Genomic DNA, 56,516 nt, shown 5'->3' with positions numbered 1-56,516 from the left:
TGGGGGCCGAGGCCGCCCTGCGGGCCCGTGCCGCCCTGTGCGCCCTGGGCACCGTCCACGCCGTCGGTGCCATCCACGCCCGGGCCGCCCTGGGGGCCCGGGCCGCCCTGTGCACCCTGCGCGCCGTCGACGCCGTCCACGCCCGGGTCACCCTGGGCGCCCTGGGCGCCATCCACGCCGTCGGTGCCGTCCACGCCCGGGACGCCCTGCGCGCCCAGGCCGCCCTGCGCGCCCGTGCCGCCCTGCGCGCCCGTGCCGCCCTGCGCGCCCGTGCCGCCCTGGGGGCCCGTGCCGCCCTGGAATCCCTGGAACCCCTGGTGGCCTTGGGGGCCCTGGGGGCCCATGGGGCCACCGACGCCACCACCGGCGGGGCCCTGAGTGCCCTGCGGGCCCTGGGTGCCCACGCCCGTGCCGCCCTGCGGGCCCTGCGCGCCGTCCACACCGTCCTCGCCCGGCACACCCTGGGGTCCCTGCGGGCCTACTTGGCCCCGCGGTCCCTGCGGGCCACGGTCGCCGTCGCGGCCGTCGTGGCCGTCGTGGTCGTTGTCACGGTCGGCACTGGTGACGCCGTTCGGGCCCGGCAGCCCCATGCTGTGCTCGGTGCTGGACCTGTGGATCGCGTCGGCGATCGCCACCGTGCTCGGGACGACATTGAGCACAAGAGCAAGGGTGCCCGCCGAAACCAGCGTTGCGGTTTTGATGCGGGAGCTTCGGATCGTTTTACGGCTCACCTAGGGAACCTTTCTCACGGAACTTGGAGTGACCACACCGCGTGCGGGCGCACTCGATAAGCGCGGTTTATTTGCATGCGTGTCACGTCGCGGACAGCGACGGACACGAGCATCCTTCACTCTCGGTGACCGAACTTGTGCGGAAGGTTCCGTGTCGTGAGTGAAGATCACCCGAAGGGCGGTGAAGTGCCGCAGACACCATCTTCCTGTCGTATCTATGGGCCCGATGAGGCGGAACTGTCGGCCTCCGCTGTCGGGCGTGCCGACCTCCAGTCCGACTTCGATGCAGGTCGCGAGGGTGTGCTGCGCCAGAGGGCGTACGCGACTCCCCGTGCACGGCGGACGCCCTGCTGCACGGTTTGCCGGGAAGGGATGCCCTTCACGTCGCCACCGGACGCGGCGGTCGAAGTCTGTCGTGGGCCCGCGCTCGAACGGCGGCGCGGAACGTGCGTGTGAGGTCCTGTGGCTTCCCGACCGCTTCCGGTGCAGTAGCGCTTGGCAAGAGTGAAGAGTGCAAAAGATCGACCCCGTCTGCGAGCGACGGCGGAAAGGTGGTTGTGGATCACGTTCCGTACCGCGATCGCAGGTTCGCTTGCCGCGCGGGCCGTCCCGTGCGGGGGTGCCGCAGCGTCTTGTCGCTGGCAGCATGTTTGGTCCGACCACATGTCGTGTGTGACATAGTGAGATGAAGAGGCTGAGGCAGGGGGTGAACGATGCCCGTCGAGTGGCAACCCGTACGGCAGTCCCGTACGCATGAGCTCGTGCTCCAGAGTATCGAGGAGCGGGTATTCGCCGGGGAACTCAAGGCCGGGGACCGGCTGCCGCCCGAGCGGGAGCTCGCGCCGGTCCTCGGGGTCAGTAGGTCCGCTCTGCGCGAGGCGCTGCGGGTGCTGGAGACGATCGGAGTGCTTGTCGCCCAGCCCGGCCGTGGCCCGGACGCCGGGGCGCGGATCGTGCGCAACCCCGACGGCGCCCTCGGCCGGCTGCTGCGCCTGCACTTCGCCCTCGGCAGCTACAGCCTGGAGGACGTCCTGGAGGCACGCGTCGTACTGGAGCGGTCCAGCTTCGAGGCGGCGGCAACACACGCTTCCGCGGAGGACCTCGACGAGGCGGAGCAGTTGCTCGTACGGATGGCGGAACCGGATGTCGGCGTGGCCGAGTTCAACGATCTGGACACCCGGTTCCACGTCCAGATGGCCCGCAGCTCCGGCAATGAACTGACCTCCACGCTCACCTCCGCCGTGCGCGAGTCCGTGCGCCCGCTGATCCTGCGCGCACTGGAGGAGGCCGCGGACTGGCCGTCCACGGCGGCCGGTCTCAATGCCGAGCACACCGAACTCCTGCGGTTGGTGCGCGCGGGCAAGGGAGCGAAGGCGGCCGGTCTGGCCGAGCGGCACATCCGCAGCCTGCACGGCACGCTGGTGGACGAGAAGTCGTAGCCGCAACACGACAGCAAGCAAGGGGACGGTGCGAACGCGTGCCGTCCCCGCTGCATGTCCTGACCCTCTTCACGTTCCGGACCGAGGCTAGTATGGTCCGACCATATAAAGGCCAGAGAAACGATCGGAGAGGCCCCATGCGTATCGGACTCTTCGCCACCTGTCTGGGAGACACTCTCTTTCCCGAGGCGGTGAAATCCACCGCGGTCCTGCTCGCCCGCCTGGGGCACGAGGTGGTGTTCCCGCCGGAGCAGACCTGCTGTGGCCAGATGCACGTCAACACCGGCTACCAGCGCGAGCCCGTCCCGCTCGTGCGGAACTTCGCCGAGCAGTTCGGCGACGCGTCGATCGACGCCGTCGTCATGCCCTCGGGATCCTGCGCCGGATCCGTCCGCCACCAGCACGAGATCATCGCCGAGCGGTACGGGGACGCGGCGCTGCGCGCGGGCGTCGCCACGGTCAAGGCCAAGACCTACGAGCTGTCGGAGTTCCTCGTCGACGTCCTGGGCGTCACCGGTGTCGGCGCGTACTTCCCGCACCGCGTCACGTACCACCCCACCTGTCACTCCTTGCGCATGTTGCGCGTGGGCGACAAGCCCCTGAAGCTGCTGCGGGCCGTCGACTCCATCGACCTCGTCGAGCTTCCCGAAGCCGACTCCTGTTGCGGGTTCGGCGGCACCTTCGCCGTGAAGAACGCCGAGACGTCGACCGCGATGCTCCAGGACAAGATGCGCAACATCACCACCACCGGGGCGGCCGTGTGCACCGCGGGCGACTCGTCCTGTCTGATGCACATCGGCGGCGGACTCTCCCGTATCGCATCCGGCACCCGGACCCTGCACCTCGCGCAGATCCTCTCCTCCACCCGCACCTCGCCGTACGTCCTGACGGAGGCCGTCCGATGAGCAGCACCTTCCTCGGTATGCCCGCCACCCCGCCCCACTCCCCGTACGGGACGGGCAATCTGCGCGGCGACCGGAAGTTCCCCGCGGCCGCCCACGACGAGCTGCGCAACGAACAGCTGCGCCGCAACCTCGGCAAGGCCACCCGTACGATCCGCGCCAAACGCCTCAACGTCACCGGTGAACTGCCCGATTGGGAGCAACTGCGCGACGCCGGCTCGGCCATCAAGACCGACACCATGAACCGGCTCCCCGAACTCCTGGAGCAGCTGGAGCGGAAGGTCACCGAGCGCGGTGGCACCGTCCACTGGGCGCGCGACGGCGTCGAGGCCAACGAGATCGTCGCCCGGCTCGTCCGTGCGACCGGATCGAAGGAGGTCATCAAGGTCAAGTCGATGGCCACCCAGGAGATCGGCCTCAACGAGCACCTCGAATCGATCGGCGTCACTCCGTACGAGACGGACCTCGCCGAGCTCATCGTGCAGCTGGCCCACGACAAGCCGTCGCACATCCTGGTGCCCGCGATCCACCGCAACCGCGACGAGATCCGGCAGATCTTCCTCAAGGAGATCCCCGGTGTGGACCCGCGGCTCGACAACGTACCCGCCCATCTCGCCGCCGCGGCCCGCGCCTATCTGCGCGAGAAGTTCATGACGACGAAGGTGGCGGTCTCGGGCGCCAACTTCGGGATCGCCGAGACCGGCACCCTGTCCGTCGTCGAGTCCGAGGGCAACGGCCGGATGTGCCTGACCCTGCCCGACACCCTGATCACCGTCATGGGCATCGAGAAGGTGCTGCCGCGCTATCAGGACCTCGAAGTCTTCCTGCAGTTGCTGCCGCGCTCGTCGACCGGGGAGCGGATGAACCCGTACACCTCGATGTGGACAGGTGTGACGCCCGGCGACGGTCCGCAGGACTTCCATCTGGTCCTCCTCGACAACGGACGCACCGCCGCGCTCGCCGACCGGATCGGGCGCGAGGCGCTCAACTGCATCCGCTGCTCGGCCTGTCTGAACGTCTGCCCGGTGTACGAACGGGCCGGCGGACATGCGTACGGATCGACCTACCCCGGCCCGATCGGGGCGGTCCTCACCCCGCAACTCGCCGGGATGCACGCCGCCAAGGACGACCCCAACAGCTCGCTGCCGTACGCCTCCAGTCTCTGCGGCGCCTGCTTCGACGCCTGCCCGGTCAAGATCGACATCCCGTCGCTGCTGGTCGAGCTGCGCCACCAGCACACCGAACAGTCCGGTACGACGACGGAGAAGCTGGCCATGAAGGCGGCGGCCGGCGTGATGAGCAGACCGAAGCTGTTCACGACCGCGCAGAAGGCCGCGGGGCTGGGCCGGTTCCTCGCCGGGCGGGACGGGCAGATCTCGCACCTGCCGCCTCCGTTCAACGGGTGGAGCGACAGCCGTGACACCGCGGCGCCACCGAAGCAGTCCTTCCGCGCCTGGCTGGCGTCGGACGAGGGCGCCGCGACCATGCGGGCCGCCGCCGAGGACGGCAGGAACCAGCAGCAGGAGGAGAAGTGACGACCGCTCGCGAAACGGTGCTCGGCCGGATCCGGGACGCCCTGGCTCTCGCACCCACCCCCGACACGGCCGTCCCGCGCGACTACCGGACCGGCCGCACACTCCCCGACGACGAGCGCCTCGCGCTCTTCACCGACCGGCTCGTCGACTACAAGGCGCAGGTGCACGCCTGCACCGGCGACCGCACCGCCGAAGTGATCGCGCAGGTGCTGCGGGAGCGTGGTGCCCGGAAGGTCGGGGTGCCGGCAGGGCTCGACGAACGGTGGCTCGACGCGTACGACGGGGAGGTCCAGCAGGACCGCGCCGACATTCCGGCGCCCCGGCTCGATGCGCTGGACGGTGTCGTCACCGGGGCGGCCGTCGGCTGCGCCGAGACCGGCACGATCTTCCTCGACGGCTCGCCCGACCAGGGGCGACGGGCGCTGTCGCTCGTCCCCGACCTGCACGTGTGCGTGGTGGATCTGTCGGCGGTCGAGGTGGGGGTGCCGGAGGCGGTGGGCCGGCTGGTGCCGGAGCGGCCGACGACCCTGATCAGCGGGCCGTCGGCCACCTCGGACATCGAGCTGGAGCGGGTCGAGGGCGTACACGGCCCGCGGTCACTGGTGGTGGTGATCCGCATCGACGCGTAGGGCGGGGTCGTCCGCCGGGCGGCCATGAGGCCGTCCGGCGGACAGTTGGTCAGCGGTGCTCGACCTTCAGCGGTTCGAAGTCGATCCGGGTCGTCGCCCCGTCTTCCGCCCAGCCGACCTCGACCGTGTCGCCGTCCACGTTCACCGCGCTCACCGCCGCGGCGAGCGCCGTGGCGTCCGGCTCCGCCGTCAGGGATGCGAGGGACACCAGCAGGACCGTCCCCTCCGCGTCCGCGCCCAGCCGGGGCACCACCGCCCAGCGGGTGTACGCCGTGCCCTGCGGGGCCCGTACCTCGTCCGAAGTCTCCCAGCCGTGCAGTCCGTGCAGCGCGGACCGCACGGCGTCGTCCGGGCCGGTCGCCCAGCCCGTCTGCTCCACCCGTGCCCCGGCCGGCGCGCCCAGCACCCGGTGCACCCGCAGCTCGTACCTCCCGCGGACCACCGTGACGCTCTCGACCCGCAGCCCTGGCACCATCGGCGCACCCGACGTGAAGACGGGGCGGTGCCAGGACGCGGCCCAGCCCCAGCCGTCACCCTGTCCGGCGCCCAGCGGGCGCATGCTGCGGCGGCCACTGCGCACCCCCTCGACGACGACGGCCAGATGGTTGTCCGCCGCGTTCACCTTCGACGTGGGGCCGGTCACCGTGGAGTACGACTGGCGGCTGTACAGCGGATCGTCCTGCACGCCCGACTCGCCCTCGTGCGGCCGGACATGGTCACTGCCATGATTGTGCAGCCGTACGATGCCGTCCGCCTGGGTGGACTGGATCAGCAGGCCGGGCGCGGGCAGCGCGAGCACCCGGTCGGAGCCCTCGCTGGGCGCGGGTTCCTCGGTCGCCGTCCACAGCGGATGGCCCTCCGGGGCCAGCAGCGAGACGAACGCCTTGGATGCCCAGTACGGGGACGCGGGGCCCGAGTAGTGCTGCAGCGTCGCCTCGTGCGGGCCGTGCCAGCCCAGGCTCAGCAGCCCGTCCGTGCCCGTCGCGCCGCGGTCCAGGAAGTAGCGCAGCGATCCGCTGATCACCCGCCGCGAGGCACCGGGGGAGAGCGGGGTGTGCCCGGTGACGGCGCCCAGTGCGACCGCCGAACCGGCCGCGAAGCGGTAGGTCAGCGAGCGGCCGAAGTGGATCGGCGCGCCGTCGCCGCCGAACAGCAGCGAGAAGCTGTCCAGGTGTTCGCGCAGCCGGGAGCCGTAGTGCGCCGACAGCTCGGGGTCGCCCGACAGATGCGCGTCCAGTACCGGGTACAGGTGCAGCGCCCAGCCGTTGTAGTGGTCGAAGGCGGCGCCGTCGCCGTCCGCGTACCAGCCCTGTCCTCGGTACCAGCCCTCCAGCAGGTCGAGTGCCCGCTCCTTCGCCCGGGTCGTCTCCGCGTCGCCGCGGCCGACCGACTCCAGGAACGCGGCCACGGAGTAGGGGAACAGGTACCAGTTGTTGGGTGCGGGGGTGTGCCGCAGCGCACCGCGCAGCCACTCCTCGGCCCGGTCCTGGACGCCGGGGTCGAGCCGGTCCCACAGCCAGGGGCGGGTCAGCCGCAGTCCGATGGCGACCGAGGCGGATTCGACCATGGGCTGGCCCTGCACATGGTGGTCGAGGATCAGCGGCCAGGACTCCAGATCGTCCCGGCCGGGCGTCCGGGTACCGGCGGCGAGTCCGTCCGCGTACCGGTCGAGCCAGCCGTGCGGATCCTTCCCGTCCGCGCCCGCGACCCGGAACGCCGCCGCGAGGAACGTACGGGCATAGCCCTCCAGACCGTCCGAGCGCACCCCGGAGCCGGACGGCCGGCCCGGCAGGTCCAGCAGCGCGCGGCCGGGTGTCGACCACTGCCACGCGGCCCGCAGCAGGCCGTCCGCCGCCGCCTCCCAGTGGTCCCGGGTGTAGCCGGTGTGCGGGCTCAGGTCGCGGTCGTCGGATGGAAGTTCAAGGGGGGAGGTCATGCGAGGAATGCCAGCCTTTCGCGTCGTACGGGGTGGGCGAAACCGTCGCCCGCGGCCCAGCGGCCGATCTCGCGGACCGCCAGGTCGACCAGTCGCTGCCACTCGTTGCCCTGCGAGCCCGCGAGATGCGGAGTGATCAGGGCGTTGTCGCACTCCCACAGGGGGTGTGCGGACGGCAGCGTGTCGGGGTCGGTGACGTCGAGGATTGCGCGGATCCGGTCCTGCCGGAGCACGTCGGTGAGCGCGTCCTGGTCGACGACGGCGCCCCGCGAGGTGTTGATGAGCACACCGTCCGGGCGCATCGAGTTGAGGAGTTCACGACTGACGAGCCCGCGGGTGGCGGGCAGCAGTGGGGTGTGGACGCTCACCACGTCGCTCTGCGCGAACAGCTCAGCGAGTTCGACCGGCCGGACACCCAGCTCGGCGGCGTCCGCCGCGGAGACGTAGGGATCGTGCAGCAGCACCCGCAGGTCGTACGGGCGCAGCAGCTCGATGACGCGCCGGCCGATCAGCGAGGCGGACAGGATGCCCACGGTGCGGCCGTAGTTGCCGACCTCGGGCGAGGTGCGCAGCCAGTCGTCACGACGGCGCTCGGCCCGGTAGTCGCGGGCCCGCTCCAGGGCCCGCTTGCCGGAGAGCAGGATCATCGCGACGGTGTACTCCGCGACCGGCAGCGCGTTGGCGGCGGCGGCCGAGGACACTTCGATGCCCCGGTCCCAGCAGGCCTCGGTGATGTGCCCGCGGACGGAGCCCGCCGTGTGCACGACGGCGCGCAGCCGGGGAGCCGCCGCCAGCACGGTCTCGTCGAGCGGCGGGCAGCCCCAGCCGGTGACCAGGAGTTCGGCGTCCGCGAGCACGGCGCGGGCACGGTCGGTGGTGAAGTCGTCGAGGACGGGCAGGGGTGCGAGGGCGCACACCTCGGCGAGTGCGGCCAGGGATCGGGGGGCGAGGACGGCGGCCGCGGCATCCGGCTTCATGGCGAGGGCGGCGCGCGGCCGACGGCCTGCTGTGCGGGTGGTGCTGGACATCTTGCTCCTGGTACGGAAGTGGTCCGGGTGGCCCGGCTACTTGACGGCGCCCGCGGTGAGTCCCGACTTCCAGAACCGCTGGAGCAGTGCGAAGGCGAGGATCAACGGGAGGACGGCGAGCAGCGAACCCATGATCACGACGGGGTAGTACTCGGGGGAAACGGTGGCGGAACTGTTCCAGGTGTAGAGCCCCAGACTGACCGGATACAGGTCCTGGTCGGAGAGCATCACCATCGGCAGGAAGAAGTTGTTCCAGATGGCGGTGAGCTGGAAGAGGAAGACGGTGACCAGGCCGGGCCCCAGCATCCGCAGCGCGACCCGGAAGTAGGTGGTCAGCTCGCCGGCGCCGTCCACACGCGCTGCTTCGAGCACCTCGTTCGGCACGTACCCCTGACTGAATATCCGGCCGAGATACACACCGAACGGATTGAAGAGCACCGGGATGAAGACCGACCAGAAGGTGTTGACCAGCCCGGTGCCGGACGCCATCAGATACAGCGGCAGGGCCAGCACCGTCTGCGGCACCATGACGGCGGCGAGGACCAGGCCGAACAGCTTCTCCTTGTGCGGGAAGCGGTACTTGTCGAAGGCGTAGCCGCAGCCGATGCTCACCAGGGAGCCGAGCGCGGCGCCGAGGACCGCGTACAGCAGGCTGTTCCCGTACCACCGCCCGTACAGTCCGCCGTCCATCGCGAACAGATCCTTGAGGTTCTGCACGAAGGAGAAGTGGTCCAGAGACAGCACGTCGCTGCCGAACAGGGCGTCCCGGTCCTTCGACGCGGCCAGCACCAGCCACAGCACCGGCAGCAGCGTGTACAGCACCGATATGCCCACCACGACCTGGACGACGGAACGGCCGAGAAGCCGGGGCCGTCGCGTGGCGGCGGTACGGATGGTGGTGCTCGTCGCGCTCATCGGGCGTCCTCCTCGGGGGTGTTGGCGCGGTTGGTCCAGCGGGTGACGCCGTAGGAGAGAGCGATCGTGCAGATCAGCAGGACGACCGAGGCGGCGGCGGCCAGGCCGTAGTTGTTACGGGTGAAGGCCGCGTCGTAGATGTACATGCTGGGCGAGAACCGCGAGTTGATCATCGGGGTGGACTGGCTGAGCAGCATCGGCTCGGTGAACAGCTGGAGCGCGAAGATCAGGGTGAACATCGCCACCATGACGATGGACGAACGCACCAGCGGCGCCTTGACCTGGAGCGCGGTACGGACGGGTCCGGCGCCGTCGACGACCGAGGCCTCGACGACCTCGTGGGGCACGGCCTGCAGGGCGGCGTAGAAGACCACCATGTTGTAGCCGAGATTGCTCCACAGGGCGATGTTCACCATGGACGGCAGCACGGTGTGCACGCCGAGGAGGTCGATGGTGATGTCCGCCGTGCCCAGCAGGTCGATCACCGGGCTGAGCCCGGGCGTGTAGAGATACAGCCAGATCACGGCGGCGATGATGCCGGGCACGGCGTGCGGCAGGAACAGCCCGAGCTGTGCCCATGAACGCAGCCGTACCACCCCGGAGTCCAGCAGCAGCGCCAGTGCGAGCGAGGCGATCACCAGCACCGGAATGTAGATCACGCAGTACAGGAAGACGGTGCCCAGGCTGCTGAGGAACGTCGGGTCGGTGAGCACGGCCGTATAACTGCGCAGTCCGACGAAGACCGTTCGCTCCGGGCCGAAGCCGAGCCCCGGCTGGTCGTCGCTGAAGAAGCTGAGCCAGACGGCCGTTCCGACGGGGATCAGGAAGACCGTCACAAGGAGTACGAAGAACGGTGTCATGAGGGCACCGCAGGCACCGAGTTCACGGCGCCGGGACGACCTGCGGGCGGAGCGCACGGGCACGGCGGCCGACCGGGCGTTCGCCGGGCGCACAGGGGTGACCGTGGGGGTGGAAGCGGGGGTGGTCATGCGTCTCACCTGCCTCTCTGCTGCTGGGAACGGGGGGAAGGGGTGGCGAACGGGGTCAGCTGCTGCGCTCGGTGGTGGCGAGGCCGAGTGCCTTGAGGTCCGGCATGGTGCCCTGCTGGGCGGCGCGCACCGCGTCGATCAGCGAGCCCTGGCCGCCGCTCGCCCGGGCGAAGCCGTCCTGCATCACCTTTGCGGTGGCGGTCATCCGGGGTCCCCAGATCCAGCCGTCGCGGATCTTGTGTGCCTCCTCCTCGAAGACCGTGTAGATGTCCTGGCCCGCGTAGTAGCTGCGGTCGAAGGCCTTGCGGCCGACGGCGACGAGACCGGGAGCGGCCGGGTACTGGCTGCTGCTGCCGCTGGAGAGACGGGCGCGCAGTGCGTCGGGGTGCGACACCTGCCACTCGATGAACTCCAGGGCGGCCTCCGGGTGCCGGCTGTCCTTGGTGACCGCGAACGTGGAGCCGCCGTGGGTGCCGACGGCCGGTTTCGCCGGATCCCACTGGGGGAGCGGGGCCACGGCCCACTGGCCCTTCTGGGTGGGCCGGGCGTTCATCTGCGCCCCGGCGTCCCAGGCGCCGCTGAGCCGGACGAGGATCTGGCCGTTGCTGATCTGGGCGTCGCTCTGCCGGCTGTCCACGGCGTTCATGAAGACCAGGTCCTGGTCGATCAGCCGTTGCCAGTACGACGCGACGCGGCGGGTCGGCTCGTCGGCGAGCGACACGTTCCAGGCGCCGTCCGAGGTGTCGAACCACTGGGCGCCGGCCTGCCAGGCGAGCGCCGCGAACTGCATGGCACCGTCGGTGGCGAAGGTCGCCAGGCGCCGGTCCGGGGCTTTGCGGCGGACGGTTCGGGCCACATCCTCGAACTCGTCCCAGGTGCGTGGCACTTCGAGACCGAACTGCTGGAACAGGTCGGTGCGGCAGTGCATCAGCATCGGCTCGACGTCCAGCGGCACACTGAAGACGCGCTTCTCGAAAGTGGTCAGTCCCAGCGCCTGTGGCAGCAGCTTGGCCCGCAGTCCGTCGCCGATCAGATCGGTGAGCTCGCGTGCCACCCCGTCGATGGCGAAGCCGGGGACCTGGGGGTACTCGATGGTCGCGACATCCGGGGCGTTGCCCGCCCGGGACGCGTTGCTGAGCTTGGCGTAACCGCCCTGGCCTCCCGTGGGGATCTGCTGGAAGTCGACCTGGACGCGGTCGTGGGTGCGGTTGAACGCGTCCACGACCTCCTGGCTGCCGCGCAGGGCCGACCAGAAGGTGATGTGCGTGGCGCGCTTCGCGCCCTTGCTGCTGATGGTGCTGGTCTTGCTCGTGCTGCCCGACTTTGATGTGCCGTCACTGCTGCTGCAGGCGCTGAGCGCGCCCGTCAGCGGCAGGGCGGCGATCGAGGCGAGCACGGATCGACGGCTCTGTCGACCAGGCATGGGTGCCTCCCGCGGCTCCTGATTCGAGACACGGGAATCCTGATCGGCTGATCGGTACGGGTCAATAGATCGCTCAGAAGAAAATTAAAGCGGTCAAACGATCAGTCGTCGGAGGTGGGAAGCTGCTGCGCCGAACCGCGGATCTTCAGCGTGGGCAGCAACTCCGTCCTGCGCACCGGACCGGTGGCGCCGACGGTCCCGGCCAGCCGGTACAGCAGCAACTCGGCCGCCGCCCGCCCGATCTCCGCCTTCGGTGGCGCCACCGCGGTCAGCGGCGTACTGCCCAGGGCGGCGACCACGTCGTCGTACGCTACCACCGAGCAGTCCCGCGGCACCTGGACGCCGCCCTCCGCCAGCCGCTGCACCAGCATCAGCGCGTCCACATCGCCGTGCAGCACGGCCGCCGTGGCGCCCCGTTCGCGCAGCAGCCCGGCAAGGTCGACCGCCGTGGCGTCGCCGTCGGGATCGGGAGCCGGCGCGGCTTCGGCCGGCGCGCCGGGCGTCTGCGGACCGGGGCCGGGCACCGCCGCAGGCGAACTGAGCACTGTCGACCAGTCCTCCACCTCCGGACGGGCCGCCGCGATCTCGGCGAACGCTGTCCGGATGGTGCGCGCCGTCGGACTGTCGTCGCGGGCGGCCAGGACGATACGGCGGTGGCCCAGCGACACCAGATGGTCCACGGCCAGATGCGTCCCGTACCAGTGGTCGGAACAGACGGAGTCCAGGGCGTGCAGCGCACTGCCCGGCCGGGGCCGCCGCTCCATCAGCACGGTCGGCACCCCCACCTCCGCCAGCCAGCCGTAGTCCAGCTCCTCCGAGCCCGCGTTGCGCCACCGGGGGGCGATCAGCAGCCCGCGGGCTCCGTCCGCCAGCGCCCGTTCCACCAGCGGCCGTTCGGCACCCGCCGACTGCGGCGCGATGTGCAGGGCGATCCGCATCCCGGATTCCTCCAGCACGGTCCGGGCGCCGTGCAGCGTCTCGTACAGGTACGAATGCCGCTCCGGTACGACGAGGGCCACCGCAGCGCCGTCCCCGGCCGGCTCCTCGGTCCGCGCCGCCGGAACCGTGGTCGGTTCCGGCGCGTCGACCACCGGACGGGCCACCCCGTGCCCGCGCCGCAGCCTCCCCACCCGGGTCAGCTCCTCCACGTCGCGCCGGATCGTGACCACCGAGACATCCAGCTCGGCGGCGAGCACGCTGACCTTGACGGCACCCCGCGACTGCACCACCGACAGGATTCGCTGACGCCTGAGTTCAACCGGCTCCCGCATGCTGTTGCCCCCTCGCCGTACCGCTGGCGCACTGTTCGTTTGAACGCTTCACGTGCGCGCTTTGGTCGCAGCATAACCATCACCCCCGCGCCGTCCATGGCGTCCGAGGGCTTCATGGCCTCCATGGCCGAAGATCGTCGCCCCATACGTCCCCAGACACCGCGGCACCTTTGCGAGTCGCCCTCCCCGTGACGTCGGAGGCTCAGTGGTTCCCGACCCGGCGGACGGCCGGCACACCTCAGGGGCCGCCGGGGAAGGCCGGTGATGGAGTGAGTCGTGTGACCACACATCGGATGAGCCGGTGCAAAGCCGGGCGTTGAGTAAGGGACTCGATCGCGGCCCGAAAATGGGTGCGACTACCATCTGTTCCTGGCATGGACACCCTCACACTCTGGCAACTGGCGGCGCTGGCCGCGGCATCCGCACTCGTAGGCTTCTCCAAAACGGCCGTCAGCGGTGCCAATACGATCAGTCTCGCGGTCTTCGCGGCCGTACTCCCGGCCCGCGAGTCCACCGGGGTACTGCTCCCGATCCTCATCGCAGGCGATGTGCTCGCCGTCCTCACCTACCGCAGGCACGCGCACTGGCCGACGCTGCTGCGGCTGTTCCCCGCCGTCGCCGTGGGCGTGGTGGCCGGCACGCTCTTCATGATGTGGGCCGACGACGACGCGGTGAGGACGTCGATCGGCGCGATTCTGCTCTTCATGGCAGGCGTCACCGTCTGGCGGCGCCGTCCCGGTGCCGAGGGCAAGGAGCCTCCGGAGGAGTCCGGCCGCCCGTCCCGGACCGGCCGGCTCAAGACCCGTTCGTACGGAGTGCTCGGCGGCTTCACCACCATGGTCGCCAACGCGGGTGGCCCCGTGATGTCGCTCTATCTGCTCTCGGCCGGTTTCCGGAAGCTCGGCTTCCTTGGCACGTCGGCGTGGTTCTTCCTGATCGTCAACACCTCCAAGGTGCCGTTCAGCGTGGGCCTCGGCCTCATCGATGCCCAGTCGCTGCTGCTGGACGCCGCGATGCTGCTGTTCGTCATCCCCGGCGCCTATATCGGCCGCAAGTGCGTGGACCGGATCAACCAGAAGCTTTTCGAACGACTGGTGATCGGCGCGACCGTGCTCGGCGGCCTCCAGTTGCTCGTGGGCTGAGCGGACCCGGCGGCACAAGCAAGGCCCTCCCGGCCCGAGGGTCCAGGAGGGCCTGAATGGCCCCCGAAGAGGCCGCGACAGCCGTCGCGTCAGACGATGTCCGCCGCGATTTCCGCCTGCTCACGGGCGTTCCCGTACGCGGACGGCGTGCCGTACGAACGGCGCGCGACGAACCACCAGATGGTGGCCAGCACCAGTACCGCCACCAGTGCGATCGAGGCGTAGTTCATCGAGTCGATGGTCACCGGCGACGACTGCGGAAGCAGGAAGAGTACGGTCACGATCGCCACCCACACCACGGCGATCCAGCCGATCGGCTTCGACCAACGGCCCAGGTGCCAGGGGCCGCGCTGGAAGCGGTCGCCCGCGCGCAGCTTCAGGAAGACCGGGATCGCATAGGCGGGCGTGATGCCGATGACATTGATCGCGGTCACCGCACCGTACGCGGTCGCGGAGTACAGGGACGGAAGCGCGAGCAGGCCGGCGACGACGACCGACAGCCACACCGCGTTCACGGGTGTCTGGGTGCGGGCGCTCACCTTGCGCCACAGCGCCGAACCCGGCAGCGCGTTGTCCCGGCTGAACGCGAACACCATCCGGCTGGCCGCGGCGACCTCGGCGTTGCCGCAGAACAGCTGGGCCGCGATCACGATCAGCAGCATGGCGGTGGCGCCCGAGGTGCCGAGCGCGTCGATCAGGATCTGGGCGGGCGGGACGCCGGTGGCGGTGTCCTGGGTGCCCGCGTAGTCCTGGATCGCGAACGTCAGACCGGCGAGCAGCACGAACCCGGCGATCCAGGAGACCCAGATCGAGCGGACGATGCCGCGGGCCGCCGTCACCGAGGCGTTCGACGTCTCCTCCGACAGATGGGCGGAGGCGTCGTAACCGCAGAAGGTGTACTGCGCGAGGAGCAGACCGATCGCTGCCACATAGAGCGGGTTCTGCCAACCCGTGTCATTGACGAACTCGGTGAAGACGAACGACGGCGACTGGTGGTGCGAGGGGACGATCGCCAGCACGGCGACGATCACGGCGACACCGGCCAGATGCCACCACACGCTGATCGAGTTGAGAACGCTGACGAGGCGGACCCCGAAGAGGTTCAGCACGGCATGCAGCAGCAGGATGCAGAGAAAAATGATCATGGTGTGGCCGGGTGTCGGGTCGAAGCCCCACTGCAGGTTCATCAGCGCACCGGTGAACAGCGCGGCGCCGTAGTCGATGCCCGCGATCGCACCGAGCAGACCGAGCAGATTCAGCCAGCCGGTGTACCAGCCCCACTTGCGGCCACCGAGCCGGTCCGCCATGTAGTACAGCGCGCCGGACGTCGGGTATGCGCTGGTGACCTCGGCGAGCGCCATACCGACGCAGAGCACGAACAGACCGACGCCGGCCCAGCCCCACAGCATCACCGACGGTCCGCCGGTCGACATTCCGAAGCCGTACAGGGTCATGCAGCCGGACAGGATCGAGATGACGGAGAAGCTGATGGCGAAGTTGCCGAAGCCGCCCATGCGGCGGGCCAGCACCGGCTGGTAGCCGAGTTCGCGCAGCCGCTGCTCCTCGTCCTTCTGGGGGTTGGCCTCCGCGCCCGGCTGGGCCGAGGTGGATATGGACATGACAGGAACCTCCGTGAGTGGGATGGGATGGGTCGGTCTGCTGCGGGGCGACGGCTCGGTGCGCTCAGCCGTGCGGTCCGCGTCCCGGTTCGCGTGATGCGGCGAGACATCGGCTCCGGGCACGCAGGAACACGTCCTCGGCGGCCGAGGGGTCACGGGGAGTGCGGGTGCGGTACGACCAGGGCAGCGTGGTGAAGTACGGCCCGAGCGCCCGGAACACGGGGACCGCGTCGGTGAACCGCAGGGAGCCCCACAGTGCGTGGGCCAGATGATTGACGTCGAGCAGGGACTGTCCGGCCGGATCCGTGCGGTGGAACCACAGGCGCAGGGCCCGCTCGGCATCCCGTTCGGCGTCCTCGGTGACCCAGTGAAGATCCAGCGCCTTCTCCTGCCCGTGCCCGCGGCGGTAGCGCTCGACCCGCACGTACAGCGGCAGGACATGGAGCGCGGAGCCGTCGGGCGCCGAAGAGGCCGCCCACTGCGCGTAATTGACCGCTTCCGAGAGGGTGCTGCCGGCTTTGCGTGCGTATACGAACTGGAGCATCCGGTGGTGGGCCTCGCGGTTGCCCGGATCGCGCCGGTCGGCCTCCGCCAGCAGGCCCCACGGACCGGGAAAGAGCATCGGCCCCGGCGGATGCAGCCGGTGCTCCGCGAGCCGCTGCTCCTCGTCCAGCTGGGACAGGGCCAGCAGGCACACCCATGGCACCGGGTCGGTCGGGGTGGCGCGGGCGGCGGCTCCACAGGCCTCCCGGGCTTCCTGCCACAGTTCCTGTGCCCGGTGATGGCCTTCGCGATGGGCACGTACCGTCCGCTCGACGACGACCCGTGCGTGCATCACGACAGCTGCGACACTCCCGGGCTCCTCGGTCCGCCAGGCCTGTACCGCGTCGGATCCCGCGGCGACCGCTCCGAGCACCTGGGTGCGCTGGGTCCACAGCGTCCAGTCCGGGGTGCTCTCCAGCAGATTGCGCATGGAGACCCAGCGGCCGGTGCGCAGGTCCTGTAACGCGGCACGTAACTCGTTGTCATGTCCGGCAGGGTGATAGACCGGCCGGAAATCACTGTTGGCCATGGGCTCGCCCCGCTCCCGTGCGAGAGGTCCGGACGGGGCGGATCGGAGGTGTTCTCAGCACGTCTCGCCGCCCGGAGGCGGTACAACCATGCGGAAGCGGAAGACCCGGTGACCGTGATGTCGGTGCACCGGAAAGCGTGTCGGTCCCATCAATCCTCAAGCACGTGGGGGGTGTAGCAGCTGTTGGAGAACGAACTGCTCCGGAGTGTCCGGTTGTTGCTCGGCGGTGAGTGTAGAACGCCTGGTGTCGAGCACCCGACAGATTCGCGGATCTTACTCAAGTCCTTCGAATCAACGCCGAGTTGACCAACATCCGGTCGTTCCGTCGGGGTGTGGACGGCGCTTGACGTGCGCGGTGGTCTGCACCACTCTGTGCGTCAGCGACCCGTGATCACGAATCCGTTCAAGCCGCAGAGCTTCCGCACAGGTGGAGTGTCGATGACAGGCCCGGTACTCGCCGTGGACCAGGGCACCTCCGGCACCAAGGCGCTGGTGATCTGTCCGGAGCGCGGAGTGATCGGCTCCGGTGCGGCCCCGGTGCGGCCGCGGTACGGCGCCGGGGGAGTGGTCGAGGCCGACCCCGCCGAGCTGCTCGCCTCGGTCGTCGACGCCGGACAGCAGGCGTTGCACGAAGCCGGTGAGCCGGTGGCCGCCGTCGGACTCGCGAACCAGGGCGAGACCGTGCTCGCCTGGGATCCCGCGACCGGGCGGCCGCTCACCGACGCCATCGTCTGGCAGGACCGGCGGTCCGCATCGCTGTGCGCCGAACTCGCCGGGCACGAAGAGGAGTTGAAACAACTCACCGGGCTGCCGCTCGATCCGTACTTCGCCGCCCCGAAGATGGCCTGGATCCGCCGCGAGCTGACCCGCGACGGCGTGGTCACCACCAGCGACGCCTGGCTCGTCCACCGGCTGACCGGGGCGTTCGTCACGGACGCGGCGACCGCGGGACGAACCCAGCTGCTCGACCTCGACCGGGTCGGCTGGTCACCCGCCGCCCTGGACATCTTCGGCCTCTCCGGTGAACGGCTCCCGTCGGTCGTCGACGCCGCCGGGCCCGTCGGTGCGACGCGCGTCTTCGGCGGTGAAATCCCGCTGACCGGACTGCTCGTCGACCAGCAGGCCGCCCTCCTCGCCCAGGGCGCCTTTGAGCCGGGCACCGCCAAATGCACCTACGGCACCGGCGCCTTCCTGCTCGCCCAGACCGGGCCCACGCCACGCCGCGGCTCCACCGGGCTGGTCAGCTGTGTCGCCTGGCAGCTCGGCGGACGTACCAGCTACTGCCTCGACGGGCAGGTGTACACCGCGGCGTCCGCTGTCCGGTGGCTGACCGACCTCGGAGTGATCTCCGGCGCCGCCGACCTCGACCCGGTCGGCTCCACCGTCCCCGATGCCGGCACGGTCACGTTCGTGCCGGCGCTCGCGGGACTTGCCGCACCCTGGTGGCGCGGCGATCTGCGCGGCTCGGTCACCGGCCTCGGTCTGGACACCACCGCGGGGCACCTGGTGCGGGCTCTGTGCGACGGCATCGCCGCGCAGGTCGTCGAACTGGCCGATGCCGTTGCCACCGACCTCGGCGGACCGCTGACCTCGCTCCGCGTCGACGGTGGCCTGACCCGCTCCGCGCTCCTCATGCAGACCCAGGCCGACCTGCTGCAGCGGCCGGTCGAGGTGTCCGCGCTGCCGGACGTCACCGCACTCGGCGTCGGGGCCGTCGCCCGCCTCGGCCTCGACCCGCAGTTGCCGCTCCGCCAGGCGGTACCCGCATGGGAACCGGTCGCCGTGTACGAGCCGCGGATCGGCGCGGACGAGGCGGCCGAACGCCTCGCCCGGTTCCGCGCGGCGGTGGAGACCCTGCTGGACCGGGCATGACGGGCATCCCCGACCGGCGCGGCCCGGGAGAGACGACATGACACCGACGATCACCGCGACCGGATCCCTGGCCCACAGCCTTCGTGACGGCGACGGGGATGCGACGACGTACGACGTCACCGTCATCGGCGCAGGAGTCGTCGGCAGCGCCGTCGCCCGCGAACTGGCCCGCTACCGGCTCCGTACCGCCCTCATCGACGGGTCCGACGACATCGGCAACGGCACGTCGAAGGCCAACACCGCGATCCTGCACACCGGTTTCGACGCCGTGCCCGGATCGCTGGAGGCCCGCCTCGTGCGCGAAGGCCGACGCAGACTCGCCGCGTACGCCGCCGTGACCGGTATCCCGGTCGAGCGCGTCGGCGCCCTCCTCGTCGCCTGGGACGAGGAACAGCTCGCCGCACTCCCCACCCTGTCGGCCAAGGCGGAACGCAACAACTACCACGCGGCACGCATCATCGACGCCGACGAACTGCGTGCCCGAGAACCCCATCTGGGCCCGGGTGCGCTCGGCGCGCTGGAGATCCCCGACGAGAGCATCATCTGCCCCTGGACGACGCCCCTCGCGTACGCCACCCAGGCCGTGTGCGCAGGAGTCCATCTCCATCTCAACTGCCGGGTCCGGCACATCGACAGCGGCCAGGACGTCCACACCCTCACCACCACGCGCGGCCCGCTGCGGACCCGCTACCTGATCAACGTCGCCGGTCTGTACGCCGATGAACTCGACCGGCAACTCGGCCACGACGCCTTCACCGTCACTCCGCGCCGCGGCCAGCTCATCGTCTTCGACAAGCTGGCCCGCGATCTCGTCGACCACATCCTGCTCCCGGTACCCACCGAGGCCGGCAAGGGCGTCCTGGTGGCACCGACCGTCTTCGGTAACGTCCTGCTCGGCCCGACCGCCGAAGAGCTCGACGACAAGACCGCCACCGGATCCAGCGCCGACGGTCTCGCGCTCCTGCGCGAGAAGGGCCGCCGGATCCTGCCCGCGCTGCTCGACGAGGAAGTCACGGCCGTCTACGCCGGACTGCGCGCCGCCACCGGCCACGAGGACTACCGCATCCGGGCCTACCCCGACCAGCGGTACGTCGCCGTCGGCGGTATCCGTTCCACCGGTCTCACCGCTTCCATGGCCATCGCCGCGTACGTCGTCGAGCTGCTGGCCGGCACCGGCCTCGACCTCGGTACGCCGGCCGAACTGCCGCCGCTGACCATGCCCCAGCTAGGTGAGGCCTTCCCCCGCCCGTACCGGCGCGCGGAGCTGATCGCCGCCGACCCGGCATACGGCACCCTCGTCTGCCACTGCGAACGGGTCTCCGCGGGCGAGATCCGGGACGCGCTGACCAGTACGATCCCGGCGCGGTCGAAGGACGGGCTGCGGCGCCGGACCCGGGCCGGCGGCGGGCGCTGCCAGGGGTTCTACTGCGGGGCCGCGGTCCGTTCCCTGATCGAGGAGGCCCGGCCATGACCCGGCGCGAGCGGACCGTCGATGTCCTGGTCGTCGGGGCGGGACCGGCCGGCCTCGGAGCCGGGGCCGAACTCGCCGCGTCCGGCGCGGGCCGCGTCGAGATCCTGGATCGCGAACAGGCCGCGGGCGGCATCCCGCGCCACTGCTACCACGGCGGATTCGGTGCCGGCCGCTTCGGGGCAGGGGCCATCGGGCCCGTGTACGCACGGCAGGGCGTGGCCGCGGCCGTCCGCGCCGGAGCCACCCTCCGTACCTCCATCACCGCCACCGGCTGGGCCGGACCCCGCACCCTCGACACCACCGGACCCACCGGACTCGAACGCATCACCGCGCGCGCCGTCGTCCTCGCCACCGGTGCGCGCGAACGCCCGCGCAGCGCCCGGCTCGTCCCCGGCACCCGTCCGCCCGGCGTCTACACCACCGGCGAACTCCAGCAGGCGGTCCACCTCTTCCGGCAGCGGATCGGTACGCGAGCGGTCGTCATCGGCAACGAACCCGTCAGCCACGCCGCGGCGGACACGCTGAGGGTGGCCGGCCTCGACGTGGTCGCCCTGGTCACCGACCAGCCGCCGTCCCCGCTGCCCGACGCCCCGGTGCGCGCACGGCACCGTACACCGCTCCTCACCCATGCCACCGTCACCGGACTGACCGGCCGGGAGCGGCTCACCGGGGTCTCACTGCGCCACCGCGACGGCCGGACCACGACGCTGCCCTGCGACACCGTCGTCTTCACCGGGGACTGGATCCCCGACCACGAGCTGGCCCGGCGCGGTGGGGCGACCCTGGACCCCGGCACCCGTGGACCGGCGTACGACGCCTCGTACCGCACCCGGGCGACCGGTGTCTTCGCCGTCGGCAATCTGCTGCACGCGGTGGAGAGCGCGGGGACCGCGGCCGCCGAGGGCCGGGCCGTGGCCGCTCCCGTACTGCGTCACCTGGCAGCGGATCCGTGGCCGACCGGCCGTCCGGCGCTTGCCGTCGACGCCCCGCTGGAATGGATCGCACCGAACCTCGTCGCCCTGGACGGCAGCCGCCCGCTCCACGACCGCTTCACCCTGCGCACCGGCCGGCGGCTGCTCCGCCCGTTCCTCGTCGTCGGCCAGGACGGACACGTACTCCACCGGGAGCGGCTGCTGCTGCCCGCCGTACCGAACCGGTCGCTCCGGCTGCGGGGTGACTGGCTCGACCGGGTGGACCCGCACGGCGGAACCGTGCGGATCACGGTGCACTGAGCCCTCGCCGCGGCGTCAGGGGATCAGCAGCCAGTCCGAACCGATTGCCGCCAGCAGGCCGACAGCCAGCAGCCAACTACCCAGCCGTGTCCGGCCGTTGCGGCTGAGCTCGATCACGATCCCGCAGAGGATCAGCGCGAGCCCGTACACCCCGACCACCAGAACGGACGACCGGCTCGCGATCCGCAGCCCGAGCACCACCGCCATCGCCACCATGCCGACCGACGAGAGGGCGATCCGCAACCGTCTCGCCTGACGTGGTGTCAGTCTGCGGCCCTCGGCCTCAACCTCTGCCTCGGCCTCAACCTCTGCCTCGGCCGCTGTACCGGCGTCGGGGGCGGGTATCGGGGTGTCCACGGACTGGTCCTGGTCAGAAGTGCTCATGACGCGGGATGGTAATAGCTTCGCGGCGCCGTGGTCGCCCGTCCGGGCGAGGGGGGGCCCGAAAGTGATCGTAGTCGACCGCCTCGCCGCCTCACCGGTCTACCGGCGCTCCGGCCGCAGACACGGTGCCTCGTCGGCCGCATCCACCGGCTGCCCGTCCGCCGCGTCCACCCGCCCGGCCAGCTCCTGCGCCCAGTCGATCAGTCCACGGACCCCGATCCCGTAGGGCACCGTGTCCCCGAACTCCCCGGGTTCCGCGAACCCGTCGGCCCGCGCGCACTCCGTGAGCGCCGCCGCACCCCGTCGCAACAGCCGCGCCCCGCCCGTCGTATTGCCGCGGGCCGTATGCGTCAGCCCCACCGCCAGTTGTGCCAGCCCGCGCCACAACTCCCGTTCCTCCTCGGGACCCGACTTCCACGCATCCTCGAACACCTCGTGCGCATGGAACGGCATCCCCGCGTCCAACAGACGCTGCGCCTCCCGCAGCGTCGCGTCGGGGGAGCGGATCACCCCCTCCGGCTGCCGCTCCACTCCCGGCGTCCCGTACGGCAGCGGGCGCCCCAGCCCGTCCCGGGGGCGCGCGTTGCGCGCCCGGCCCTCGGCGTCGCGGTCCCTGTGAGTCTCGTCCACCCTTCGATTGTGCCCCGCACCTGCGGCGAACTGTCCGAACCACTGTCGGTGGGCCCCCGCGCACGACTAGTGTCGGCAGTCATCCGTACCACTTTGGGGAGGGTAGGCATGAAGCCGTCCCGGCCGCTGTACGAGCGCGATCCGGAACTCGCTGCCGCCGCACAAGCCGTGGATGCCCTGTGCGGCGCCCAGGCCGTCGGCGGGTTGTTGATCTTCAGCGGCGAGGCAGGCATCGGCAAGACCGCGTTGCTCGCCGAGATCGAGACCCTGGCGGCGGACCGTTGCACGGTGTGGTCCGCGCGCGGCGGCGAGACAGTCACGTCCGTACCGTTCCACGTCGTACGTCAACTGCTGCAGCCCGCCCTCGACCAGTTCCCGCCGGACGAGGTGAGGAGTCTGTTCGGGGCCTGGTACGAAATCGCCGCGCCCGCCCTCGGGCTCGCCGAACCCACCGGTCCGCAGCCCGATCCGCAGGGTGTGCGGGACGGGATCGACTGGGTCGTCGCGCGGCTCGCCTCACGCCTGAGCCACCGTCCGCTGCTGCTGATCGTCGACGACGCGCACTGGGCGGACGGCGAATCCCTCGCCTGGCTGGCCTCGTTCACCGCGCGCCTCGGCGAACTGCCCGTCCTGGTCGTCCAGGCGCACCGCCCGGACGAGCTGGCGGCGCGGAAGACGGAGGGCGGCAGCGGCAGCGGACACCCGGCGCAGGTCCGGGTCGCACTGCGCGCTCTCACCCCCGACGCCACCGCCGAACTGGTCAGGGCGGCGCTGGGCGACCACGCCGATGATCCGTTCTGCCGCGAGGTGTGGGCCGTCACCGGCGGCAACCCGTACGAGGCGGTCGAACTCGTCGCCAAGGTGCAGGACCGCGAACTGCCGCCACTGGAGGAGTCGGCCGGACTGCTGCGCGAACTCGGCGCCTCCGCCCGCGGCAGCGGACTCGTCGCCCGGCTCGAACGGCTCGGCACCAACGCCAACCGGTTCGCCTGGGCCGCCGCCGTACTCGGCACCGACATCTCCCAGGACCTCGCCGCCACCCTCGCCGGGATGAGCCCCGCCGAGGCCGCCGACTGCACCGCACGGCTGCGCGACGCCCGTATCGTCAGCGGCTTCGACCCGCTCGAATTCGTCCACCCGCTGATCGCCACCGCCGTCTACCGCTCCATCCCGCCGGCCACCCGCACCGCCATGCACGGCCGGGCCGCCTGGGCGATCGCCAGGGCCGGACTGGGCGCCGCCGCGGCCTCCCGCCACCTCCTCGAAGTCCACCCGGACGACGACCAGGAACTGGTCGAGCAACTCCGTGAAGCAGCCGGCCAGCACCTCGCCGTCGGCGCACCCGAGGCCGCGCGCCGCTGCCTGGAGCGAGCCCTGCGGGAACCGCCGCGCCACCAGGTGCGCGCCGCGCTCCTGTACGAACTGGGCTGCGCCACGCTGCTCAGTTCCCCGCCCACCACCGTCCAGCATCTGCGCGCCGCCCTCGATCTGCCCGGACTCGACGACGACGTACGGGTCGACGCCACCTTCCGGCTGGCCGCGGCCCTCTCCCACAACAACCAGCTGAAGGAAGCCGCGCTCGCCCTCGCGGCCGAGGCCGGACGCACCGCCCCCGGACCGGGTCAGATGCGCCTCCAGGCCGCGCACTTCATGTGGGAGGGCATGCAGGCCGCAGAGGACGACGGTCCCGGCCGCTCCCGTCGGCTCGCCCGCAACGCCGACCACCTCACCGGCAAGGACAACGCCGAACGCGCCCTGCTCACCATCCGCGCGTTCGACGCCATGCTGCGCGGCGAGAACTCCCAACTCGTCGTCGGCCTCTGCGAACGCGCCCTGGTCGACGGCCGCCCCGCCCGCGGTCTCGGCTGGACCGACACCGAATGGGGCTTCGAGTTCCCCACCCTGGTCGGCATCACCTATGCCTTCACCGACCAGCTCGACCGGGCCGAGGACCTTTTCAGCGAGGCAGTGCGCGCCTTCGAGATCTCCGGCTGGAGCGGCGCCCACCTCGCATTCGCGCACACCCTCCTCGGCCTGGTCCACCGCCGTCGCGGCCGACTGGCCGAGGCCGAGGGCTTTCTGCGCGAAGGGCTGCGGCTCGCCGACCGTGTCGGCAGCGGTCTGCCCGTCCACTGGGACGCCGCCTGCCTGCTCATCGACACACTGCTGGCCCGCGGCCGCGTCTCCGAGGCCCGCACGATAGCTGACAGGTACCACTTCGGGCTGCCTTACCCCAGCGCCATGGTGCTGCCCGACGCGCCGTGCGTCCGGGGCCGTCTCCTGCTGGCCGAAGGCCGTACGAAGGAGGCCGTCACCGAACTCGAAGCGGCGGGCCAGGCACTCGAACCGCGTGGCAGGTTCAACGGCATCTGGGCCCCCTGGGCCGGCGATCTCGCCCGCGCCCTGGCCGACGACGACCCGGCCCGCGCCGCCCAACTCGCAACCTCGGCCCGGGTGCACGCGGAGAGGTTCGGCACGGAGACCGCGATCGGTGAGGCGCTGCGCTGCGTCTCGCTGTTCGCCCGCCCCGAGGACGCCCAGCACCTGCTGGCCGACGCGGTCCGGCACCTGGAGGCCTCCCCGTCCGCGTACGAACATGCCCTGGCCCGCTTCGACTACGGCATCGCGATCCGCTCCCCGAAGGAGCTCGCCCGGGCACAGAAACTGGCCACCGCGTGCGGCGCCGAATCGCTCGCCACCCGCGCCCACCAGGCACGGGCGTCGATCCGGGCAACGGAGTGAGGTAATGTTTGTCCTGCGCGGCCGCCTGGGAACGCCAGGGGGAATCGCAGCGGGACGTGGCGCAGCTTGGTAGCGCACTTGACTGGGGGTCAAGGGGTCGCAGGTTCAAATCCTGTCGTCCCGACAGAGATGTCGGAATTTTCCGCAGGTGAGGGGCGCTCTTCGGAGCGCCCCTCACGCGTGAGCGGGGGCCATGCGGGGACCCTCTTCCGATGCCGAAGCACCGGCGTGGGTGACGAGCGCCGTCCGCGAATCCGTGTCACGCGCGGTCAGAGCCCGGGCAACGTCTCCTGCGGCCACTCGAAGACGACCTCGCAGTGCTGCTGCGGGGCCATCGGGGAGTAGTGCAGCTGTGCGCCGGTCGCAGCGGTGAGCTTCACGTAGTCCTTGGGGGACGTCAGTCTGTCGAACATCTGGCGCGGCTGCCCCGGATAGAACTGCTCGTAGTCGTAGTCCAGGATCAGCGTGGGCATCTTGATGCGCCCTACGACTGCACGACACCGGCCGTTCCCTCGAACAGCCTGCTTGCCACCGAGGGCTGGAGTCCGGAGTGCGGAGCCGGACGGCACGATGCGTCCGGCTGCCGGCGTGTCGCGGCTTCCATTGCCGACGTACAGGTCCATGGCAAGGCCCGTTCGGCCGGCGACCCGGCTGGGACGGGCTGGTTGACGCGTTCTAAGCGACCGCTTAGTATCCTGGGAGCCTGCGTCCGCCCGATCACCGCCTTTGGAGTCCGCCGTGACCTCACTGTTCTCCGTCTCCGGCAAAACCGCCCTGGTCACCGGGGGGTCCCGCGGTATCGGCCTGATGATCGCCCGCGGCCTGGTCGAAGCCGGCGCCCGGGTCTACGTCAGTTCCCGCAACGCCGCGGCCTGCGACGAGGCCGCGCGTGAGCTCTCCGCGCTCGGCGAGGCGATCGCACTGCCCGCGGACCTGTCGCGGGAGGAGGAGTGCCACCGGCTCGCCACGGAGATCGCCGAACGCGAGGAGCGGCTGCACATCCTGGTCAACAACGCGGGCGCGACCTGGGGTGCGCCACTGGACGAGTTCCTGGTCAGCGGCTGGGACAAGGTGATGGACCTCAACCTGCGCAGCCCCTTCCTGCTGACCCAGGCACTGCTGCCGCTGCTGCGCAAGGCCGGCTCCCATGACGACCCTGCACGCGTGATCAACGTCGGTTCCATCGACGGGCTGCACGTCAACCCGCTGCCCACTTACTCCTACGCGGCGAGCAAGGCCGGACTGCACCACCTGACCCGGGTACTGGCGAAGGAACTCGGGCCGCAGAGCATCACCGTCAACGCGATCGCCCCCGGCCCGTTCGAGTCCAGGATGATGGCCGCCACGCTGAAGGCCCAGGGCGACGCCGTGGTCGGGTCCGCACCACTGCGCCGGATCGGACGCCCTGATGACATGGCCGGCGTGGCGATCTACCTCTCCAGTCGGGCCGGGGCGTACGTCACCGGCGCAGTGATCCCCGTCGACGGCGGCATCGGCACCACCGTCTGAACCGCCGCTCGGACGCGCACGCGTACCCGCTTCCGCCGCCCTCCCCGATCGGACCCATGCCCATGGACTCCCTGCTGCTCTCCCGCCGCGACCTGGACTTCCTGCTCCACGACTGGCTGGACGTCACGGCCCTGACCCGCCACCCCCGCTACGCCGACCACGACCGGGACACCTTCGACGCGGTGATGGATCTCTGCGAGGCCATCGCGACCCGGCACTTCGCCCCGCACAACAAGAAGAACGACGCCGAGGAGCCACGCTTCGACGGCGAGCGGGTGCATGTCATCCCGGAGGTCGAGCAGGCGCTGCGGGTCTTCGCCGAGGCCGGTCTGACCGGCGCCGCGATGGACTACGAGGTCGGCGGGCAGCAGCTGCCCACCGTGGTCGCCAATGCGTGCATGTCCTGGTTCCAGGCCGCCAACGTGGGAACCGCCGCGTATCCGTTCCTCACCATCGGCAATGCCGACCTGCTCCTGGCGCACGGCAGCAAGGAGCAGGTCGACACCTACGTGCGGCCCATGGTCGAGGGCCGGTTCTTCGGCACCATGTGCCTCTCGGAGCCGCAGGCCGGCTCCTCGCTGGCGGACATCACCACCCGGGCGGTGCCGCAGGGCGACGGTACGTACCGGATCACCGGTACCAAGATGTGGATCTCCGGCGGCGACCACGAGCTCAGCGAGAACATCGTCCACCTGGTGCTGGCCAGGATCCCCGGTGGGCCGGCGGGCGTGAAGGGCATCTCGCTGTTCATCGTGCCCAAGCTCCTGGTCGAGCCGGACGGCAGCCCGGGCGAACGCAACGACGTGGTGCCGGCCGGCCTCAACCACAAGATGGGCTACCGCGGCACCACCAACACCCTGCTCAACTTCGGCGAGGGCCGGCACACCCCGGGCGGCGCCCCGGGCGCGGTGGGCTTCCTCGTCGGCGAGGCCCACCACGGGCTCGCGTACATGTTCCACATGATGAACGAGGCCCGCATCGGCGTCGGGCTCGGAGCCACGGCGCTCGGCTACACCGGCTATCTGCACGCCCTCGACTACGCCCGCACCCGCCCGCAGGGCCGCCCGCTGACGGGCAAGGACGCGAACGCGCCGCAGGTCCCCATCATCGAACACGCCGACGTACGCTGGATGCTGCTGGCACAGAAGAGCTACGTGGAGGGCGCCCTCGCGCTCAGCCTCTACTGCAGCCGCCTGCTCGACGAGGAACGCACCGCCGAGCAGGAGCCCGGGCGCGCTCGCGCCCGGCTGCTGCTGGACGTCCTGACGCCCATCGCCAAGAGCTGGCCGTCGCAGTGGTGCCTGGCCGCCAACGACCTCGCCATCCAGGTGCACGGCGGCTACGGCTACACCCGCGAGTACAACGTCGAGCAGTTCTACCGGGACAACCGTCTCAACGCCATCCACGAGGGCACCCACGGCATCCAGGGACTGGACCTGCTCGGCCGCAAGGTCGTCACGAACGGCGGAGCGGGGCTGAGCCTGCTGCTGGAGACCATCGCGGCAACCGTCGCCCGCGCCACGGCGGCCGGCGGCGAGGCGGCCGAGCTGGCCGCCCGGTTGGAGCAGGCCACGGCCCGAGCCGAGCGCACCACGGCCAGGCTCTGGTCGACCGGAGACCCCGCGACCGCCCTGGCCAACGCCTCCGTCTACCTGGAAGCCGTCGGCCACGTGGTGCTGGCCTGGATCTGGCTGGAGCAGTTCCTCGCGGTCAAGGACGTCACGGACGACTTCCACGAGGGCAAGCGACAGGCGGCCCGGTACTTCTTCCGAGTGGAACTACCGCGTACAGGACCTCAGTTCGACCTGCTCGACAGCCTGGACCGCACAGCGGCGGACAGTCGTCCCGAGTGGTTCTGATCCACGGATTTCGCAGTACCGGCCATCAGCCGATGTGCTGCTGACAGGCCGCACGCGACTCTTGGAGACCTGCACCTGCCCGGCCGGGGGCGCACGTGTGTGCGGTGTGCCGCCGGCTGAAAAAACGCTTGGACTCCGTGGGCGCCGTCGCGGGAGACTGTGACCGCCGGCCCGCCCGTACTCGCACGGCGGCGTCGCCGCGATCTGCGCGGGGGGCTCCGTCGTTGTGCCCCGCCCGTCGAAGGGCGACCCGAGCGCGGGCACTCACTCGAACCGAAGCTCCGCACAGCCATGGAGACAGCGGCACTCCTCGGAGAGGCGCACGGCGGGCTGCCGCACGACAACACGGGGTTGAGATGGGATTACCTGAATCGCGCGAGGCTCCTCGGAGCAAGGGCTCGGTGCTCCTCGCACTTCGTTACTACGGACGGGAGTTGGCCCGGCTCCCGCGGCTGACGGTGCCCGCGATGCTGCTGCCGGCGCTGGGCAACATCGGCATCAGCTACATCGCGCCGCTGGTCGTCGCGAAGCTCGTCGGCCGAATCGCCGGCGACACCGGTATCTCCATCGGTTCGACGCTGCCCTACGTTCTCGGCTTCGCCGGCGTCCTGCTGTTCGCGGAGACGCTGTGGCGCATCGGCTTCCACTGCCTGAACCGCGTTGCCGCCCGCTCCATCGAGCACCTGTACGTAATCGGCATGGACGAGCTGTTCGCCAAGGACGCCGCGTTCTTCCACGACAACTTCGCCGGGTCGCTGACCAAACGGGTCCTGAGCTTCGCCTCCCGCTTCGAGGAGTTCATCGACACGCTGACGTTCTCGGTCGTGGGAAGCTTCGTGCCGCTGCTGTTCGGGTCGGTGGTGCTGTGGCGCTACGAACCGCTGCTCGTCGTCGGGCTCCTGGCGATGATCGCACTGACGGCGCTGTGCGTGGTGCCCCTCATCCGTCGCCGCCAGGCACTCGTCAAGCAGCGCGAGGAGGCGATCGCCCGGGTGTCGGGCCACGTCGCCGACAGCCTGACGAACATGGACACGGTCCAGGCGTTCGCCGCCGAGGAACGTGAGGCCGCCGAGCACCGGTCCCGCGTCGCGCAGTCGCGGCGGCTCACGCTGAGATCGTGGGACTACGGCAACCTGCGCATCGACACGCTGGTCGCGCCGATGTCCGTGCTGACCAACGCGCTGGGCCTGCTGCTCGCGGTCACGCTCGGCGGTGGCAGCGTCGGCGTCGAGGCGGTCGTGGTCGCCTTCACCTACTACAGCAACGCGACGCGGATCATGTTCGAGTTCAACCAGATCTACCGCCGCCTGGAGAGCTCGATGACGGAGGCCGCGCAGTTCACCGAACTGCTGCTGACGCCGCCGACCGTGCTCGACCCGGCGTCGCCGGAACCGCTGCGGTCCCAGGCGGCCGACGTCCGCTTCGAGCAGGTGACCTTCGCCCACGGGGGCGGGAAGCCGCTCTTCGAGGGCCTCGACCTGGCCGTGTCCAGCGGGGCGAAGATCGGTCTCGTCGGCCGGTCCGGCGGGGGCAAGACCACGCTCACCCGGCTGCTGCTCCGGCTGACGGACATCGACGCCGGCCGGATCCTGATCGGGGGTCAGGACATCAGCAGGCTGCGTCAGACCGACCTGCGCAGCCTGATCGCCTACGTACCGCAGGACCCGGCGATGTTCCACCGCACGCTGCGGGACAACCTCGCGTTCGCCCGGCCGGACGCCACCGATGCCGAGATCCGCCGCGCGGCCGAGGCGGCGCACGTCACGGAGTTCGCCGACGCGCTGCCGGACGGCTTCGACACCATGGTGGGCGAGCGCGGTGTCAAGCTGTCCGGCGGACAGCGCCAGCGGGTCGCCCTCGCCAGGGCGATCCTGCGCGACGCGCCGATCCTGCTGCTCGACGAGGCGACCAGCGCCCTGGACTCCGAGAGCGAGATCCTCGTCCAGGAGGCGCTGTGGCGGCTCATGGACGGGCGGACGGCGCTCGTCGTGGCGCACCGGCTGAGCACGGTCGCCACCATGGACCGGCTCGTCGTCCTGGACCGCGGACAGATCGTCGAGCAGGGCACCCACCAGGAGTTGCTCGCGTCGGACGGCGCCTACGCGAAGCTGTGGCAGCACCAGTCGGGCGGCTTCCTCGACGGCAGCCCCGCGCGGGCCGACCTGCACTGAACGCGTCCATCCCAACGACGTGGGAGCCGAGGCGATGGCCGACGCCGTCTCTCTCCATCTCCTGCACTGATCCGACCCTGCAAGCGGTGCCCGTACCGGCGTCCCCACCGCCGGTACGGGCACCGCTGCGTCCGGCTCGGCGTCAGCTGCCCGCCCCACCTGCCTCCTGGTCCGACGTCATCGTGATCCGCGACGCGGGTGCGTCCGCGCCCGCCGGGCCAGTACCACCCTGGCCGTGGGAACCACAGGGTGCGCCCGCCACCGTTCGATCCGGCTCCGGGACGCGTCGGGAGGGGCCCCGCACTACACGGTCCGCCGCGAACTGCAGCCGAGGAGGAAGCGGTAGGGAAGGGGCGAAGTAGGTCAAAGTTGAACGCGCAGAACGATCGAAATGCTCAATTCTGTTTCTACTGTTGAGCGGTTGAGCGCTTGCGTGCTAGAAACCGCCTACTCCACAGCGGCATCCCGCACCCCTCCCGGCCTCCGGAGCACCCATGACGCCCCCTTCCTCGCCCCCTTGGTCCCGCCGCACCTTCCTGGCGGCCACCGGCGGCACCGCGCTCGCAGCCGGACTCACCGAGCCCGGTACCGCCGCGGCCACCACCCGCACCCAGGAATCGGCTGCCGCCCAGGCTGACGACGAATTCGCCGCGCTGCGCGCCAAGTGGCGCACGCTGATACTCGGCGAGGGCTTCAGCCCGACCGCGGAGCCCTTCAAGTCCAAGCTCGCCACGCTCGGCACCCAGGCAGCCGACTTCCAGGCCACCATGGCGCCGGCGGCCGGCTCGCTGTGGCCCGGCATCAGCTATGCCGACCCGTCGCCGGACACCGACCAGGAGTCGTACGGCTACTCGGCCAGGATGAACGACAGCTTCACGCGGCTGAACACCATGGCCCAGGCGTACGCCCAGCCCGGAACAGGGCTCACCGGAGACGCCGCACTCAAGGACGCCGTCATCGTCGGCCTGGACCACCTCTACTCGGACGTCTACAACGAGAACAAGGCCCGGTTCGGCAACTGGTGGAACTTCCAGATCGGCGCGCCACAGGCGCTGATGGACACCGCCGTGCTGCTCTACGACCACCTGTCGGCCGAGCAGACAGCCGCCTACTGCCGGGCCGTGGACAAGTTCCTGCCGGACTCGGCCGTGGCGCAGTACACCGGCACCAGCACCGGTGCCAACCGTGTCGACCTCTGCCGCGGGATCATTCTGCGAGGCGTCGTCGGCGGGAGCGCGGCCAGGATTCAGCTCGGCCGTGACGCGCTGTCGCCCGTCTTCCCGTACGTCACCACCGGTGACGGTTTCTACGACGACGGCTCGTTCATCCAGCACACCGACGTCCCGTACATCGGCGGCTACGGTGCGGTGCTCCACGACGGCCTCGGCCGGCTGTTCGCGCTGCTGCGCGACTCGACGTGGCAGGTGAACGACCCGGGCAGCCAGCTCTTCCTCGACACCGTCGAGAAGGCCATCGCCCCCTTCATCTACAACGGCCTGATGATGGACAACGTCTCCAGCCGCGGCATCAGCCGAGGCCTGACGGTGTCCGACCCCTTCCAGCTTCCCCAGGACGACCACACCCGCGCGCACAGCGTGATGGCCTCCGTCCTGTTGGTCGGCCAGGGCGCGAGCCCCCAGGAGCAGGCCCGCTGGAAGGCCATGGTCAAGGGCTGGCTGCAGCGCGACTACTACGGTCCCGCGCTGAAGAACCCGAAGCTGAGCCTGGTCAACACGGCCCGGCTGCAGACGCTGTTCGACGACGACACGGTCAAGGCGTCGCCCGAGCCGACCGAGCACCGGGTCTTCTCCAACATGGACCGCGCCACCCATCGCCGTCGCGACTGGGGCGCCTCGGTCAGCATGGCCTCCAAGCGCATCGCGCACTACGAGTTCGGCAACGGTGAGCACGCCCGCGGCTATCACACCGGCTCGGGCTGGCTGTCCTGGTGGGGCGACGACCACGGTCTCGAGCAGTACTCGGACACTTTCTGGCCGACGGTCGACCCATACCGGCTGCCCGGCATCACCGTCTCGAAGAAGCCACTGCCGGACGGCTTCGGCGGCAACTGGGGCAACCCGAAGCCGGACACGGCCTGGGTGGGCGGCACCACCGACGGCGAGTTCGGCGTCACCGGTCAGCATCTGCGGGGCGTCGACAGCACGATGACCGCCAAGAAGTCGTGGTTCTGGCTCGACGACTCGATCGTCTGTCTCGGCGCCGGCATCACCTCGGCCGACGGCACCGCGGTCGAGACGGTGATCGACAACCGTAACCTGGGGGCCTCGGGCACCGCCCGGCTCAGCCTGAACGGCATTCCGCAGCCCGGTACCCAGGGCCGGCAGGCCACCCGGGCGCACACCAAGTGGGCGCACATCGCAGGGCACGCGGGCTACGTCTTCCCCGGGTCGGGCGGCAGCCGGGTCAGCGCACTGCGCGAGGAGCGCACAGGCGCGTGGAGGGACATCAACACCGGAAGCTCCCCCACCTCGTTCACCCGGCACTATCTGACGCTGTGGCAGGACCACGGCACCGACCCGCAGGACGCCTCGTACGCGTACATCCTCATGCCCGGCGCGAGCGAGCTCCGCACCGCTGCTCGTGCCATCGACCCGCTGTGGCTGCAGATCCTCGCCAACACGGCGCAACAGCACGGCATCCGCGTCCCCTCCCTCGGCTTCACCGGGATCAACTTCTGGGCGGCGGGCACGGTCGGAAAGGTCACGGCGAGCGCACCGGTGAGCGTGCAGATCCGTGAGAAACGCGACGGCACGGCGACGATCTCGGTGGCCGACCCGTCCCGCACCGTCACGAGCCTGACCCTCACCTGGAAGCGACCCGTCGAGGCAGTGCTCTCGAAGGCGACTTCGGTCACCGATGTGCGGACGGGCTCTTCCCTCACCATCGCGTTCGGCGACCTCAGCGGCAGCTACGGCACGACCCACCAGGTGAAGGTGCGGCCGGCCTGACGGACGGCACCACCTCAGCGGGCCGGCCGGCCACCCGACATCAACCGACAACGAACCGACGACCACTTGTCGGCCGCCTCACCGGCCGACGGAGGGAGATTCACCGTGCGATCACGATCGATCCGACGGCTGACACGCGCCGCAGGCACCCTCTCCGGCGCGCTTGCCGCGCTCCTCTGCACGACAGGCCCCGCGGCCGCCGCGGTCACACCGGGCGGCCTGGTGTCCAACTCGTACTCCATATCGGGCGCGCCCGCGGAGGGCCTCGAGAAGCTCGCCTTCCCGCTCAAGGTGATCAGCCGGCCGAACGACGCGGGCTACTACTGGGCGCAGCAGTACTACTTCAAGTCCGGCCAGGTCGGCTACATCGGACTGCAGCCGCGCGTCGACAGCGGCCTCGCGGTCTTCAGCGTCTTCGGCTCCGGAACCTCCACCACGCACCCCAACTGCCGTACCGGCGCGGACGGCGGCTCGGGGACGAGCTGCAGCGTCACCTATCGGTACGTCAAGGGCCGCTGGTACCAGCTGGAGATCATCAAGACCGGTACGGACAACTGGACCGGGTACGTCGTCGACGCCGGCACCAACACCTGGACGACGATCGGGAGCTGGAACGTCTCCTCGTCGGCCGGACTGCTCAAGCCGAGCGGTGTCGGCTTCGTCGAGTACGACAAGTCGGTCGCCGACTGCGCCTCGATCCCCTACGGGCAGGCGGTCTGGGGCAAGCCGTTCGTCAGCCCCGAGCCCGGGACCGGCACCAACACGAGTGCGTACACCTACGGCCCCTGCAAAGTGAACGCGAGCTACAGCCTCAGCAGCGGCGAAGTCACCATGACCACCGGAGGCTGAACCATGCGCAGTCCTTCCCCGTAATCGCAGCCGCGGTCCTCGCCGCCGCCTGGCCGATGCCGCAGCGTGCGGTGGTGCGTGTCAGGCGCGCCACGCCGCCCGCTGGCCGTGGCCGCGCGCAACTACCCGGCCTGAAGTCCCGCGGTCCACAGGGTCTGTGGCTCCATCGCCCGCAGATCGCGTAGAACGGTCCTTCGCGACGCAGCTGGGATCTCCGTGAAGGAGGCCACCGCGAGCACCCTGCACCCCGCGGCCTCGGCCGAGGCGACGCCCGTCGGGCTGTCCTCCACGGCGAGGCACGCCGCCGGGTCCACGCCGAGCGTCCGCGCCGCCGCGAGATAGGGATCGGACGCGGGCTTGGTACGAGACGTCTCGCCTTCGGCGACCGTCGTACGGAACCGCTCCGCGCCGAGGAGCTTGAGCACCGCGTCCACCACGGGGCGCGGGGACGCCGAGACCAGCGCCAGGGGAATGTCCAGATCCCTGAGCAGATCAAGGAGCTCCAACGCGCCGGGCAACACCGTGGCTTCGGACTCGACGGCGGTCAGGAAGGCTGCGTAGAGTTCCCCGGCCACGGACTGCGCACTGCTGCCGGTGCCGGAGACCTGATGGAGATGCGCGGCCGTGTCGGCGACCGCGCGGCCCAGGACGAAGGGCAGGTCGGTCTCGCCCAGCTCGTGGCCGAGACCCGTGGCGGTCTCCCGCGCGGTTCGCAGCCACAGCGTCTCGGTGTCCACGAGTGTGCCGTCCATGTCGAAGAGGACGGCGTGCGGGGCGGCGGCGAAGGGCCGCCCGTCGAGCGTCCAGTGCCGGTCGACGTGCCGGCCGAGCGAGGCGAACACCTGGGCGGCGACGTCGACATGGCGGACGACAGGGGGTACAGAACCTGCCGCGATGCCGGGACCCGCGGCGATCAGCCAGGCGGTGCGCTCCTCCTCGGTGCGGCCGCCGTGGCCGCCCGCGTCCGCATGGCCGTGGTCGGTGACCACGAGATACGTCCAGTCCTCGTTCTCGTACGAGGGACGGGACCGCACCGCGTCGAGGAGTCGTCCGAGGCGCTCGTCGGCCGCCAGCACGGCACTCTCGTACGCGCTGCCGCAGCCCAGGAAGTGCGCCGTCTCGTCGGGTGCGCCGAGGTAGACGAACGAGGCCTCCGGATCGTCTCCGGCCAGCACCCGTACGGCCTCCTCGGTGATCTGCTCGTCGCAGGCGTCCCAGCCTTCGGGGGTGTGTGCGGCGGGCGAGACGTACGCGGTCCTCGCCGGGGCCTGGAAGAGAGGGCCCCCGCCGCGGGCGAGCATCAGGGGCTCCCAGCCGACCGCGACGAAGGTGCGCCGTCCGTCCTGTTCCGTGAGCCGGGTCGCGAAGTCGGGGAAGACGGCGAGGCGGTGGCCGGTGAAGTCGTTGCTCCACACGCCGTGCTTGGTGACGTTGACACCGGTCACGACCGTGGCCCAGCACGGCCCCGACATCGTCGGTGTGTCGTCGTCGATCCCGACCGGTGCGAGGAAGCCCTGCCGTGCGAGGGCGTCCAGGTGCTGCGTCGGCAGTCGGCGCAGGGTGTCGAGCCGCACGCCGTCGATTCCGACGACGAGGACGCGGCGGGCACGACCAGACATGGCGAAGTCCTTCCCAGGTTCGATCGGAGTGGCCGGCTCGGGGTCCGGCCACGCCCGTTGTCGACGGGCGCTCAAGTCGGTCCGGTGCTGCTGCCCCGGGTCGAGCCGGCCGTTGCCCGGTGAACGGTCCTCGACATGGGCGGTGTCCGGTGCGGGGGTGCAGGTCAAGCGGGATGCTCCTCAGGCCGAGCGGTTCAGCTCGTCGGGGCCGACTCCGTACGCGAAGGGCGCACCCTGTGCGTACCGCTCCACTTCATCGATCGCCCAGTGCGCCATGCGGCCGAGCTCGTTACCGAGGGAGCCGGCGATGTGCGGGGTCAGCAGTACGTTGGGCAGGTTGTACAGCGGGGAATCGGAAGGCAGGTGGTCGGGGTCCGTCACATCGATGACGGCGTGGATCCGGCCGGACACGAGTTCCTCGGTGAGGGCCCGGGTGTCGACGAGCGAGCCGCGCGCGGTGTTGATGAGCGTGGACCCGTCCGCCATGAGCGCGAGCAGTCGCGCGTCGAACATGCGCCGGGTTTCCGGGAGTTGGGGAGCGTGGATGGACACCACATGACTGCGCCGTACGAGCTCGCCGAGACCGACGCGCCCCACGCCGAGGGCGGCGGCGTCCTCCTTGTCCACATACGGATCGTGCAGCAGTACCTCCAGGTCGAACGGCCGCAGCAGTTCGATCACCCGGCGGCCGATCCGTGAGGCGCCCACGATTCCGATGGTGCGCAGATAGTTGCCCTGCCCGGTGAAGTGCGGGAGGAGGTCGAAGGCGCCCCGTGTCTCGCGGTAGCGCCGCGCGGCGTCGAGGACCCGCTTGTTGGCGAACAGGATGGCGGCCAGGGTGAATTCGGCGACGGGCAGCGCGTTGGCGGCGGCCGCGGACGAGACGGCGATGCCCCGCTCCCACACCGCCTCGGTGACGTGGTGCTTGACGGAGCCTGCCGCATGGACGACCGCCCGCAGGCGCGGCATGAGCCGCAGAGCCTCGTCGGTGAGCTGCGGGGAGCCCCAGTGGGTGAAGAGGACTTCGGTGTCGGCGAGCAGGGCGGGATCGGCGGCGGCGTAGTCGGTGACCAGGAGCGACGTGTCCACCGCCGCGATGTGCCCGAGCCGGTCGAGGGTGCCGTCGGCCAGCAGGGTGCGGTGGATCTCGCCGCCCATGGAGAGCACGGTGACCGGTCGCCGGTCGGCCGGGGTGCGGTCCGAGCTGTTCAGGACGGTGCCTTCCGGTACGAGCATGATCACTTCACCGCACCCGCGGTCAGGCCGGAGCGCCAGAAGCGCTGCAGGCCGATGAACGCGATGATCAGCGGGATGACGGCGATGAGCGAGCCGGTGATCACCAGTGAGTAGAACTCGGGCTGCTGGGACGTGTTGGTGTTCCACATGAACAGGCCGAGGTTGACCGGGTAGAGGGAGTCGTCGTTGAGCATGACCAGGGCGCCGAAGAAGTTGTTCCAGCTTCCGGTGAAGGAGAACAGGAAGATGGTCATGAAGCCGGGGGCGAGCATCGGCAGCGAGATCCGGCTGAACGTACGGAGCTCGCCGGCGCCGTCGACCCGCGCCGCCTCGAGGACCTCGTTGGGTACGTACCCCTCGGAGAAGACCCGGGCGAGATATACGCCGAACGGGTTGACCAGGGCCGGCAGCAGGATCGCCCAGTAGGTGTTGACGATGCCGACCTTGGAGGCCAGCAGATACATCGGCAGCTGGATCACCGTGGCGGGCACCAGGACGCCGCCGAGCACCAGACCGAACAGCTTCTCCTTGCCCCTGAAGTCGTACTTGTCGAAGGCGAAGCCGGTGGCGGTGCACAGCAGCGCGGAGGCGGCCGAGCCGACGACCGAGTACAGCAGGCTGTTGCCGAACCAGCGCAGGTAGATGCCGTCGTTGAAGGTCAGGACGTCATGGATGTTCGCGAAGAGGTTGAAGTCCCCGAAGGAGAAGCCACCGGTGGCGAACAGGTCACGGTGGTTCTTGGTGGCCGCGAAGAGCAGCCAGCTGACCGGCATCAGCATGTAGAACGCGGCGAGGAGCAGTACTCCGTTGACGACGCCCTTGGAGAGCAGCACATGCGTCGGACTGTGCCGACGGCCGGCCGCGGCGGGTCTGCGCTCGGCGGGAGCGGCCGGCGCCTGAGCGGGGACGGATTCCTTGGTGACCGTGTGAGTGCTCATGCGGACTTCCACCGGTTTCCGAGCTTGGTGACGACGTACGAGAGCAGCACGCCGAGGGCGGCGAGCATCAGGGAAGCGGCGGCGGCGAGTCCGTAGTCGTGCTGGACGAAGCCGGCCTTCCAGATGAACAGGGTCGGCGACCACTCGGTGTCCACCGACACGGTGCCCCGCTGGTTGAAGAGCTTGGGCTCGGTGAAGAGCTGGATCGCGCCGACGCAGGTGAAGAGCACGGTCATGACGACCGCGGAGGCGATCATCGGCACCTTGATCTGCAAGGCGGTACGGATGGCTCCGGCGCCGTCGACGACGGCGGCCTCGATGAGCTCGCGCGGTACGGCCTGCAGCGCCGCGTAGAAGATCACCGTGTTGTAGCCGATCCACTGCCACGCGGTGAGGTTCACCATGGAGGAGAGCACATGGTCGTCGCTGAAGAAATTCCACGAACCGCCGAGGGCACCGATCCAGTCGAGCACCGGGCTGAGGCCGGGCGTGTAGAGGTAGATCCACAGGATCGAGGCGATCAGTCCCGGCACGGCGTGCGGCAGGAAGAGTGCCAGCTGGAAGAACTTCCTGGCTCTGGCGACCGCGGAGTCCACGAGCAGCGCCAGTCCGAGTGCGGCGCCGATCATGACCGGGATGTACAGCGCGCAGTAGACCGCGATATGCAGGAAGGACTCACGGAAGCCCTGGTCGGACAGGGCGTTGGTGAAGTTGGCGAAGCCGGCGAACGCCCGCTCGGTGCCGCCGAAGCCGAGCCCGGAGGAGGCGCGCTCCTGGAACAGGCTCATCCACACGGCATAGATGATCGGAGCCGCCATCACGGCGGCGAACAGCACGAAGAACGGAACGATGAACAGGGCCGCGGCTCCGCGCTGATTGCGCTTCAGCGGGGACGCGCTCGCGCTGGGGGTGCCGGCTCGTGATGGGCGCACGGCCTTGGCGAGTGGTGCTGCCACGGGGGGCTCCTTGGCGGATGGACGCTGCGGGGAGGAGGACCGACGGGATCCGGCCGCGGTCAGGCGCGGCCGGACCCCGACGGGTCACTTGGCGAGCTTGAGCCCGCGGTCCTTGATGCCCGACTCGGCCTTCTGCTGGCCGGCCTCGACGCCGGCCGCGAAGCCGCCCTTGGCGGATGCGTCCTGCACCGCCGTGTAGACGTCCATCTGGTTCGGACCCCAGGTCCAGCCGGGGACGATGGTGTCGACCTGCTCGGAGGCGAGCTTGTAGATGTCCTGGCCCTTGAAGTACGCGGTGTCGAACTGGGACGCGGCGACCTCACGCATCTCCGGGTTGGCCGGCAGCGCGCTGCTGGGGGATTTCTTGTCGCTCAGGCGGGCCTTGACGGCGTCGCCGTCGGTGGTGACCCACTTGATGAACTCGGCGGCGGCCTCGGTGTGCTTGCTGCCCTTGAGTACCCCGTAGGAGGTGCCGCCGTAGTTGCCGCTGGCCGGGGTGCCCCAGTTCGGCATGGGCGCGGCGGCCCACTTGCCCGCGAGGTCGGGCTGCGAGGTCTTCATGCCACCCGCGGACCAGGAGGCGCCGAGGAAGCTGAGCGTCTTGCCCTCGACCCGGGCCTTGGTCTCCTCGGGGCTCCAGCCGGTGAAGGTCTGCACCAGGTCGTCCTTGATCAGACCGTCCCAGTAGGTGGCGACCTTCTTGGAGCCGGCGTCGTCGACGGCGGGCTTCCAGGCGTCTCGCTCGGTGGAGAACCACTTGCCGCCGGCCTGCCAGGACAGCGCGGCGAACAGCGCCGGGTCCGACTTGGGCATCGAGGCCAGACGGACGCTCCTGTCCTTCTTCTTGACCTTCGCGGCAGCGGTCCTGAACTCGTCCCAGGTCCTGGGGACTTCGATGCCGTACTTCTTGAACAGGTCCGTGCGGTAGTAGTACAGCTGCGGTGCGGCGTCGAACGGGACCGTCCAGGTCTTGCCGCCGAAGTTCACCAGGTTCTGGATGGGCTCGGGGAACTTCTCCTTGACCGTGGCACCGGCGAGGTCGGTGAGGTCGACCAGATTTCCCTGGCTCGCGAACTCGGGGACCATCTGGTACTCGATGGTGGCGACGTCGGGGGCGTTGCCCGCCTTCACCGCGTTGGCCAGCTTGCTGTAGCCCTCGGTCGAGCTCGGGATCTCGGTGAACTTGACCTGGATGTCCTTGTGGGTCCTGTTGAACTCGTCGGCAGTCGCCTTGGCGCCCAGGGTCCAGGTCCAGTAGTTGATGGTGACCGGCTTGCCGCTCGACTTGGCGTCGGTCGAGCCGCCGTCGCCGCCGCAGGCAGTGGCGAACAGCCCCAGAGCGGCGACGGAAGAGACGGCGGCTATACGGAACGAACGTGAAGTGCGCGACATTGCACGGCTCCTACGGGACCTCGTACGGGAAGTGAGGTGAACGAAGGACATCATTTGCGCGATGCCGATCACAGTCAAGAGCGAACGCACACAACAATCAAAACGATCGAATCACGATCAGTTGGTGCTCACCTTGCCGGCTCCGCACGACGCCCGTACCCGCAGTTCAGGGAGCAGTTCGAGGTGCTGGCGCGGTGTCGGAGTCCGGCCCGAGGCGCGCTCCGCCAGCCGCTGCAGCATCAGTTTCGCGGCCAGTTCGCCCACCGCCCGCTTCGGTGGCGCGACGGCCGTGAGCGGCACGTCGGACAGGCCCGCCACCTCGTCGTCGTACGCGATGAGGGCCAGGTCGGAGGGCACATTGATGCCGCGCTCCTGCAGCCTGGGCACCAGCACGATCGCGTCCTCGTCGCTGTGCACGAGCGCTGCCGTGACCCCCCGTTTCCTGACCGCTTCGACCAGGTACTGCACTGTCTCGTCGTACTCGCCATGCCCCCTGATCGCCGGCGATCCCGGCACGGGCGTCAGCCCGAGCGACTCCATCGCGGCCAGATATCCCGCGGCGATCTGCGCGGCATGCGGTCCTTCCTGCAGCACCGCCGCGACCGCCCGGTGTCCCAGCTTCGCGAAGTGACCGACCGCCACTGCGGCGCCGTGCGCCCGGTCCGTGCGCACGCGGTCGAGCCCTGCGGCGGGATTGCCGGCCGGCGCCGTGCGCTCGACGAGCACGGCCGGAACCGGGCATTCCAGCAGCCATTTCTCCTGGCCGTCGGCGGGTACCCCGCCGAACCAACTGGGCGCGATCAACAGCCCCTCGGCCCCTCCCGCCAGCAGATGTTCCGCCTGTACGGGGTCCTCCGTGTCGACATAGCCGGACATCCCGAGCACCAGACGGCCGCCCTGGGCCTCCACGGTCTCGCGCGCCCCGCGCACGATGTCGGCGAAGATGAAGTTGGTGGTCGGCACGATCATTCCGATCACGGCGCCCTCGGCGGCCGGCGCCTGCACCGGCACCTCCGAGGCCTGCCCACCCGGCCACACCACGGCCCCGTGCAGCCGCTGCACCCTCCCCTGAGCCGCCAGTGCCTCCACATCGCGCCTCAACGTCACTGCTGAGACACCGAGTTCGGACGCCAGCTCGGCGACCCGGAGGCTGCCGCGCTCCCTGACGAGCTCGAGCACCCGCTCATGGCGCTGGTCGACATGCAGTCGCATGGGCTCCCCCTGTGGAAAGGCTGGACGGACAGACGCGGAGAGTGACTCCTCGCAGGTCACTGTACGCCCAATAGCGTATCGAGCGTCTTCGTTCAATACGATCGTCCTGGGGTGAAGGGCATCCGCCGGCTCTGCCTGGAGTCACCTTCCCGCGGGGACTGGCGTACGCCGTTGCGCTCGCTGCGGCCGGTGCCCGGAATCCGGTCGCGCCGACTCGTGGGAGCCGCAGATCAGCGGCCGTAATGGATCCGGTACGGCCGCCTCGGCCGTGGCTGCGGCCAGGCGGTCAGGCCACGTACAGCGTGCGCAGGAACGCGGCAAGACTGGTCCGGGTGCGTGCCACCTGCTCCTCCAGGGTCAGCGTCTCCTTGAAGCGTCCGCCGGAGGCCGGGACCTTCCTGCCGCGGACATAGAGCGAGCAGGCGAGGTCGGTGCAGATGTACACGCCGACCGAATTCCCCTCCCGCCCCGCCGGGCCCGTCTTGCGGGCGGTCATCAGTGAGACACCGCTGCCCGGGTGTGTGGTCAGGCAGAGCGAACACATGCTGCGGTGGAGAAAGCCCCGTTGCTGGGAGGGGAACCGCAGGGTGATACCGATCAGCTCGCCGTCGTGCTCGGTGACGAGGTAGCTGCGCCCCGGTGCGGCGAGATCGCGCCAGCCCAGGAAGTCCAGGTCGTCCCAGGGCTGCTCGGCAAGATCGCGCGGCATCGGCAGACGCTTGGCTTCCCCCTTCGAGCAATTGACGAACGATGCGCGGATGTCCTGCTCACTCACGGCCTTCATACCGAGGACGCTAATGATGCCTATGAGCCCTAGGCAAACGATTAATTGTCCTAGGTTACGAGTCGGCTCCGGCGGGGACGGCCACGACCTTCAGACAGTGGGCGGGGGGATGGTCGACGGGCAGCTCCGGGCGCCAGGCGGCGAGGATCTGGGCCGAGGGATCGAAGAGCGGCTCCGGCAGGTCGTCGAGGCCGGTCCACTGCCAGGTGCTGATCAGATGAGGTTCGGTGACCTGCGGGTTCTCCGACTGCACGGTCACCACGGCCGCCATGGTCACGCGGTTGATACCGGCGACCACGTCGTGAAGCATCGCGAAGACCGTCACCCGGTCCTCGGCGACGTCCAGACCGGTCTCCTCGCGGAGCTCGCGCACGGCAGCCGCGGCGATCGACTCGTTCGTCGGGTCGACCTTGCCGCCCGGCAGCTCCCAGGTGCCGCCGTGGTGTCTGCCGAGCAGGATGCGTCCCCGCTCGTCCTGCACGACGACGCCCACGCCGAGCGCCGCTTGGGCGACGGGCGGGCGGGTGTTGCGCGTGAGGTTCTCGGTGGGTCGGGAATCCATGGTGCTCCTCGATGGCGGGGATCGTCGCGCCCGGTGCGAGCGGGCGCGACGATGCCTCTGCGCGGTCGTCGGTCGGTGCGGTCGTCGGTTCAGCGGTCCTGCGACAGGGCGTAAAGCTCGGCGAAGAGGCCGTCGCCGTACGCCAGTTGGTCGAAAGTCCCTTCTTCCCGGATCCGGCCCCGGTCGAGGACCAGAATCCGGTCGGCCATCCTCACATTCTCTGAGGGTTCCCCGGCTGTGGTGTGACGTCGTACAAGTTCTTCTCGTTGAGGAGGTTGCGACGGTTCTCAGGGGGTGTGGCTCTGCGGTGGATCGTTGCGATCAACTCGTGGAGTAGAGGTAGATCAGTGCGTGCATTCCCTGTGCAGCTGCCATCAGGCATCCGGTAAGGGCAGCACCCTCGATGAGGAGACCTGGCGGCTGACGACCTTGGCCATCGCCCAAGCCGGCGTGGTGAGCCTGCTTGGGCTACGGCACCTGCACCGAACCGTCGAACGTCGCCGCCGGCGGTCATGACTGCCCGGTCCGGTTCCGCTGCGTCGGCTGCAGCCACTTCCGCACCGACGTGTCCTACCTGCCCGACCTGGAAGCCTACTTGACCGATCTCCTGCGCAACCGCGAGCGCCTGGCCGCCTTCGCCGAAGCCGACGACTGGGCCAAGGGCGAGGCCATGCCCTCGGACAACGAGATCACCCGAGTACGCCGCCTGGTCAAACGTGTCCGCGAGGAACTCAACGACCTCACAGACGAGGACCGGGCCCAGATCCAGCAGGCCGTCACCGTCGTCCGGAGAACACGGGCGAGCGTCGTCTCGCTCGGCATGCCGAAGGTGAGGCAGCCCGCGCCCGACCTCCGCCCCGAGAGGACCGCATGACCCCCAGCATGATCGACGGCAAGGGAGCCGACTCCGCACGACGCCGGGATCGCGTGATCAAGGCCCTGGATGCGGCCTTGCGGACCGGAGGCGACATCACCGTGTCCGGCCTCGCCCGCGCCGCCCGAGTGGATCGCAGTTTCCTCTATCGTCACCGTGACCTGCTCGAACGCGTTCACGTCGCTGCCAACACACCTGTTCAGGAGAGTCGACTGGCTGCTGTGAGCCGGGCTTCCTTGCAGGCTGATCTGGCCAACGCGCTGGAACGAAACACCCGTCTTTCCGCGCGGGTGCGGCAGTTGGAGACGCGGCTTTCCGAGCAGCTCGGCGAGCAGGCGTGGAACGCGTCCGGTCTCGGAGCCGCACCGGACATCGACCAACTCCAGCGACACATCAGCATGTTGGAACAGGAACTCGCCGAGAAGCGGGGCGAGCTCGAGGAGAGAACGGAAGAACTCGAGGCTGCCCGGGCCGCCAACCGCGAGCTCACACGACTCATGAACCAACCGTCAACCCGGCGATCACCGGATCACCCAGGAGCGGGCATGAACACCACACCCAGAACCGGCTGGCCGACCATTTCCATAAACTATGAATATAAAAATGCTATGCTTCGAGCATGAGTCGTCAAGACACCGCTCCTGGCGCGTCCGCCGCCATCGGGGCAGCCCTCTACGGCCTGGCCACCAGGGCCGCGAGACGCCTGCCCCGGGACATGAGCCTGACGTCCGCCGCCACCCTGGCCACCCTGGACCGGACCGGCCCGCGGCGCATCACCGATCTGGCCGTGGTCGAGGGCGTCACCCAGCCCGCGATGACCGCCCTGGTCCGGGTGATGGAGGAGTCCGGCCTGGTCGAGCGGCGGGGCGACGCGTCCGACAAGCGGGTCACGCTGGTGTGCCTGACCGAGGCCGGCGCCTCCTATGTCCGGACGCGGCGCCAGGTGGGCGTCCACGCGTTCGAGCGGTTGATCGGCGAGCTCACCGGCGACGAGGTCGAGGCGCTGGTGGCGGCCCTTCCGGCGCTGAAGCATCTGGCAGAGCTCGAAAGCCAGGACCGCGAAGGGCCGAAGCAGTGACCGGGCAGCCGGTCGGCGGGGTCGCGGTGAAGGCATTCCCGGTGGCGCGTTCCGAGGCGCGGCTGCTGGTCCCCGCCCTGATGTTCATCGCTCTGGTCGTGGCGGCGGTCGCCAGCCTCGGGACGCCGCTCATCACCAGCGTGGCGACCTCGTTCCACGTCTCGCTCGGCAGCGCGCAGTGGACGCTGACCGTCGCGCTGCTCAGCGGCGCCGTCGCCACGCCGGTCCTGGGCCGGCTCGGAGCCGGCCCGCACCGGCGGGCCACGATCCTCGCCACGCTGGCGGTCGTCGTCGCCGGCAGCGCGCTCACCGTGCTGCCGCTGCCGTTCGCGTGGCTGCTGGCCGGCAGGGCGGCCCAGGGCGTCGGGCTCGGGCTGACGGCGCTGATGATGGGCGTGGCCCGGGACCACCTCCCCGAGGAGCGCAGCGCGGCCGTGATCGCCCTGATCTCGGTGGTCTCGATCATCGGGGCCGGCGTCGGCTACCCGCTGGCCGCACTGCTCGCCGAGCTCGGCGGGGTACGGGCCGCCTACGGCCTCGGCCTGGTCGTCACCGCCGCCGCCCTCCTGACCGCGTGGCGCTCCATGCCCGAAGCCCCCGAAGGCCGCTCCGCCCACGTGGACGTGGCAGGCGCGGTCGTCCTGGCCGCTGCGCTGCTCCTGGTGCTGTTCCTCGCCGGCGAACGGAATCTATGGAGCCGGCACCTCGCCGTGGCGGCGGGCCTCGCCGTCGTCGCGGTGGTGCTGCTCTGCGTCTGGGCCGTCGTCGAGCTGCGCAGCACGACGCCCCTGGTCGATGTGCGGGCGGTGCGGCACCCGGCGGTCGCCGGGGCGAACCTCGCCATGTTCGTCGGCGGGATCGGCATGTACCTCCTGCTCACGCTCATCACCCGGTACGCGCAGACGCCGCACGGCGCCGGCTACGGCTTCGGGCTGACGACCTTCGTCGCCGGGCTGGTCCTCATCCCGTTCTCGGTGCTGGGGTTCGTCGCCGGCAAGCTCACGCCGCGGGTCCGGACGCGGATCGCCGACCCCTTGCTCCTGGCCGGCAGCGCCGTCGTGGTCGGCGGCGGGTTCGCCCTGTTCGCGGCGGCCCGGTCGGACCTGGCCGAACTGTTCGCCGCGATGGGCGTGCTCGGCTTCGGCGTCGGCGGCTTCTCGGCCGTGATGCCCGGCGTCATCCTGGCCGTCACCCCCAAGAGCGAGACGTCGAGCGCCATGAGCTTCAACTACGTCGTCCGCAGCGTCGGGTACTCCCTGGGCAGCGCCATCGGCGGCCTGATCCTCGCCGCGGGCACCGGCCCCGGCCACCTCTTCCCCGACGCCAGCGCCTACACCACCGCGGCGCTGGTCGGCATCGGCGCCATGGCGATCACGACGCTGACAAGCCTCGCTCTCGCCCGCCGACGCTCGTCCGAGACCAACCCGTAAGTCAGATGCACCCATCCCAACACTGGAGGTTCCATGCCCAAGGGCTACTGGGTCAGCGCCTACCGCACCATTTCAGACCCTGAGAAGCTGGCTGCTTACAACAAGCTGGCCGGTCCGGCCGTCGAGGCCGGGGGCGGTCGGATCCTCGCCCGTGGCAGTCGGGTCGTGGCGCATGACGCCGGAATCGCCGAGCGCACCGTCCTGATCGAGTTCGACAGCTTCGAGCAGGCCATCGCGGCGCACGAGAGCGCGGCCTACCAGGAGGCGCTGGTCGCCCTCTCCGACGGCGTCGAGCGCGACTTCCGCATCGTCGAAGGCATCGACTGACCGAGGTCCAGTCGGATCTTCACTGAAGATCCACCATCTTGGTTTTCGCTGGTGCGGCTGCTGGTGTGGCGGGGTTCGTGGGCCCAAACCGCAGGCCACTACGGATGCGATGCCACTCTTCGACGCTCACCACGCGGGCATCCCTGCACCCCCGCTCATACGAGGCCCAGCCCGGTGGTCAGCTTGTCGGCAGCACTTCGGCTCCGCCACTGGGCGCGGCGCTTGGGTAGACAAGCGAACGAGGCCGCCTTTCGCATCGGGCGGCCGAGGGCTAGATGATCATTCCAAGGGGTGCCTGTGGAGGGTGGGGGTGGGCGGTCAGGCGTCGGGGTCGACTTCGAGGTGTGTGAACCGCACGGGCTTGCCCAGTGACCGGGCGTAGGCGATTTCGGCTCGGGTGCTGTCTCCGATGTAGTCGCCGACTACGAGCACCTCATCAGCGAGCCGGATCTTCGCTCGGTGCAGATCGTCGAGTCGAACCTTCAGCGCCTCGGCCTCGACAGGATCGGACCAAAGTTCGTGCGGCGACTTCATGTCGCAACCCGGCTTGACGACAATCTTTCCGGCTTTGGTCTCCCGCAGATCGGCCTCGGTCATCTCGGTCATGAAACGGGTGGAGCCGCAGATCACGACGATACGCGGGAGGCTCAGCTGCTTCTTCGCGTCGGCGAGTTTCTCCTCGGGGGTGAGCGGTTGCGGGTATGACACTGGTTCCTCCTGGTGGTGTGCCCCAGCGGTGATGGCTTTGTCCGTCAGTTCCCCTTTGAAGGCGAAGAGCGGCCCTGGTTCCCTCCAGGACAGGATGGTGGAACGTTCCGTGTCGGTGTTCTGCTGAGTCATGCCGCCCCCTTGATCGAAGTCGGACCAAGTGTGCTTCGAATATCGAAGCGCTGTCGCAGGCTGGACACTACCGCTTCGAAATCCGAAGTAGAAGGATTGGCGGAGGTTTCGCGCCTGTCCCCGGCGCTGGGCCGAGCCACGGCAACCTCGTGACCCGGCGGTCCCGCCCCGCCTCCGATTCGAGTCGGGGCGTCAGTCCGCGGAGTCCCTCTCCGGCGTCCCGTCGCCCACGGTGTCCGGATGTGAGGTGCGGCTGACGGACTGGTCGTCGGTGTGGTCCGCCCCTTGAGGGTCGATCGTGGCCGCCCAGCGTTCCGCCCAGTGGGCGAGGGGGTCCAGGGCGTGGCGCGCCTCCTGTCCCAGCGGGGTGAGCTCGTAGCGGCTGTCCGGTAGTTGGTGAATCACCTGGGCATCCAGCAGTTCGGTCAGGCGCTGCCGCATCACGCTGGAGGACATGTCGTCGCACCGCTTCTGCAAGGGGCGGAATCCAAGCGGACCCGCGCGAAGCTCCCACAGGATGCGCAGACTCCACCGCCGCCCGAACAGATCGAGTGCGGCCATGAGGGGGCGGCCGGTGGTCGAGCCGCGAACAGGATTGCCAGGTCTGGGTGTTGCCATGTCGGGATGTCCAGCTCTCCAGGGTTGACGCTTCGAATTCCGACACGCTAGCATCGGTGACCGCTTCGGAAATCGAAACGGAGGAGGCTGTTGCGGCACCTGCCCTGACGACCTGGGTGAGAGGCGTTCCTGAAAGCCCGAGTCGACGGAGGCGAGACCGGCTGGGAGGACCAGTACATGCGCATGGTGCCCCGAGTTCGACGTCGGCGCCGAGTCGCACGGACGGCTCACCCGGAACCTGTTCGTGGCAGGGGACGGGGGTGACGGGCACGCGGGAGATCGAGTACAGGATCCACCGGGTCCTGTAAACCGGCCCAGCGGAACTTCAGTGCTGCCTCGTCAGCGGTTGCCGCCACCGAGCCAACGTCCACTCAGAGCTGGAGACCAGATGACCACGACCGAGTTTCCCTCGGCGGCAGCACGGGCCGCCGCCGCTGCCGCCCTGGTCGAGGACGAGTCAGGGAAGGACATCACCACCGTGTGGAGCGTTCCCGAGGATCTGGCGGCCACGGCCGAGATCCGCACCCGGCAAAGCGGCATCGCCGCCGGCCTCCCCGTGGTCGCCGAGGTCTTCGCGCAGGTCGACCCTGAGGTCAAGGTCGAGCCGGCCGTCGCCGACGGCGCCCGACTGGCCGACGGCCAGGTCCTGGTACACCTATCCGGTTCGGCGCGCAGCCTGATCACCGGGGAGCGTACGGCGCTGAACTTCCTGCAGCGCATGTGCGGCATCGCGACGCTGACCGACCGCTACGTCCAAGCTGTGGCAGGGACCAGGGCGCGCATCCTGGACACGCGCAAGACGGCGCCGGGCCTGCGCGCCCTGGACAAGTACGCGGTCACCGCCGGCGGCGGCCACAACCACCGCCTCGATCTCGCGGCGATGGTCCTGCTCAAGGAGAACCACATCGCCGCGGCGGGCGGGGTGACCGCCGCGATCGAGGCGGTCAGGCGCGGGATGGCGCGCACCGGGCAGACCGTGGAGAGCGATGTCGAGGTGCAGACCGTCACGCAGGCCGTCGAGGCCCTCGACGCCGGAGCCCGCTGGATCATGCTCGACAACATGCCGGTGGCCGACATCGAGCAGGTCGTGAAGCTCCGGGCCGGGCGGGCCGACGCTTCCCGGATCCTGCTGGAGGCCTCGGGCACCATCCGCCTGGACACAGTTCTCGCCATCGCCGGGACGGGCGTCGACCTCATCTCGGTCGGGGCGTTGACGCACAGCGCGCCCGCACTGGACCTGACCATGCTGCTGACCACCGGCCCGGTGCCATGTCCGAGGTAGCGGTCGTCGACGCGTGTCAGCGAGACGGCGCGGGTGGCAGCCCGACCGCCGTTCTGGATGATGCGCCGTTCACCGACGAGGAGCGATGCCGCATTCCCACGGAGTTGGGAACATCGCACGCCGTCTTCCTCCGCGCGACCGGAATCGAGCGTCGTCAGCCCGCGTACACACTGCGGTTCTTCACCGCCCAGGACGAACTGCCCGCCTGCGGCCACGGCACCGTCGCCGCCCTCGCCGTGCTCGCCGAACGGGAAGGCGGCGACCACGACTACCGAGCCGTCCTGCGTACGGCCCACCGCAGCTTCGACTGTCGGGCAAGCCGGAACGGTGACGGCCTGACGGCGTCGTTCGACCCGGGCCCGGTCAGCCTGCGTAGCGCCGGTGGACCCGAACTGAGGGCAGTCGCAGGCGGCCTCGGACTGACGGAGGACGCGGTCGCCGGCGACGCCTGCGTGGCGTCGAACGGGCGGCCGAGACTTCTGCTGCCCATCCGATCCCGCGCCGCACTGGCCGAACTCACGCCGGACTTGACCCTGTTGCGCGCAGCTTGTGACCGCTACGGTCTGCTGGGCTGCTACGCCTACTCGCCCCCGGACCGACACGGCCGAGCAGCAGCCCGGATGTTCGCCCCGTCGATCGGCGTCCCCGAGGACATCGCCAACGCCAACAGCACGGCCTGCCTGGCAGCGCATGCTGCCGGGTTCGGAACACACCGGCTCGCTGTCGACATGGGTGACCACCTCGGCAGCCCGTCCACCATCACAGCGACCGTCCACCGCGACCGCACGGGACACCGGATCCGAGTCGGCGGCCAGGCAGCGATCGTGCGCACGGTCATGCGCTGAGGCCTGCGCGCTCAAGGCGAGGGTGCCGGTGCGCAGCAGGTCCAACTGCTCCTGTAAGAGCCCGGCCGGTTCTGGCGGCATCTGTGGCAGGGGCTCAGGATCGATGGCCGATCACGTCGTACTGGTGCGACTCGTACCTACTTGTCGGCTCCTCTTCGTTCTAGTTCGGGCCGCCCGCCGACGCTCGGCGTCGGCGAACATCTCGGCCAGCGGTGTCACGGCCGCCGTGACGGTGTCCTGACGGGCCGTGGCGAGCGCGGCGGGGAGTCGGCGGAGGACGAAGTCGTCGAAGTAGCGGTGTGCGGTCGCGCGGTCTGCGCCCGTGCGGTGGGAAGTCACTCGATCGAGACATTGACCGAGATGCGGCCAGCCTCCGGCATGCCTGCCCGCCCGACCCGCGATGGCTGCTCATGCGGTCAGCCGAAGCGAAGTCGCCGAGATGCCGAGTCGCACGGTCTGACCCCATGTCAGTTCCAGTGCGTCTCCCTCCATCCCGTCACCGAAGACCACCACCCGGTCGGACTCGACCGTGAGACGCAGCCGCTGATCACGCCTGAGTTCGCCCGCCACCAGCGAGGTGCCGGTCGTGGGCGACGGCCAGGCCTCGCGTACGAACCAGACCAGCCGGGGATCGGTCGGGCCGGGCAGCGCCAGGGCGCTCCCGCGCTCCCGCCACAGCGAACGCAACCAGCCGGTGGAGCCGGTGCCGGTGCCGACCAGGACGCCGGAGGACGCCTGGGGTTCGGCGGGGGAGCCGTCGGCGTCCGGGCCGAGCCGGTACCGGGCCGTCTGGTGACCTGGCGGGCCCAGATAGATCTCATTGAGTGCGAGGAGGCGCTGGGTGTCGTCGGCGACGGCCTCGACCATGGTGAGATCGTCCGTCGTGCCGCCGGAGGATGCGGCCGCCCGGAACAGGGCAGCCGCATCGCCGGGACGGTGGCGCACGAGCACGCCCGGGTTGCGGCCGGGGTCGGTGTCGATGCCCACAACGGGCTGGCCGGACAGGTATTTGGCGACGTTGGCGACCAGTCCGTCCTGCCCGACGACGACCACCACATCCTCGGGCCCGAAGAGGAAGCGGTCGAGATCCGCGCGTTCCACCCGGGACCGGCGCCACTGCAGGGGTACGGCTGCCGCCACATCGGCGAGCGCCTGCCGGGTCCGCCCGTGCCGCCGCGCCACCTCGTCGATGGACCGGCCGCGGGAGGACAGGAAGAACTCCGCCTGGCCGTGCGTGCCGTGTCGGGCGAGCAGTTCCTCGTACTCGGTCGTCCGGTGCACGAGCACCGCGCGCGGGGCGAGGCTCACGCGCGCGTCTCCGGCTCGGGCCGGCCGAGCCGGGTGAGCAGACCGGTGAGGACGTCGGGGGAGAGGGTGACGCTGTCGATACGCGGCAGGTTCTCGGCGAACCGAGTGGCGGCGAGGGCGTGCAGCGTCCCGGTGTCCACCTCCGCGTGCACCCGCAGCCAGGCCGCCTGCGACTCGGCGCGTGCGGCGCCGACCTCGCGGGCGGCTGCCGCCTCGGCGCGGGCCAGGCGCACCTTGCGCGCTGCTTCGGCCTCGGCGCGCACCCCGTCGGCCGCCGCGTTCTCCTCGGCCTCGCGGCGGGTGTTGGTGCCCCGCTGCTCGACCAACTGCTCCTCGCGGCGGGCGAGTTCGATCTGGCTGGCGAGCTCGTTCTCGGCGATGGTCCGCTCGCGCTCGACCGCCACGGCCCGGCGCTCGTACGTGGCCCGGTCGGCCTCCTGCTGGATCTGCTCCCTGGCGGGCGTGCGCAGGGCGCGCTCCACCTCGGCCTCGGGGCGGATCGCGACGACCCGTACGGCGACCACGTCGATGCCGGTTGCGGGCAGCCGGGGCTCGGCGGCAAGCCCCTCGGCGACCCGGTTCCGTACCGACGCGACTCCGTCGACCAGTGCCCCGGCCAGCGGGGTGCGTGCCAGCACGTCCAGGGTGTGCTGCTGGGCCGTTTCGGTGAGGAGCGTGGCGATCTGCTCCAGTGGCGCACCGCGCCAGACTCCGGTGTCAGGGTCGACGGAGAAGTCGAGCCGGGCGGCGGCCTCGGCCGGGTCGCTGATCCGGTACGTCACGGTGGCCTGCACGGTGACGTCCTGGAAGTCGGACGTACGGGCGTGGAAGGCCATCGCCAACTCCCGGTCGTTGACCGGAACTTCGGAGAGTGCGGCGCTCAGTGACCGGTACCAGAAGCTCAGCCCCGGCCCGTCGTGCGTCAGTCGGCCGCGCTTGTGGTGGCGGATGTGGGCGGTGGGTGCGGAGCGCAGATGGCGCCAGCCGAACCGCTTGGTGATGTCGGCCATGTCGGATCCCCCTCGATTCTCGTCATGAAGACGATAAAGGGGATGGGTTGATATCGTCAAGAGGACGAGAATGGTTCGGGGTGCGCGTCTCGACGTCGTCCGCCCTTCGCGACGAGGAACCTGGCCGGGACCTCGCCACCCCCGTGCACCGCCAGATCGGCGCCGTTGACGTACGGAGCGAGGCCGCCGGCCAGATAGAGGCAGGCGCGCGCGACATCGTCCGGCACGGCCATCCGCCCCATCGGAACGACGCCCGCCACCGCCGCACCACCGTCCTCGCCGTACGCCGGCACCGCGCTCTCGGTGCGGATCAGCCCGGTCGTGATGTGGTTGACGCGCACCTTCGGTGCCCACTCCAGGGCCAGCGCCCGGGTCAGCGCCAGCAGCCCGGCCTTCGCCGCCGTGTAGGCGGCGGTGCCCGGCTGAGGGTTGTGGGCGGAGACGCTGCCGATGTTGACGACCGAGCCGCCGTCCTGCTGGCCCTGCATGATCCGGTTCGCCGCCTGCGCCACATAGAACGGGGCCAGCAGATTGAGCGCGACGACCCTCTCGACGAACCGCGGCGACACGGTCGCCGCATCGGCGTCGGGGGAGCCGCCCGCATTGTTGACCAGCACGTCCAGCCGTCCGAACCGCTCCACGGCGGCGTCGACGAGACCGGCAGCCGCGGCCGGGTCCCGGACGTCGACCGATCGGAAGTGAACCGCCCGCCCAGCCGCCCCGGGCAGTGCCGACGGCTTGTTGCGCCCGCAGACCATGACCTCTGCGCCCGCGGCGAGGAACATCTCGGCGATTGCGGCGCCGATGCCCTTCGTGCCGCCGGTGACGATGACCGCTCGCCCCGTGAAGTCGATGGGATTGCCGATGTCCATGGTCCACCCCCGCTGTTGCCGAAGTGCGTGCCGATCGCCGAACCAAGGGCAATCTACCAATCGTTTGTTTGATTGGTAGCCGGGACCGGACGGCTGTCGAGGGAGACGGACACGCGGAACACGGGCGGCCGGTGACTCCCGAAGAAGTCACCGGCCGACCGGACGGTGCGCCGCCCCCGTCCCCACGGTGCGGCGCAGGCGGGCCCTCGTCATCCGCTCGGACGACGACCCACGTTCATCAGGACCCGGTCGTTGCCGGATCCAGTCCTAGTGACGGAAAAACAGCGCTCTCCACGAAGCGGGTGAGATATGCCTCATCCGCGATCTTCGCCTCCAGCAGCGGTCTGGCGCGCATCACGCCCAGCAGCTGCGCGGAGACGAACTCGGCGCCCGCGGTGTCCGCCGCGATCTCGCCGCGCTCCTTGCCGCGCCGGACCATGGCGTCGATCGCCGCCAACTCGGGCAGGACCAGTGCTTCGCGCAGTGCGCAGAGCAGCTCCGGGCTCTGCAGTGCGGCATGACTCAGCGCATGCATCAGCGGCGTGTCACGCCCGGAGCGCGCGCCGATGACCCGCGCCGCCTCGCGCAGATCACCGGCGAGCGTGCCCGTGTCGATGTGCGACAGCAGCATCTGCCGGGTGCTGTGCAGTGCCGCGACGACCAGCTCCGGCTTGGAGCCCCACTGCCGGTAGAGAGTGGACTTCCCGCACCGGGTGCGGGACGCGACCCCTTCCATGGTGAGGGACTCGTAGCCGCTCTCCCGGAGCAGGTCGAGCACGGCCGTGTACAGCTCTTGCGCCCGCTCCGGCGTGATCTTCGAGCGGCGTGGCGTGTGAGCCGGTTCCTGCACGGAATCGTGCGACGACATGCGCTGTTCCCTCTCTGCGACTGTGCGACGAGGTCCATCGATACGCCAGTGTACCGAAACGCCGGTGTTCCGATACGTTCGCGTATCGGTACACTGGCGTATCGATACGGCATGGACTGGACCATGCCGCTGTAACACCGCTTCGTCAACACCGCTTCGTCAGCAAAGGGGCACCGGGTGATGTACGCCCGCAGCGAGCCCGCAGATCGGGAGCCGGACACTTCTGCCCGACCGCCCCTCGTCCGCGAGCTCCTTCTTGTCGTAGGACTCTTCGCGATCTACAAGTTCGGCCGCCAGGCCGCGAACGGCCACGTCGAAGAGGCGTACCGCAACGCCGGACATGTCTGGGACCTCGAACGGGCGGTGCACCTGCCGGGCGAGGGTGCCGTACAGGGCGCGCTGCTGCACAGCGAGACGCTGATCCACCTCGCGAACACCTACTACGCGACCGTGCACTTCCCGGCCACGCTTTTCTTCCTGGCCTGGCTCTACTGGCGGCGGCCCCTCCACTACGTCTGGTCGCGCCGGATCCTCGCAGTGCTCACCGGGGCCGCGCTCGCCCTGCACCTGCTGTTCCCGCTCGCCCCGCCGCGGATGCTGCCCGCCGCCGGCCTCGTCGACACGGGCCAGGTGTACGGGCCGACGGTGTACGGAGACACCCCGGCCACCGACTCGATGGCGAACCAGTTCGCCGCGATGCCCTCGCTGCACTTCGGCTGGGCGCTGATGGTCGCGGTCGGGCTGATCGTCGCCACGCGTTCGCGGTGGCGGTGGCTGTGGCTGCTGCACCCGCTGGTGACGCTGCTGGTGATAGTCGGCACCGCCAATCACTACTGGCTCGACTCGATCGTGGTCAGCGCGCTGCTCGCCGTCGCGTTCACGGCGCTGCGGCTGGAGCGGACCGTGCCGGTCCGCGTGCATACTCCGTGGCCGTCCGCCGGTGCGGCCGAGCCCACCGTCGCCCGGACCGGGCTGCCGATGTCCCGTATCCCCGATCCGGCCGTCTCCGAGGTGTACGCCTCGTCGTCCGGAGGCCGGCCATGAACGCCACGCTGACAGCCGTCGCGCTGTCCCTGGTCTCCGCAGTCGCGTATGCCTCGGCCGCCGTGGCGCAGGCCCGGCTCGCGGGGCGCAGTGAGCCGGGCACCGGAGTGTTCCGGATGCTCGGGCGCGCGGCCTGGTGGTCGGCGGTGGCACTGAACGCCGGTGGAGCGCTGCTGCATGTCGCGGCGCTGAAGTACGGACCGCTCACCCTCGTCCAGCCGCTCGGCGCGCTCACCCTGGTCGCCGCCGTTCCGCTCGGTGCACGCGCCGCCGGACGCCGGGTCACCGGCACCGAATGGCACGGCACGATACTCACACTGCTCGGCCTGGGCGCACTGCTCCTGACCGCGGGCGGCACGGCCCCGCACGAGACGCTGAGCCTGGGCGAGGCGCTGGCGGTCGGTGCGGCGACCATGGCGGTCGTCGCCGGACTCAGCCGCCCCGGGACCCGCCCCGGGCTGCGGCACGCGGCGGCGTCCGGCATCACGTCCGGCGTGGCCTCGGCGCTCACCCAGACCCTGACGGTGGCGGTCACGGACCACACGGGCCCGCTGTTCAGCTGGCGCCTGGTGACGGTGGCGCTGCTCGTCTCGGCCTTCGCGATGGGCGGCCTGCTCCTCGCCCAGACCGCGTACCAGGGCGGTCTCGGCGCGCCGCTCGCCGTGGTCACGCTCGCCAACCCGATCGCCGCCGCGGTCATCGGCCTGGCCCTGCTCGGCGAACGCCTCCAGGGCGGGACGATCGCCCTGATCCCGGCCCTGCTGGGTTCCGCCGCAGCGGTACGCGGGGTCATTCTGCTCAGCCGCGCCCAGGGCGAGACGATGTCGTTGGCGGACCGGGCCAGGACGGAACCGGCGCCCAGCGCGCAGTCCCGGGTCGTGATCGGCAGCCCCCGGACGAGGGACGACCGGCTGGTTCTCAGGACGGATCCGGGAGGTACGCGGGTCGGTGGGCCGTGACGCGGGTGGGACGGGGCGGGGGGGGGGGGGGGGGGGGGGCCGGCCCCCCCCCCCCCCCCCCCCCCCCCCCCCCCCCCCCCCCGCCCCCCCCGGCCCCCCCCCCCCCCCCCCCCCCGCGGCGGCGGCCCACGGCGACGCGGCCG

The 56,516-nt window shown here is 70.3% G+C and carries 49 protein-coding genes, 1 tRNA gene and 1 pseudogene (1 of these 51 running past the window's edge); 24 read left to right on the top strand and 27 right to left on the bottom strand.

The annotated features are described in order from the left end of the window. A pseudogene (locus ACIA8E_RS36595) lies at positions 1 to 659 on the bottom strand (collagen-like protein) (its annotated part extends 132 nt beyond the left edge of the window); the annotation flags it as partial. 785 nt (positions 660 to 1,444) lie between these two features. Between ACIA8E_RS36595 and ACIA8E_RS36590 the strand changes: the two are divergent. The 4 genes from ACIA8E_RS36590 (at position 1,445) to ACIA8E_RS36575 (ending at position 5,236) form a co-directional block, all read left to right on the top strand. Next, a complete protein-coding gene (locus ACIA8E_RS36590; protein WP_399305006.1) occupies positions 1,445 to 2,170 on the top strand; it encodes a FadR/GntR family transcriptional regulator in 726 nt (241 codons plus the stop codon). Between the two features lie 137 nt (positions 2,171 to 2,307). After that, on the top strand, positions 2,308 to 3,075 hold the full coding sequence (locus ACIA8E_RS36585) for a (Fe-S)-binding protein (RefSeq protein ID WP_399305003.1): 768 nt from the start codon (positions 2,308 to 2,310) through the stop codon (positions 3,073 to 3,075). Then, complete coding sequence (locus ACIA8E_RS36580) at positions 3,072 to 4,607, top strand: LutB/LldF family L-lactate oxidation iron-sulfur protein (protein ID WP_399305001.1); 1,536 nt, start codon at positions 3,072 to 3,074, stop codon at positions 4,605 to 4,607. Before ACIA8E_RS36585 ends, ACIA8E_RS36580 begins: the two co-directional genes overlap by 4 nt. Next, complete coding sequence (locus ACIA8E_RS36575) at positions 4,604 to 5,236, top strand: lactate utilization protein C (RefSeq protein ID WP_399304998.1); 633 nt, start codon at positions 4,604 to 4,606, stop codon at positions 5,234 to 5,236. The genes ACIA8E_RS36580 and ACIA8E_RS36575 overlap by 4 nt, the downstream gene beginning before the upstream one ends. A 49-nt stretch (positions 5,237 to 5,285) precedes the next feature. Here the strand turns inward: ACIA8E_RS36575 and ACIA8E_RS36570 are convergent, their stop codons facing one another. The 6 genes from ACIA8E_RS36570 to ACIA8E_RS36545 form a co-directional block, all read right to left on the bottom strand. After that, a complete protein-coding gene (locus ACIA8E_RS36570; protein ID WP_399304996.1) occupies positions 5,286 to 7,172 on the bottom strand; it encodes a DUF2264 domain-containing protein in 1,887 nt (628 codons plus the stop codon). Further along, entirely contained in the window at positions 7,169 to 8,200 is a 1,032-nt protein-coding gene (locus ACIA8E_RS36565) for a hydroxyacid dehydrogenase (RefSeq protein WP_399304993.1), read from the bottom strand. Before ACIA8E_RS36565 ends, ACIA8E_RS36570 begins: the two co-directional genes overlap by 4 nt. Positions 8,201 to 8,236: 36 nt before the next feature. Next, positions 8,237 to 9,115, bottom strand: coding sequence for a carbohydrate ABC transporter permease (locus ACIA8E_RS36560; RefSeq protein ID WP_399304989.1), 879 nt, complete (start codon positions 9,113 to 9,115; stop codon positions 8,237 to 8,239). After that, on the bottom strand, positions 9,112 to 10,104 hold the full coding sequence (locus tag ACIA8E_RS36555; protein ID WP_399304987.1) for a carbohydrate ABC transporter permease: 993 nt from the start codon (positions 10,102 to 10,104) through the stop codon (positions 9,112 to 9,114). The genes ACIA8E_RS36560 and ACIA8E_RS36555 overlap by 4 nt, the downstream gene beginning before the upstream one ends. A 55-nt stretch (positions 10,105 to 10,159) precedes the next feature. Continuing rightward, positions 10,160 to 11,527 (bottom strand): ABC transporter substrate-binding protein, encoded by a 1,368-nt coding sequence (locus tag ACIA8E_RS36550; protein ID WP_399304984.1) that lies wholly within the window; start codon positions 11,525 to 11,527, stop codon positions 10,160 to 10,162. 101 nt (positions 11,528 to 11,628) lie between these two features. Continuing rightward, a complete protein-coding gene (locus ACIA8E_RS36545) occupies positions 11,629 to 12,798 on the bottom strand; it encodes a substrate-binding domain-containing protein (protein WP_399304981.1) in 1,170 nt (389 codons plus the stop codon). Between the two features lie 374 nt (positions 12,799 to 13,172). Between ACIA8E_RS36545 and ACIA8E_RS36540 the strand changes: the two genes are divergently transcribed. Next, a complete protein-coding gene (locus ACIA8E_RS36540; protein WP_399304978.1) occupies positions 13,173 to 13,940 on the top strand; it encodes a sulfite exporter TauE/SafE family protein in 768 nt (255 codons plus the stop codon). An 89-nt stretch (positions 13,941 to 14,029) separates the two neighbouring features. On the opposite strand, the gene ACIA8E_RS36535 is transcribed toward ACIA8E_RS36540, so the two are convergent. Then, entirely contained in the window at positions 14,030 to 15,559 is a 1,530-nt protein-coding gene (locus tag ACIA8E_RS36535; RefSeq protein WP_399304975.1) for an amino acid permease, read from the bottom strand. Positions 15,560 to 15,623: 64 nt separating this feature from the next. Next, positions 15,624 to 16,631 (bottom strand): hypothetical protein, encoded by a 1,008-nt coding sequence (locus ACIA8E_RS36530; protein ID WP_399304972.1) that lies wholly within the window; start codon positions 16,629 to 16,631, stop codon positions 15,624 to 15,626. A 438-nt stretch (positions 16,632 to 17,069) separates the two neighbouring features. On the opposite strand from ACIA8E_RS36530, the gene ACIA8E_RS36525 reads away from it, so the two are divergent. Genes ACIA8E_RS36525 through ACIA8E_RS36515 form a run of 3 tightly spaced genes read left to right on the top strand, consistent with a single transcriptional unit; the run spans position 17,070 to position 21,206 of the window. After that, on the top strand, positions 17,070 to 18,503 hold the full coding sequence (locus ACIA8E_RS36525) for an FGGY family carbohydrate kinase (RefSeq protein WP_399304969.1): 1,434 nt from the start codon (positions 17,070 to 17,072) through the stop codon (positions 18,501 to 18,503). 37 nt (positions 18,504 to 18,540) lie between these two features. Beyond that, positions 18,541 to 19,974: an FAD-dependent oxidoreductase gene (locus ACIA8E_RS36520; protein ID WP_399304966.1), complete on the top strand. Its 1,434-nt coding sequence runs from the start codon at positions 18,541 to 18,543 to the stop codon at positions 19,972 to 19,974. Then, entirely contained in the window at positions 19,971 to 21,206 is a 1,236-nt protein-coding gene (locus tag ACIA8E_RS36515; protein WP_399304963.1) for an FAD-dependent oxidoreductase, read from the top strand. The genes ACIA8E_RS36520 and ACIA8E_RS36515 overlap by 4 nt, the downstream gene beginning before the upstream one ends. A gap of 15 nt (positions 21,207 to 21,221) precedes the next feature. Here ACIA8E_RS36515 and ACIA8E_RS36510 read toward each other — a convergent pair whose 3' ends face one another. Both ACIA8E_RS36510 and ACIA8E_RS36505 read right to left on the bottom strand, forming a co-directional pair. Continuing rightward, positions 21,222 to 21,590, bottom strand: coding sequence for a hypothetical protein (locus tag ACIA8E_RS36510; RefSeq protein WP_399304960.1), 369 nt, complete (start codon positions 21,588 to 21,590; stop codon positions 21,222 to 21,224). Between the two features lie 99 nt (positions 21,591 to 21,689). Then, positions 21,690 to 22,220 carry a DUF309 domain-containing protein gene (locus tag ACIA8E_RS36505; RefSeq protein WP_399304958.1) on the bottom strand — a complete coding sequence of 177 codons (531 nt, stop codon included), beginning with the start codon at positions 22,218 to 22,220 and terminating at the stop codon, positions 21,690 to 21,692. A 108-nt stretch (positions 22,221 to 22,328) separates the two neighbouring features. Between ACIA8E_RS36505 and ACIA8E_RS36500 the strand changes: the two genes are divergently transcribed. Next, complete coding sequence (locus ACIA8E_RS36500; protein ID WP_399304955.1) at positions 22,329 to 24,962, top strand: ATP-binding protein; 2,634 nt, start codon at positions 22,329 to 22,331, stop codon at positions 24,960 to 24,962. 50 nt (positions 24,963 to 25,012) lie between these two features. Continuing rightward, positions 25,013 to 25,086 (top strand) — tRNA-Pro (locus tag ACIA8E_RS36495). A 145-nt stretch (positions 25,087 to 25,231) separates the two neighbouring features. On the opposite strand, the gene ACIA8E_RS36490 is transcribed toward ACIA8E_RS36495, so the two are convergent. Further along, entirely contained in the window at positions 25,232 to 25,435 is a 204-nt protein-coding gene (locus ACIA8E_RS36490) for a hypothetical protein (RefSeq protein ID WP_399304953.1), read from the bottom strand. 265 nt (positions 25,436 to 25,700) lie between these two features. On the opposite strand from ACIA8E_RS36490, the gene ACIA8E_RS36485 reads away from it, so the two are divergent. The 5 genes from ACIA8E_RS36485 (at position 25,701) to ACIA8E_RS36465 (ending at position 34,319) form a co-directional block, all read left to right on the top strand. Continuing rightward, positions 25,701 to 26,471, top strand: a complete 771-nt coding sequence (locus ACIA8E_RS36485; RefSeq protein ID WP_399304950.1) for an SDR family oxidoreductase — start codon at positions 25,701 to 25,703, stop codon at positions 26,469 to 26,471. A 62-nt stretch (positions 26,472 to 26,533) separates the two neighbouring features. Next, positions 26,534 to 28,330 carry an acyl-CoA dehydrogenase gene (locus tag ACIA8E_RS36480; protein WP_399305018.1) on the top strand — a complete coding sequence of 599 codons (1,797 nt, stop codon included), beginning with the start codon at positions 26,534 to 26,536 and terminating at the stop codon, positions 28,328 to 28,330. 356 nt (positions 28,331 to 28,686) lie between these two features. After that, positions 28,687 to 30,501: an ABC transporter ATP-binding protein gene (locus ACIA8E_RS36475; RefSeq protein WP_399304947.1), complete on the top strand. Its 1,815-nt coding sequence runs from the start codon at positions 28,687 to 28,689 to the stop codon at positions 30,499 to 30,501. A gap of 494 nt (positions 30,502 to 30,995) precedes the next feature. Continuing rightward, complete coding sequence (locus tag ACIA8E_RS36470; RefSeq protein ID WP_399304944.1) at positions 30,996 to 33,470, top strand: polysaccharide lyase 8 family protein; 2,475 nt, start codon at positions 30,996 to 30,998, stop codon at positions 33,468 to 33,470. Positions 33,471 to 33,575: 105 nt separating this feature from the next. Continuing rightward, the gene (locus tag ACIA8E_RS36465; protein ID WP_399304941.1) at positions 33,576 to 34,319 is read left to right on the top strand and encodes a DUF3472 domain-containing protein; all 744 of its coding nucleotides are present in this window, start codon (positions 33,576 to 33,578) and stop codon (positions 34,317 to 34,319) included. Positions 34,320 to 34,441: 122 nt separating this feature from the next. On the opposite strand, the gene ACIA8E_RS36460 is transcribed toward ACIA8E_RS36465, so the two are convergent. From ACIA8E_RS36460 to ACIA8E_RS36425, 8 genes are all read right to left on the bottom strand, one after another. Continuing rightward, the gene (locus ACIA8E_RS36460) at positions 34,442 to 35,938 is read right to left on the bottom strand and encodes an HAD-IA family hydrolase (RefSeq protein ID WP_399305015.1); all 1,497 of its coding nucleotides are present in this window, start codon (positions 35,936 to 35,938) and stop codon (positions 34,442 to 34,444) included. 180 nt (positions 35,939 to 36,118) lie between these two features. Then, positions 36,119 to 37,174 (bottom strand): hydroxyacid dehydrogenase, encoded by a 1,056-nt coding sequence (locus ACIA8E_RS36455; RefSeq protein ID WP_399304938.1) that lies wholly within the window; start codon positions 37,172 to 37,174, stop codon positions 36,119 to 36,121. 2 nt (positions 37,175 to 37,176) lie between these two features. Continuing rightward, positions 37,177 to 38,112: a carbohydrate ABC transporter permease gene (locus ACIA8E_RS36450; protein WP_399304935.1), complete on the bottom strand. Its 936-nt coding sequence runs from the start codon at positions 38,110 to 38,112 to the stop codon at positions 37,177 to 37,179. Then, positions 38,109 to 39,068 (bottom strand): carbohydrate ABC transporter permease, encoded by a 960-nt coding sequence (locus ACIA8E_RS36445; protein WP_399304932.1) that lies wholly within the window; start codon positions 39,066 to 39,068, stop codon positions 38,109 to 38,111. Before ACIA8E_RS36445 ends, ACIA8E_RS36450 begins: the two co-directional genes overlap by 4 nt. A gap of 84 nt (positions 39,069 to 39,152) precedes the next feature. Next, on the bottom strand, positions 39,153 to 40,460 hold the full coding sequence (locus ACIA8E_RS36440) for an ABC transporter substrate-binding protein (protein ID WP_399304929.1): 1,308 nt from the start codon (positions 40,458 to 40,460) through the stop codon (positions 39,153 to 39,155). A 117-nt stretch (positions 40,461 to 40,577) separates the two neighbouring features. Continuing rightward, complete coding sequence (locus ACIA8E_RS36435; protein ID WP_399304926.1) at positions 40,578 to 41,672, bottom strand: substrate-binding domain-containing protein; 1,095 nt, start codon at positions 41,670 to 41,672, stop codon at positions 40,578 to 40,580. Positions 41,673 to 41,958: 286 nt separating this feature from the next. Next, positions 41,959 to 42,456 (bottom strand): FBP domain-containing protein, encoded by a 498-nt coding sequence (locus ACIA8E_RS36430; protein WP_399304923.1) that lies wholly within the window; start codon positions 42,454 to 42,456, stop codon positions 41,959 to 41,961. Between the two features lie 55 nt (positions 42,457 to 42,511). Then, a complete protein-coding gene (locus tag ACIA8E_RS36425; protein ID WP_399304920.1) occupies positions 42,512 to 43,018 on the bottom strand; it encodes an NUDIX hydrolase in 507 nt (168 codons plus the stop codon). Positions 43,019 to 43,481: 463 nt separating this feature from the next. Between ACIA8E_RS36425 and ACIA8E_RS36420 the strand changes: the two genes are divergently transcribed. From ACIA8E_RS36420 to ACIA8E_RS36400, 5 genes are all read left to right on the top strand, one after another. Beyond that, entirely contained in the window at positions 43,482 to 43,892 is a 411-nt protein-coding gene (locus ACIA8E_RS36420) for a transposase (RefSeq protein WP_399304917.1), read from the top strand. 8 nt (positions 43,893 to 43,900) lie between these two features. Next, positions 43,901 to 44,515, top strand: coding sequence for a DUF6262 family protein (locus tag ACIA8E_RS36415; RefSeq protein ID WP_399304914.1), 615 nt, complete (start codon positions 43,901 to 43,903; stop codon positions 44,513 to 44,515). Positions 44,516 to 44,607: 92 nt separating this feature from the next. Continuing rightward, positions 44,608 to 44,970, top strand: coding sequence for a MarR family winged helix-turn-helix transcriptional regulator (locus ACIA8E_RS36410; protein ID WP_399305012.1), 363 nt, complete (start codon positions 44,608 to 44,610; stop codon positions 44,968 to 44,970). Then, entirely contained in the window at positions 44,967 to 46,400 is a 1,434-nt protein-coding gene (locus tag ACIA8E_RS36405; RefSeq protein WP_399304911.1) for an MFS transporter, read from the top strand. The genes ACIA8E_RS36410 and ACIA8E_RS36405 overlap by 4 nt, the downstream gene beginning before the upstream one ends. A 33-nt stretch (positions 46,401 to 46,433) precedes the next feature. Then, entirely contained in the window at positions 46,434 to 46,727 is a 294-nt protein-coding gene (locus ACIA8E_RS36400; protein ID WP_399304908.1) for a DUF1330 domain-containing protein, read from the top strand. A gap of 318 nt (positions 46,728 to 47,045) precedes the next feature. Here the strand turns inward: ACIA8E_RS36400 and ACIA8E_RS36395 are convergent, their stop codons facing one another. Continuing rightward, the gene (locus ACIA8E_RS36395; protein ID WP_399305009.1) at positions 47,046 to 47,435 is read right to left on the bottom strand and encodes a hypothetical protein; all 390 of its coding nucleotides are present in this window, start codon (positions 47,433 to 47,435) and stop codon (positions 47,046 to 47,048) included. Positions 47,436 to 47,759: 324 nt separating this feature from the next. After that, the gene (locus tag ACIA8E_RS36390; RefSeq protein WP_399304905.1) at positions 47,760 to 48,185 is read right to left on the bottom strand and encodes a winged helix-turn-helix transcriptional regulator; all 426 of its coding nucleotides are present in this window, start codon (positions 48,183 to 48,185) and stop codon (positions 47,760 to 47,762) included. A 388-nt stretch (positions 48,186 to 48,573) separates the two neighbouring features. Here ACIA8E_RS36390 and nadC point away from each other — a divergent pair, with 388 nt between their 5' ends. Then, positions 48,574 to 49,467: a carboxylating nicotinate-nucleotide diphosphorylase gene (nadC, locus tag ACIA8E_RS36385; protein ID WP_399304902.1), complete on the top strand. Its 894-nt coding sequence runs from the start codon at positions 48,574 to 48,576 to the stop codon at positions 49,465 to 49,467. Further along, positions 49,455 to 50,312, top strand: a complete 858-nt coding sequence (locus ACIA8E_RS36380; protein WP_399304899.1) for a PhzF family phenazine biosynthesis protein — start codon at positions 49,455 to 49,457, stop codon at positions 50,310 to 50,312. The genes nadC and ACIA8E_RS36380 overlap by 13 nt, the downstream gene beginning before the upstream one ends. 111 nt (positions 50,313 to 50,423) lie before the next feature. Here ACIA8E_RS36380 and ACIA8E_RS36375 read toward each other — a convergent pair whose 3' ends face one another. The 5 genes from ACIA8E_RS36375 to ACIA8E_RS36355 form a co-directional block, all read right to left on the bottom strand. Further along, positions 50,424 to 50,651, bottom strand: coding sequence for a hypothetical protein (locus tag ACIA8E_RS36375; protein ID WP_399304896.1), 228 nt, complete (start codon positions 50,649 to 50,651; stop codon positions 50,424 to 50,426). A gap of 69 nt (positions 50,652 to 50,720) precedes the next feature. Then, on the bottom strand, positions 50,721 to 51,620 hold the full coding sequence (locus tag ACIA8E_RS36370) for a hypothetical protein (RefSeq protein WP_399304894.1): 900 nt from the start codon (positions 51,618 to 51,620) through the stop codon (positions 50,721 to 50,723). Next, positions 51,617 to 52,630 carry an SPFH domain-containing protein gene (locus ACIA8E_RS36365; RefSeq protein WP_399304891.1) on the bottom strand — a complete coding sequence of 338 codons (1,014 nt, stop codon included), beginning with the start codon at positions 52,628 to 52,630 and terminating at the stop codon, positions 51,617 to 51,619. The genes ACIA8E_RS36370 and ACIA8E_RS36365 overlap by 4 nt, the downstream gene beginning before the upstream one ends. A 56-nt stretch (positions 52,631 to 52,686) precedes the next feature. Then, complete coding sequence (locus ACIA8E_RS36360; RefSeq protein ID WP_399304888.1) at positions 52,687 to 53,502, bottom strand: SDR family oxidoreductase; 816 nt, start codon at positions 53,500 to 53,502, stop codon at positions 52,687 to 52,689. Positions 53,503 to 53,740: 238 nt separating this feature from the next. Then, positions 53,741 to 54,370 (bottom strand): TetR/AcrR family transcriptional regulator, encoded by a 630-nt coding sequence (locus ACIA8E_RS36355; RefSeq protein WP_399304885.1) that lies wholly within the window; start codon positions 54,368 to 54,370, stop codon positions 53,741 to 53,743. A gap of 180 nt (positions 54,371 to 54,550) precedes the next feature. On the opposite strand from ACIA8E_RS36355, the gene ACIA8E_RS36350 reads away from it, so the two are divergent. Together ACIA8E_RS36350 and ACIA8E_RS36345 are read left to right on the top strand one after the other, a co-directional pair. Then, a complete protein-coding gene (locus ACIA8E_RS36350; protein ID WP_399304882.1) occupies positions 54,551 to 55,414 on the top strand; it encodes a phosphatase PAP2 family protein in 864 nt (287 codons plus the stop codon). Beyond that, positions 55,411 to 56,373, top strand: a complete 963-nt coding sequence (locus tag ACIA8E_RS36345) for a hypothetical protein (RefSeq protein WP_399304879.1) — start codon at positions 55,411 to 55,413, stop codon at positions 56,371 to 56,373. The genes ACIA8E_RS36350 and ACIA8E_RS36345 overlap by 4 nt, the downstream gene beginning before the upstream one ends. Positions 56,374 to 56,516 lie beyond the last annotated feature (143 nt).

The sequence above is a fragment of the Streptomyces sp. NPDC051664 genome, assembly GCF_044453545.1.
Classification (GTDB): domain Bacteria; phylum Actinomycetota; class Actinomycetes; order Streptomycetales; family Streptomycetaceae; genus Streptomyces.
This window is presented reverse-complemented; position numbering and strand designations above follow the sequence as displayed.

Excerpts from the sequence above, each read along its gene's own strand:
- ACIA8E_RS36425 (WP_399304920.1), bottom strand. The coding sequence starts at position 43,018 with ATGGATTCCCGACCCACCGAGAACCTCACGCGCAACACCCGCCCGCCC.
- ACIA8E_RS36490 (WP_399304953.1), bottom strand. The coding sequence starts at position 25,435 with ATGCCCACGCTGATCCTGGACTACGACTACGAGCAGTTCTATCCGGGG.
- ACIA8E_RS36390 (WP_399304905.1), bottom strand. The coding sequence starts at position 48,185 with ATGGCAACACCCAGACCTGGCAATCCTGTTCGCGGCTCGACCACCGGC.
- ACIA8E_RS36360 (WP_399304888.1), bottom strand. The coding sequence starts at position 53,502 with ATGGACATCGGCAATCCCATCGACTTCACGGGGCGAGCGGTCATCGTC.
- ACIA8E_RS36475 (WP_399304947.1), top strand. The coding sequence starts at position 28,687 with ATGGGATTACCTGAATCGCGCGAGGCTCCTCGGAGCAAGGGCTCGGTG.
- ACIA8E_RS36455 (WP_399304938.1), bottom strand. The coding sequence starts at position 37,174 with ATGCTCGTACCGGAAGGCACCGTCCTGAACAGCTCGGACCGCACCCCG.
- nadC (WP_399304902.1), top strand. The coding sequence starts at position 48,574 with ATGACCACGACCGAGTTTCCCTCGGCGGCAGCACGGGCCGCCGCCGCT.
- ACIA8E_RS36550 (WP_399304984.1), bottom strand. The coding sequence starts at position 11,527 with ATGCCTGGTCGACAGAGCCGTCGATCCGTGCTCGCCTCGATCGCCGCC.
- ACIA8E_RS36540 (WP_399304978.1), top strand. The coding sequence starts at position 13,173 with ATGGACACCCTCACACTCTGGCAACTGGCGGCGCTGGCCGCGGCATCC.
- ACIA8E_RS36400 (WP_399304908.1), top strand. The coding sequence starts at position 46,434 with ATGCCCAAGGGCTACTGGGTCAGCGCCTACCGCACCATTTCAGACCCT.
- ACIA8E_RS36470 (WP_399304944.1), top strand. The coding sequence starts at position 30,996 with ATGACGCCCCCTTCCTCGCCCCCTTGGTCCCGCCGCACCTTCCTGGCG.
- ACIA8E_RS36520 (WP_399304966.1), top strand. The coding sequence starts at position 18,541 with ATGACACCGACGATCACCGCGACCGGATCCCTGGCCCACAGCCTTCGT.
- ACIA8E_RS36350 (WP_399304882.1), top strand. The coding sequence starts at position 54,551 with ATGTACGCCCGCAGCGAGCCCGCAGATCGGGAGCCGGACACTTCTGCC.
- ACIA8E_RS36450 (WP_399304935.1), bottom strand. The coding sequence starts at position 38,112 with ATGAGCACTCACACGGTCACCAAGGAATCCGTCCCCGCTCAGGCGCCG.
- ACIA8E_RS36510 (WP_399304960.1), bottom strand. The coding sequence starts at position 21,590 with ATGAGCACTTCTGACCAGGACCAGTCCGTGGACACCCCGATACCCGCC.
- ACIA8E_RS36590 (WP_399305006.1), top strand. The coding sequence starts at position 1,445 with ATGCCCGTCGAGTGGCAACCCGTACGGCAGTCCCGTACGCATGAGCTC.
- ACIA8E_RS36415 (WP_399304914.1), top strand. The coding sequence starts at position 43,901 with ATGATCGACGGCAAGGGAGCCGACTCCGCACGACGCCGGGATCGCGTG.
- ACIA8E_RS36585 (WP_399305003.1), top strand. The coding sequence starts at position 2,308 with ATGCGTATCGGACTCTTCGCCACCTGTCTGGGAGACACTCTCTTTCCC.
- ACIA8E_RS36565 (WP_399304993.1), bottom strand. The coding sequence starts at position 8,200 with ATGTCCAGCACCACCCGCACAGCAGGCCGTCGGCCGCGCGCCGCCCTC.
- ACIA8E_RS36530 (WP_399304972.1), bottom strand. The coding sequence starts at position 16,631 with ATGGCCAACAGTGATTTCCGGCCGGTCTATCACCCTGCCGGACATGAC.
- ACIA8E_RS36570 (WP_399304996.1), bottom strand. The coding sequence starts at position 7,172 with ATGACCTCCCCCCTTGAACTTCCATCCGACGACCGCGACCTGAGCCCG.
- ACIA8E_RS36345 (WP_399304879.1), top strand. The coding sequence starts at position 55,411 with ATGAACGCCACGCTGACAGCCGTCGCGCTGTCCCTGGTCTCCGCAGTC.
- ACIA8E_RS36500 (WP_399304955.1), top strand. The coding sequence starts at position 22,329 with ATGAAGCCGTCCCGGCCGCTGTACGAGCGCGATCCGGAACTCGCTGCC.
- ACIA8E_RS36430 (WP_399304923.1), bottom strand. The coding sequence starts at position 42,456 with ATGAAGGCCGTGAGTGAGCAGGACATCCGCGCATCGTTCGTCAATTGC.
- ACIA8E_RS36480 (WP_399305018.1), top strand. The coding sequence starts at position 26,534 with ATGGACTCCCTGCTGCTCTCCCGCCGCGACCTGGACTTCCTGCTCCAC.
- ACIA8E_RS36545 (WP_399304981.1), bottom strand. The coding sequence starts at position 12,798 with ATGCGGGAGCCGGTTGAACTCAGGCGTCAGCGAATCCTGTCGGTGGTG.
- ACIA8E_RS36460 (WP_399305015.1), bottom strand. The coding sequence starts at position 35,938 with ATGTCTGGTCGTGCCCGCCGCGTCCTCGTCGTCGGAATCGACGGCGTG.
- ACIA8E_RS36410 (WP_399305012.1), top strand. The coding sequence starts at position 44,608 with ATGAGCCTGACGTCCGCCGCCACCCTGGCCACCCTGGACCGGACCGGC.
- ACIA8E_RS36560 (WP_399304989.1), bottom strand. The coding sequence starts at position 9,115 with ATGAGCGCGACGAGCACCACCATCCGTACCGCCGCCACGCGACGGCCC.
- ACIA8E_RS36435 (WP_399304926.1), bottom strand. The coding sequence starts at position 41,672 with ATGCGACTGCATGTCGACCAGCGCCATGAGCGGGTGCTCGAGCTCGTC.
- ACIA8E_RS36365 (WP_399304891.1), bottom strand. The coding sequence starts at position 52,630 with ATGGCCGACATCACCAAGCGGTTCGGCTGGCGCCATCTGCGCTCCGCA.
- ACIA8E_RS36580 (WP_399305001.1), top strand. The coding sequence starts at position 3,072 with ATGAGCAGCACCTTCCTCGGTATGCCCGCCACCCCGCCCCACTCCCCG.
- ACIA8E_RS36380 (WP_399304899.1), top strand. The coding sequence starts at position 49,455 with ATGTCCGAGGTAGCGGTCGTCGACGCGTGTCAGCGAGACGGCGCGGGT.
- ACIA8E_RS36515 (WP_399304963.1), top strand. The coding sequence starts at position 19,971 with ATGACCCGGCGCGAGCGGACCGTCGATGTCCTGGTCGTCGGGGCGGGA.
- ACIA8E_RS36440 (WP_399304929.1), bottom strand. The coding sequence starts at position 40,460 with ATGTCGCGCACTTCACGTTCGTTCCGTATAGCCGCCGTCTCTTCCGTC.
- ACIA8E_RS36555 (WP_399304987.1), bottom strand. The coding sequence starts at position 10,104 with ATGACCACCCCCGCTTCCACCCCCACGGTCACCCCTGTGCGCCCGGCG.
- ACIA8E_RS36525 (WP_399304969.1), top strand. The coding sequence starts at position 17,070 with ATGACAGGCCCGGTACTCGCCGTGGACCAGGGCACCTCCGGCACCAAG.
- ACIA8E_RS36355 (WP_399304885.1), bottom strand. The coding sequence starts at position 54,370 with ATGTCGTCGCACGATTCCGTGCAGGAACCGGCTCACACGCCACGCCGC.
- ACIA8E_RS36535 (WP_399304975.1), bottom strand. The coding sequence starts at position 15,559 with ATGTCCATATCCACCTCGGCCCAGCCGGGCGCGGAGGCCAACCCCCAG.